This is a genomic window from Streptomyces puniciscabiei (assembly GCF_006715785.1).
In the GTDB taxonomy this organism is placed as follows: domain Bacteria; phylum Actinomycetota; class Actinomycetes; order Streptomycetales; family Streptomycetaceae; genus Streptomyces; species Streptomyces puniciscabiei.
In genome coordinates this window covers 111,658-168,026 of record NZ_VFNX01000005.1, presented here as the reverse complement: position 1 = coordinate 168,026, position 56,369 = coordinate 111,658, and the positions used below count along the sequence as shown (strand labels likewise).

The following is a 56,369-nucleotide window of genomic DNA, read 5'->3' as shown; positions in this document are numbered from 1 at the left end:
AGGGTGGCGAAGATGCCGCCGTGCACGCTGCCGATCGGGTTGTAGTGCTCCTCACCCGGTGTCAGGGAGAAGACCGCCCTGCCGGGCTCCACCTCGCTCAGAGTGAAGTCGATGGAGTAATTGATGGGCGGCGCCGGCAGTCGCCCCGCCCGCAACTCACGCAGGAAGTCGATGCCGGCCATGCGTCCGGCGGCTTCCGCCAGGATCGCGGGATCTTCCCATTGATACGTACGCGTTCGTCCCACGGCCGGGCACCTTCCATCTGACTTTTGAAAACGAAGCTAGTTTCCCGCTCACCTGACTGTCAATGACGAAGCCAGACCCTTACGCTGGCGGGATGGAGTGGCTTGAGGCGAGCACGGAGAACTGCCCCGTCCAGCGCACGCTCGACGTGGTCGGAGAGAAATGGACGTTGCTGATCTTGCGTGACGCCGTCAACGGAGTCCGCCGCTTCGACGACTTCCACCGCCACATCGGCCTGTCGGAAGCCGTCCTCAGCAACCGCCTCCGGAAGCTGATCGCGGCCGGCATCCTGAAGACCGTCCCATACCAGGAGCCGGGCAGCCGCTCCCGCAACGAGTACCGCCTGACCCGCAAGGGCTGGGATCTGTGGCCTGTCCTGATGGCGCTGAGCCAGTGGGGCGAGGCGTACGCCCTCGGCCCCGAGGGGCCCGTACTGGACATCCGTCACACCGACTGCGACGCCCCGGTCCGCGTCGTCGTCGAGTGTTCCGCGGAGCACTCCACCCTCAGCCCCGCGGAAGTCACCGCCCGACTCGGACCCGGTGCCCGCATCCGGTCGTGAGCACGCCGGTCATGGGGTCGCCGGTCATGGGGTCGCCGGTCATGATATTACGTGCGTCAGGCCATGGATTATCCTTGAGTGCGAAGCATGGCCTTACGGAGCGAACGGAGAAAGCTCGTGGTGCGCTACGCCAAGGAGCACAAGCAGGTGACGCGGCGACGCATCATCGAAAAGGCCGGCCACCGGTTCAAGCAGGACGGCATCGACGGCTCGGGTATCTCCACGCTGATGGCGGACGCGGGGCTCACCAACGGAGCCTTCTACGCCCACTTCGCGTCCAAGGACGACCTCGTCGCCCATGTCGTGGCCGAGGAACTGCACACGCAGGTCGCGAGTTACAGCACCCTGCGGCCCGGCCGCCCGGGACTCGAGGACCTCATCCGCGAGTACCTGTCTCCCGAGCACCGGGACCACCCCGGCCTCGGATGCCCCTCCGCCGCCCTTCTCGACGAGATCGGCCGCTGCGAGGACGGGACCAGGCAGGCCTACAGCGACGGCGCGCGGGCCATCCTGGAGGAGATCTCCGCCCGCCTGACACCCGAGGACCCGCGGTCCGCTCAGGCCAAGGCCATCGGGCTGTTCACCATGCTGGTGGGGACGATGCAGCTGTCCCGCGCCCTGTCCGACCGGAAGCGCGCCGATGAGGTCCTTGAGCTGGGGATCGAGAACGCTCTCGCGTTCATGGGGTGAGGCGGAAGGCGAGGTCGCGTCAGTGAACGGGCGCCTCGAGCCGCTCGCCCAAAGGGCGCCACGCCCCTGAGGCACCACCCTCGGCCCGGACTACGACCGCACCGCACGCCTTTTGCCGCTCGAGGAACTCGAGAACCGTCTCCACGAACTGCCCGTGGAACTGGAAGATGCCGCCATGGCCGGCGTCGGGGTAGAGGGACCAACTCGCCGTTCGGCACTCGCGCGCCAGGTCGACCGAGTTCCGGGTCGGAACCATCCAAGGGGTGCGGGTGTGTCACATCCCGGGGCTGGAGTGCCCGTGCTCCACGCCCAGCAGGGCGAGGGCGTTGTGGATGCCCTGTTCGAGCAGTTCGTCGGCAAGCTGCCGGTCGGTGAGGGCTCGGGAGAGCTGGAGCGTCCCGGCCATCATCGCGTAGGCGCCGAGCGCCTTGGTGCGGGCCGAGAGGGGATCGTCGGGTGCCAGGCGGGCGGCGATGCCGTCGATGACCATCAGTACGCCGTCGGTGTAAGCCTGCTTGGTCGGGTCTGTGCAGCGCCGGATTTCGTCGAGCAGGGCGGCGGAGGGGCAGCCGTCGTCGGAGCTGTCGCGATGCTGGGCGGACAGGTACCGGCGCACGATCTGCTCAAGTCCTGCGCGCCCGGGTGCCGCCTGCGCGACGATCCTCGCGTTCTGCGCCTGCAATTGGTCGGAGACCGCGGTGGCCACGAGGTCGTCTTTCGACGTGAAATGGGTGTAGAAGGCGCCGTTGGTCAGCCCCGCGTCCGTCATGAGGGTTGAGATGCCCGAGCCGTCGATGCCGTCCCGCTTGAACCGGCGACCGGCCGCCTCGATGATCCGCTGCCGGGTCGCCTGCTTGTGCTCTTTCCCGTAGCGCACCGCGCGCTCCTTTGCTCGTCGGAGAGGCTGCTTGCTCTTGGCGGGCACTCTTATCATTTTACATTTCGATCGTACTTCAATGGATTCGAGGCTCCGACGGCCACCCGTTCGGCGGCGAGGTGCCGTGCCAGGTGGAGCGGTATCCCCTCACTCGGGGGCGTTCATTTGCGCACCATGGAGTGCGGTCGACTGCGGGGGCCCGCTTGCCATCCATCGTCTTCATGCACAGTATTATGAGTGTAATCCAATGTCCCTCGGTTGGCGCCGCCTCAGCGCTCGGCGAGGCGGATGCCGGGTGTGATCAGAACGAGCCGGATGACATGGGTCGGTACCCACCACTGTGTGACCTGGTCGACAGTGTCGGTGCAGTGCATCGGGCGCCGGCGAAGAGAACTCCGTCCTTGAAACTCGCTACAGAAAGACCTGGACATGAACACACCGCGGAATTCACCGTCCTCCTCGCCCTCGTCGTCGTACCAGAACGCGCCGACCCGCTCCGTGTCCGTCCGCGGCGAGGACTTCGCCTACCGGGAACTCGGCCCTGAGGACGGCGTACCACTGATCCTCCTGATTCACCTGGCCGGGGTCCTGGACAACTGGGACCCGCGCGTCGTCGACGGACTCGCCGCACGACGCCGGGTCATCGCCTTCGACAACCGCGGGGTGGGCGGATCGAGCGGCTCCACGCCGGACACGATCGAGGCGATGGCCCGCGACGCGGTGCTGTTCATCCGAGCCCTCGGGTTCGACCAGGTCGATCTGCTCGGCCTGTCGATGGGCGGCTTCATCGCACAGGTCATCGCGGAACAAGAACCTCACCTCATCCGCAAGGTCATCCTGGCGGGCACAGGCCCCGCCGGTGGCCCCGGCATCGACAAGGTCCCGGCGCTCACCCTCCAGGCCACGCTCAAGGGCGCCCTGACCCGCCAGGATCCCAAGCTCTCCCTCTTCTTCACCGAGACCGAGGGCGGTCGGCGGGCGGGACGGGCCTTGCTGGAACGGCTGAAGGAGCGCACGCACCACCGCGACAAGGACATCTCATTGCCGGCGTTCCGAGCCCAGCTGAAGGCCATCAGACAATGGGGCCGCCAGGCACCGTCGGACCTGTCGGAGATTCGTCAACCGGTGCTCGTGGCAAACGGCGAGAACGACCGCATGGTGCCCAGCCACAACACACTCGACCTGGCCGCCCGCCTGCCCAGGAGTGAACTCGTGCCCCTCTACCCGGATGCCGGACACGGGGGGATCTTCCAGTACCACGATGAATTCGTGGCAAGGGCACTCGAGTTCCTTGGATCCTGAGCCCGAGCCAAGCCGCGCCGCCCGCACCTTCACGCTCGCACAACGCCCTCGGAAACGTCAGCTCGGCCGTCACCGTTCGCCGGCCCTGGCCGTGGAAGGCGGCTCCCCTGCTCGGCCGTGCCTGAGTGCGGCCCTGTACGTCATCGGTCGGCCCGCGCGACGAAAGGGCGTCCAAGCAAACAGTCGCGCACGCGGAGCTGGCCTCCGGGTTTCTTCCTCTCACCCACAAAGAGGAACACCTGTGCCCTACGACGCGTCGCTGTCCCCCACCTACTGCTTGTCGGAGCTGGAGCAATGGGCGTCATAACCGGATACCACCTGCAGTTAGCCGCGCCGAAGTGATGTTCCAGGTACGGCCGGCACACGTGGAGAAGCTGTCGCTGCCCCAGACCCTCTCCTCCTAGGACAGCGCGACCGTGAATCACTCCGCTGGCTACCGGGTGATTTCGGATGTCTCGGAAGTCGCCGACCAGACCTATGAGTACGGCATCGTCACCCTCGACGGCGCCTCCTCGTACTCCGTTGAGGGCACCACACTCCTGAACCACCTTGGCGACGCCGTCCGTGGAAGCTCCGCCACCGTTGTCATCGGAGGCATCGTGATGCCGAGAGATCGGCCGGCAGGTCGACCCCGTTGGGCATCGGCACCCGTAGCTCTCGCTGGACCACGACATCCCGGGTCAAAGTGGGGGACAGCTTCAGTCGGCGCTCGATGAGATGGCCGATCAGGTTCACCACGGATGCTTCGTCCGTCAGCGCGGTCCTTTCCGGACGCCGGATCGAGCGGCATGAAGAGGAGCGCACACCCGACATCCTCGAGATCACGTCGGCGGCCAGGCAGTCCATATTGTCGATACGTCCTGACAAACCTCTTGACACCGCCGACAGGGCATTCGATAGTACGGGCATCTAGAACGTACTAGTAGCACGTTCTAGAGGCTGCCGAGCCGCACACACCCGATGGCTGCCGCAGACGACACGTTCCGCCGCACACGGCGTTCTCATCAACCGCTCGCCCGCGTCACTCGGCCGGGCGCGGCCCTCCCGAGGCCGGAACCCCATTCCCACCCTGATCAGCACAGCGAGGTGCAAGGGACATGCACAGACACCACAGAGCCGCCGCACTGGCCGCCACCGTTCTCACCGGCGCTCTTCTCGCCACCGGCTGCTCCAGCAGCTCAGGCGGCAAGAAGTCCGAGGAGACCGCGAACGGCGCGTCGGCGGGCAAGGCCACCACGCCCCGCATGACCGTCGCGCTGGTCACCCACCAGGCCCCCGGCGACACCTTCTGGGACACCGTCCGCAAGGGCGCCGAGGCCGCCGCGGCCAAGGACAACATCAAGCTCATCTACTCCGCCGACCCCAACGCGGGCAACCAGGCCAACCTGGTGCAGAACGCGATCGACCAGAAGGTCGACGGCATTGCCGTCACGCTGGCCAAGCCGGACGCCATGAAGTCCGTCCTGGCCAAGGCGGAGCAGGCCGGCATACCCGTGACCGGCCTCAACGCCGGCCTGAGCCAGTGGAAGAGTCTGGGCCTCCTGGAGTACTTCGGCCAGGACGAGACCGTGGCAGGCGAGGCGTTCGGCAAGAAGCTCAATGACATCGGCGCCAAGCACGCCGTCTGCGTCGTCCAGGAACAGGGCAACATCGCCCTGACCCAGCGCTGCGACGGCGTGAAGAAGACCTTCTCCGGCAAGACCGACGTCCTCTACGTCAACGGAACCGACATGCCGTCGGTGAAGTCGACGATCACCGCCAAGCTCTCGGCAGACAAGTCCATCGACGAGGTGGTCACGCTTGCCGCGCCGATCGCGCTGACCGCCACGCAGTCGGTCTCGGACGCCGGCAGCAAGGCGAAGGTCGCCACCTTCGACCTCAACAAGGACCTCATCAAGGCCATCCAGGAGAACTCCATCCAGTTCGCCGTCGACCAACAGCCCTACCTCCAGGGCTACCTGGCCGTCGACGCGCTGTGGCTCTACAAGAACAACGGCAACTACAGCGGCGGCGGTGAACAGCCCGTGCTGACCGGCCCTGCCTTCGTCGACAAGTCCAACGTCGACAAGGTCGCCGCCTTCGCCGCAAAGGGAACCCGGTGACGAGCATGACCCAGCATGCCGAGCCGGCGGTGACCTCACCGCCGGCCCCCGGCCCCAAGGACACCGACGGGCGCACCGCCGAACGGTCCATGATCGTAAGGCTGTTGGCCCGCCCCGACGTGGGCGTCTTCCTCGGTGCCGTGGCCGTCTACGTGTTCTTCCTGATCGCGGCGCCGCCGGTGCGCGACGCCGGCTCGATGGCGAACATCCTCTACCAGTCCTCCACCCTGGGCATCGTGACCGTCCCGGTGGCACTGCTGATGATCGGCGGCGAGTTCGACCTGTCGGCCGGCGTCGGGGTGATCACCTCGGCGCTGACCGCGAGCATGACCGCCTACCAGCTGAGCATGAACGTCTGGGTCGGCGTCATCGCCGCCCTGATCGTGTCGCTGGCGATCGGCTTCTTCAACGGCTGGATGGTCGTCAAGACCGGACTGCCGAGCTTCCTGGTCACCCTGGGCAGCTTTCTGATCCTGCAAGGGGTCAACCTCGCGGTGACCAAGCTGGTCACCGGCAACGTCGCCACCGACGACATCAGCACCATGGACGGCTTCGACCAGGCCAAGAAGGTCTTCGCCTCCAGCTTCGACATCGGCGGCGTCCAGGTGAAGATCACCGTCTTCTGGTGGCTGCTGTTCGCGGCGATCGCCACCTGGGTGCTGCTGCGCACCAAGTACGGCAACTGGATCTTCGCGGTCGGCGGCAACAAGGAGTCGGCCCGCGCGGTCGGCGTTCCGGTCGCCTTCACGAAGATCTCGCTGTTCATGCTGGTCGGCGTCGGCGCCTGGTTCGTCGGCATGCACCAACTGTTCTCGTTCAACACCGTGCAGTCCGGCGAGGGCGTGGGCATCGAGCTGATCTACATCTCGGGCGCGGTGATCGGCGGCTGTCTCCTGACCGGCGGCTCTGGTTCCGCGATCGGCCCGGTCTTCGGCGCGTTCATGTTCGGCATGGTGCAGCAGGGCATCGTCTACGCCGGCTGGAACCCCGACTGGTTCAAGGCCTTCCTCGGCGTGATGCTCCTCGGCGCCGTCCTGATCAATCTGTGGGTCCAGCGCACAGCGACCCGGAGGTGACCCGAATGACAACCAACGAAACCGGCACCCACGGCGCTGTCCTCGCGGACAGGGCCCCCGAGAAGGACTCCCCGGTCGTCGAACTGCGCAACGCGGGCAAGGCGTACGGCAACATCCGTGCCCTGCACGGGGTGAGCCTGACGGTGCATCCCGGCCAGGTGACCTGTGTGCTCGGCGACAACGGCGCCGGCAAGTCCACTCTCATCAAGATCATCTCCGGACTGCACCAGCACACCGCGGGCGAGTTCCTCGTCGACGGCGAACCGGTGCGCTTCTCCACCCCGCGCGAGGCGTTGGACAAGGGCATCGCGACCGTCTACCAGGACCTCGCCGTGGTCCCGCTGATGCCGGTGTGGCGCAACTTCTTCCTGGGCTCCGAGATGACCAAGGGCCCCTGGCCGTTGCGCCGCCTGGACATCGAGAGGATGAAGAAGACCGCCGACCACGAACTGCGCGAGATGGGCATCGTCCTGGACGACCTCGAACAGCCCATCGGCACCCTCTCCGGCGGTCAGCGCCAGTGCGTGGCCATCGCCCGCGCCGTCTACTTCGGCGCCCGCGTCCTGATCCTGGACGAACCCACCGCCGCCCTGGGCGTCAAGCAGTCCGGTGTCGTCCTCAAGTACGTGGCCGCCGCCCGCGACCGCGGACTCGGGGTCATCTTCATCACCCACAACCCGCACCACGCCTACATGGTCGGCGACCACTTCAGCGTGCTGCGCCTGGGCACGATGGAACTCTCCGCCGAGCGCAGCCAGATCACGCTCGAGGAGCTGACCAACCACATGGCGGGCGGCGCCGAACTCGCCGCGCTCAAGCACGAGTTGTCCCAGGTCCGCGGCGTCGACGTCGAGGAACTCCCCGAAGAGGCCGACCTCACCGCACCCGTGGCAGTCACCAAGGAAGCCGCCTCCTGACAACCGTGGCGGCCAGCCCGGCCCACACGTCTCCGCCACCGACGGGCGCAACCGGCTCAGACGCCAAGTCCACCTCTCCACCCCCGGAGTCTCCGGAGCGAAGGGAAATCAGTGTCATGCCGTTCGAAGTGCTGACCATTGGCCGCGTGGGAGTGGATGTCTATCCACTTCAGACCGGCGTGGGGCTGGCGGAGGTCACCTCGTTCGGCAAGTATCTCGGGGGTAGCCCGACCAATGTGGCGGTGGCCGCGTCCCGGTACGGGCACTCCTCGGCTGTGATCACAAAGACGGGCAGGGACCCGTTCGGGGACTTCGTCCGACAGGCACTGGAGAGCTACGGCGTCGACAGCCGGTTCGTCGGTACGTCGGACATCGCACCGACGCCGGTGACCTTCTGCGAGATCTTCCCACCGGATGACTTCCCGCTGTACTTCTACCGGCTCCCGAAGGCCCCCGACCTGGACATCACCGCTGGTGAGCTGGACCTGGGGGCAGTACGGGACGCGGCGGTCCTCTGGGTGACAGGTACCGGGCTCAGCGAGGAACCGAGCCGCTCGGCCACGTTGGCCGCCCTCGCTCACCGGGGCAAGGCGGGGACGACGGTCTTCGACCTGGACTGGCGGCCGATGTTCTGGGCCGACCCGAACCAGGCGCGCGGGTTCTACGCGCAGGCCCTGCGGCACACGACGGTTGCTGTGGGCAACCTTGACGAGTGCGAGGTGGCCACCGGTGAGCGTGAGCCGTATGCGGCGGCGAAGGCGCTACTGGCCGCCGGAGTGGAGCTGGCCATAGTCAAGCAGGGCCCCAAGGGGGTCCTGGCCATGGACCGGGACGGTGCTACCGCCGAGATCCCGCCGGTTCCGGTGGAGGTCGTCAACGGGCTCGGCGCCGGAGACGCCTTCGGCGGCGCGCTGTGCCACGGCCTGCTGTCGGGCTGGGACACCCGCCGCACCGTGATCTTCGCCAACGCCGCCGGCGCCATTGTCGCGAGCCGACTTTCCTGCTCCGACGCGATGCCGACCGAGGCCGAGGTCGACGCCAAGCTCGGCGAGGCGGGCCGGAACATCCACCAACGACTCCCAGAAAGAGGTGTGACGACGTGCTGTCCGAGAATGTGAGCCGGATCGTGAACGCCCGGGTGGGCGACCCCGGCGCCGTCGCGGCCGCCGCTGCGCGCCGGGTGAAGGCTCCCTCCCTGCTCGGCGAGCACGGCAAGGCGATGATCATCGCCGCCGACCATCCGGCCCGGGGCGCGAACGGTGTCGGCTCCGACCCGACCGCCATGGCCGACCGCTTCGAGCTCCTCGACCGGCTGTGCACCGCCCTGGAACGCCCCGGGGTGACGGGGGTGTTGGCCACCGCCGACATTCTCGAGGACCTCCTGCTGCTCGGCGTCCTCGACGGCAAGAGCGTCTTCGGTTCCATGAACCGGGCCGGGCTCGCCGGGTCGGTGTTCGAGATCGACGACCGGTTCACCGGCTACGACGCCGAGACCATCGCCGCGATGGGCTTCGACGGCGGCAAGATGCTCACCCGCATCGCGCTGGGCGACCCCGCCACACCGGCCGCCCTGGAGAACAGTGCCCGCGCGATCGATGAGCTGAATGACCGCCAGCTCATCGCGATGGTCGAGCCGTTCCTGTCCGCCTGGCAGGACGGGAAGATCCACAACGATCTGTCCACCGATGCCGTCGTCAAGTCCGTCACCATCGCCTCGGGGCTCGGCCGGCGTACCGCCTACACCTGGCTCAAGCTTCCGGTGGTGGAGGACATGGAACGGGTGCTGGCCTCTTCCACCCTCCCGGCGCTGCTGCTGGGCGGCGAGGTCAAGGACGCGGACGCGGCCTTCGCCTCATGGGGCAAGGCGCTCAAGCAGCCGACCGCGCAGGGGCTCGTCGTGGGCCGGTCTCTGCTCTACCCCTCGAACGGTGACGTCGCCGGTGCGGTGGACAAGGCGGTGAGCCTGCTGTGAGCAAGTACCACCTGCCGTCGGGGACTTCTTCCGATGGCCCCTATGACCTCCTGGTCACGCCGGAGTCGGCGGGCTGGGGACACTCCGGCCTCAGGATCCTGACCCTCAAGCCGGGCCAGGCACACGCCCTGTCCACCGAAGACTCCGAGTTCCTGGTCCTGCCGCTGACGGGCTCCTGCACCGTCACCACGGACGGCACTGCCTTCGAACTCACCGGCCGGACAGGCATGTTCGCCTCAGTCACCGACTTCGCCTACCTCCCCCGCGAGTCGGAGGCCCTGATCAGCAGCGCGACCGGCGGACGGTTCGCACTGCCCAGCGCCCGTACCGGGCGGAGCTCACTCTCCGCCCGGTACGGGTCCAAGGAGAACGTGCCCGTGGAGCTGCGCGGTGCCGGGGCCTGCTCACGGCAGGTGAACAACTACTGCCTGCCCGGCACCTTCGACGCCGAGCAGCTGCTGGTCTGCGAGGTCCTCACACCCGGCGGCAACTGGTCGTCGTATCCGCCGCACAAGCACGACCAGGCCCGGCCCGGCCAGGAGTCGGAGCTGGAGGAGATCTATTACTTCGAGGTCTCCGGCGGCGAGAACGGCTTCGGCTACCAGCGGGTCTACGGCACCGAAGCACGGCCGATCGACGTGCTGGCCGAGATCCGCTCCGGCGACACGGTGCTGATCCCGCACGGCTGGCACGGCCCGTCGATCGCGGCGCCCGGCTACGACCTGTACAACCTCAACGTCATGGCGGGTCCCGGTCAGGACCGTGCCTGGCTCATCTGCGACGACCCCGCCCACGGCTGGGTCCGCACCACCTGGGACGCCCAGGACGTCGACGACCGGCTGCCGTTCGGCGCCGAGGAGAACCACTGATGAACACGATCAGACTGACCACCGCTCAGGCCCTGGTGCGCTTCCTGGCGAACCAGTACAGCGAGCGCGACGGCCAGGAGCAGCGCCTCATCCCCGGGGTGTGGGGGATCTTCGGGCACGGCAACGTGGCCGGCATCGGCCAGGCGCTGCTGCAGGCGGCCACGACCGGCGAGGCCGACCTGCCCTACTACCTCGCCCGCAACGAACAGGGCATGGTCCACGCCTCGGTGGCCTACGCCAAGATGCGCGACCGACTGGCCACCTTCGCCTGCACCGCCTCCACCGGGCCGGGTTCGACGAACATGATCACCGGCGCGGCGCTGGCCACCACGAACCGGCTGCCGGTCCTGCTGCTGCCCTCTGACATGTTCGCCACCCGCGCCGCCGACCCGGTGCTGCAGCAGCTGGAGGACACCCGCGGCGGGGACGTCACCGTCAACGACGCCTTCCGCGCCGTATCGAAGTACTTCGACCGCATCTCGCGGCCCGAGCAGCTCATCCCGGCCGCCCTTGCGGCCATGCGGGTGCTGACCGACCCGGTCGAGACAGGTGCCGTCACCCTCGCGTTGCCGCAGGACGTGCAGGCCGAGGCGTACGACTGGCCGCTGTCGTTCTTCCGGCGGCGGGTGTGGCACGTGGGCCGCCCGGTGCCGGAGGCGGCCGCCGTCGAGCGCGCCGCCCGTCTGCTGCGCAATGCCCGCAAGCCGCTGATCGTGGCGGGCGGCGGTGCCGTGTACTCCGGTGCGGAGACCGTGCTGCGCGCGTTTGCCGAAGCCACCGGGATCCCGGTCGCTGATACCCACGCCGGCAAGGGCGCCGTCCCCTGGGACCACCCGTACGCGGTCGGCGGCATCGGCTCCACCGGCTCGTATGCCGCCAACGAACTCGCCCGCGAGGCGGACGTGGTGCTCGGCATCGGCACCCGCTACTCCGACTTCACCACCGCCAGCCACACCGGCTTCGGCAATCCGGACGTCACCTTCGTCAACCTCAACGTGGCCCGCCTGGACGCCGTCAAGCACTCGGCGGAGCCGTTGGTCGCCGACGCCCGGCTCGGCATCCAGGCCCTCTCCGGAGCGCTGGACGGCTGGGAGGTCGAGGAGACCTACCGCCGTCACATCCGCCGGCTGATCGCCCGGACGCGGCAGATCGAGGACGAGTGCTTTGCTCCCGAGCGGAACACCGGTGATCTGCCCGCCCAGACGCAGATCCTCGGCGCCCTGAACGAGGTCCTCGGCGACCGTGACGTGGTCATCAACGCTGCCGGCTCCATGCCCGGCGACCTGCAGCAGCTGTGGCGCGCCAGAGACCCGAAGGCTTACCACGTCGAATACGCCTATTCCTGCATGGGATATGAGGTCGCCGCCGGTGCCGGTGCCAAGATGGCCGACCCGACCCGCGAGGTCGTCGTGCTGGTCGGCGACGGCTCGTACCTGATGATGGCCCAGGAGATCGTCACCATGGTCTCCGAGGGACTGAAGGTCATCATCGTGCTTGTCCAGAACCACGGCTTCGCGTCGATCGGTTCGCTGTCGGAGTCACTCGGCAGCCAGCGCTTCGGCACCAAGTACCGCTTCCGCGACGGCGATTCGGGCCTACTGGATGGCGACGTCCTCCCGGTCGACCTCGCCGCCAACGCCTCCTCCCTCGGCGCGGACGTCCTGCACGCCACGTCGGTGGAGGAGTTCCGGGCGGCGATGGAGAAGGCCAAGGCCGCCGCCCGCACCAGCGTCGTGCACGTCGAGACCGATCTCTACGGCCCCAACCCGCCCGGCCACGGCTGGTGGGACGTCCCGGTCAGCGAAGTCTCCGCCCTGGAGAGCACCCGCACCGCACACGAGACGTACTCCGCAAACAAGCGCGCCCAGCGGCACTACCTGTAACTCCCGTACCCGCAAAGGAATCCCGCACCGTGACCACCATCCAGCACTGGATCAACGGCGCTCCCGTCCAGGGCACCGCCACAGCCACCCAGCCGGTCTTCAATCCGGCCACCGGCGCCGAGCAGGCCCAGGTCGTCCTCGGCGGCGCGGCCGACGTGGACGCGGCCGTCCAGGCTGCCTCTGCCGCCTTCGAGACCTGGTCGGAATCGTCGCTCACCCAGCGCACGCAGGTGATGTTCGCCTTCCGCCAGCTGCTCCTCGAGCACGAGGAGGAGCTGGGCAGGATCATCTCCGCCGAGCACGGCAAGACCGTCGACGACGCCCGCGGCGAGATCACCCGGGGCCGCGAGGTCGTCGAGTTCGCCTGCGGCCTCGGCGACATCCTCAAGGGCTCCTTCTCCGACCAGGTCTCGCGTGGCGTGGATGTGCACAACTTCCGCCAGCCCCTCGGCGTCGTCGCCGGCATCACCCCGTTCAACTTCCCCGCGATGGTGCCGCTGTGGATGCACCCCATGGCCATCGCCACCGGCAACACCTTCATCCTGAAGCCGAGTGAGCGCGACCCGTCGGCCGCGAACTTCGTCGCCGAGCTGTACAAGAAGGCCGGACTGCCCGACGGTGTCTTCAACGTGGTGCACGGTGGCAAGGACGCGGTCGACGCGATCCTCACCCACCCCGGCATCGAGGCCGTCTCCTTCGTCGGGTCGACGCCGATCGCCAAGTACGTGCACGAACAGGCCACCGCGCACGGCAAGCGCGTCCAGGCCCTGGGCGGCGCCAAGAACCACGCCGTCGTCCTGCCCGACGCCGACCTCGAGTTCGCCGCCAACCACATCACCGCCGGCGCCTACGGCTCTGCCGGCGAGCGCTGCATGGCCGTCTCGGTCGCCGTCGCCGTCGGCGACGCCGCCGACGGACTCGTGCAGGTGCTGGAGCGCAAGGCCCGCGAGGTGAAGGTCGGCCCCGGCGACCAGCCCGGCACCGAGATGGGGCCGCTGGTCACCAAGGCCGCCCAGGAGCGCGTCGAGAGCGCGGTCGGCGTCGCCGCCACCCAGGGCGCCACCGTCGTCGTCGACGGCCGCGGTCTCAAGCTCGACGACCCCGCCTACGCCGAGGGCTTCTTCACCGGCCCCTCCCTCCTGGACCACGTCACCACCGAGATGGCAGCGTACAAGGAGGAACTCTTCGGCCCGGTGCTGGCGATCCTCCGAGTCGAGACCCTGGACGAGGCCATCGACCTCATCAACGCCAACCCCTACGGCAACGGCACCGCCCTGTTCACCGCCTCCGGCGAAGCAGCCCGCCGCTTCCAGCGCCACATCAAGGTCGGCATGATCGGCATCAACGTACCGGTGCCCGTCCCGATGTCCTACTACTCCTTCGGCGGCTGGAAGGACTCCCTCATCGGCGACTCCCCCATCCACGGCCCCGAAGGCATCCGCTTCTACACCCGCCCCAAGGTCGTCACCACTCGCTGGCCCCAGCCCAAGCAGCAGGTCAGCGCGGGCTTCAACTTCCCCACCTCCAACTGAGTTTCCGTGCCGCACTCCGAAGGACACACCATGGCAACGGCGCCACCTCCCTTCCGCACCACTGCGGGCAACCTCTGCCTGGGCTCGGCCCCCGACTCGTGGGGCGTCTGGTTCCCCGAGGACGAGCACCAGGTGCCGTACACCCGCTTCCTCGACGAACTCGCCCAGGCCGGCTACGAGTGGCTGAAGCTCGGCCCCTACGGCTACCTCCCCACCGACCCACAGCGCCTCAAGGACGAACTCGACGCCCGCGGCCTGCAGGTCTCCGGCGGCACCGTCTTCGGTGCGCTGCACCGCCCCGAGGCCTGGGACGACATGCTCGCCCACCTCCGGCAGATCGCCGGCCTGACCGCCGCCGCCGACGCCCACCACCTCGTCTTCATCCCGCCCATGTACCGGGACGAGAAGACGGGCGCGTTCACCGAGTCGCCCGAGCTGACCGCCGAACAGTGGGCGGGCTTCGGCAGGGCCGCCGACCGGCTCGGCAAGCTGCTGCTCGACGAGTACGACGTACGCCTCGTCATCCATCCGCACGCCGACAGCCACATCCAGACCCAGCCCGAGATCGAACGGCTGCTGAACGAGTCCGACCCCCGCTACACCAACCTCTGCCTGGACACCGGCCACGTCGCCTACGGCGGCGGCGACAACCTCGACCTCATCCGCCGCTTCGGCGAACGCGTCGGCTACGTCCACATCAAGCAGATGGACCCCGCCGTCCTGGCCCAGGTCGCCGCCGAAGACCTCTCCTTCGGCGAGGCCGTCAAGCGCGGGGTGTGCGTCTCCCCGCCCGCCGGCGTGCCCAACCCCGCCGACATCGTCACCGCACTCGCCACCCTCGACGCCGAGCTGTTCGTCATCGTCGAACAAGACCTCTACCCCTGCGCACCCGAAGTACCGCTACCCATCGCCGTCAGCACGCGCGAGCACCTGGCCGGCTGCGGCCTGACCGGCACCCGACGCCCGAGGCTGACGCTCCCTGCCGACGAGCGGCCGAGCAGAGCCCCCGAGTAACCAAGCCACCGGCTCGCGCGGTGACCGGCGCATGGAGACCCCCCGCGCAGTTGACGCGCCGTGGCGGGCTTCTACGCGGTGCCGACGGCTTCCGCGCGAGATTGCTGGAACGTTACAGGCTTCATGGCCGCCGGACACTTGACAGCGGCTCATGGTGGCTGGCGTACTGGTCAGAGTATATAGAACGTTCTAGTTCCCGGTCGTCCGGAGATGAGGAGAACCACGATGTACGCACTGGCGGTCTGTGCGGAGATGGTCTTCCGCGACCTTCCGATCGAGGAGCGGGCACGGCGTATCCACGAGGCCGGTTTCCAGGTCGAGATCTGGGACTGGACGAACCACGATCTCGATGCCCTCGCCCGCTCGTCCGCCGAGATCGTCTCGATGACGGGGTACGTGAGCGGCAGCCTCACGGATGACGACGGCGCCGCCGAACTGCTGCGCACGGCCGAGGAGTCACTCAAGGCGGCCGAGCACCTGGGCTGCACTCGCCTGAACCTCCACGGAACCGGTCTGGACGGCCAGGGGCTGCCCGTGGTGCCGGTACCCGGGGAGCCCACCGGCGCGATGTGGATGGCCGCGCACCGCACACTCACCCGGATCGCCGAGCTCGGCGAGAACGCCGGGGTCATTTTCACCCTGGAGAATCTCAACACCGCCGTCGATCACCCCGGGGTGCCCTTCGCGAAGGCTGCCGACACCCTGGCGCTGGTTGCCGCCGTGAACCGGCCCGGTCTGCGCATGAACCTGGACCTGTACCACGCCCAGATCGGCGAGGGGAATCTGATCGAGCTGGTGCGCCGCGCCCACGGCGCGGGACTCATCGGTGAGATCCAGGTGGCGGACGTGCCGGGCCGCTGCGAACCCGGCACGGGAGAGATCAACTACCCGGCCGTCGCCCGCACCCTCGCAGACATCGGCTACGACGGCACCGTCGCCATGGAGGCATGGGCATCCAGCGACAGCGAGGCCGCTCTGGAACGCTTCCGGGCCGCCTTCACCGTCTGACAGGAGCGGCCGCGGGACATCTGCCCCGCCCTCGCGTCCGCGCACCACGGCAGCCGCCACCACCGAAGCCACGACGTAGATCACGGAGTATGTGCCATGACCTCCCCCCAGTCCCTCGCGGTCGGCCTCATCGGCGCCGGACGCATGGGCTCCTTCCACGCCGAGACCCTGGCCCGCCGCCTCCCCGGGGTACGGCTGGCCGCCATTGCCGATCCCGCACCCGGGGCCGCGAAGGCTCTGGCCGATCGTCTCGGCTGCCCCAAGACGTACACGGAGATCGGTGACCTGCTCGACGACCCCGAGATCGAGGCGGTCGTGATCGTCACGCCCGCCCGCACCCACGCCGGACTCATCGAGGCCGCAGCACGCGCCGGCAAGTCGGTCTTCTGCGAGAAGCCGATGGCCGTCACCCTCGACGAAGCCGACCGCGCCATCACCGCCGCACATGAGGCGGGCGTGGTGCTCCAGGTGGGCTTCAACCGCCGCTTCGACGTCGGCTTCCGCGCCGCCCACGAGAAGATCACCGCCGGTGACATCGGTACCCCGCAGCTGCTGCGTTCCCTCACCCGGGACCCCAACCTGCACGACCCGTCGCGCATCCCGCCATGGACGATCTTCCTGGAGACGCTCATCCACGACTTCGACGTCCTGCGCTACCTCAACCCCGGCTCAGAGCCCGTCGAGGTCTTCGCCATGGCCGACGCCCTGGTCCGGCCCGACTTCAAGGACCACGGACTGCTCGACACGGCCGTGGTGACGATCCGCTTCGACAACGGCGCCATCGCCACGGCGGAGGCCAACTTCCAGGCGGTGTACGGCTATGACGTCCGCGGTGAGGTCAAGGGCTCGACCGGCATGCTCACCCTGGGTGATCTGCGCAGCAGCCACCTCACGTCCTACGGTGCGGCCGGCGCTGCCGCCGAGTGCGTCAGCTACGACCAGGATCTCTTCCACGCGGCCTACGTTGCCGAACTGGCCGAGTTCACCGACAGCGTCCGGGACAAGCGTGCTCCGTCGGTGACCGGCGAGGACGCTCGGGCCGCGCTGGGCATCGCCCTCGCCGCGATCGGTTCGATCGCCACGGGCGGTGCGGTCAGCGTGGGTGACGTCAGGGAGAGCCCGGTGACAGTGCGGCCGTAGCACCGAGCACACGACGCCGACTCGGCGGCGCCTTCTCCAGCCCGAGCGGCCGCCGCCAGGGTCGTACCTCTCCCGTCACCGTGCCGTTGCCGAGCCCCCTCCTGAAGCAACGCCCACGTGGAACGTTCTACAATCGGTCCCCAACAGACGAGACCGACCAGGAGAGGACAGCATGCCTGCGACCCCGGCGGTCCCGGACGGGAAGCGGCCGACGCTCGCCGACCTGGCGACGCGGGCAGGCGTGTCCACCGCGCTGGCCTCCATCGTGATGCGCGGGGCGAAGGGGGCCAGCGCCGCCACCCGCGAGCGTGTCCTGGAGGCCGCGCGGGAGATCGGCTACCGCCCGGACGCCCGGGCGAGACTGCTGCGCAGCCACCGCTCCCACCTGCTCGGCGTGCAGTTCGGCCTCCAGCATCCCTTCCACGCCGACCTGGTGGAGGGCATCTACGCCACCGCCGAACCAGCCGGATACCAGATCGCGCTGAGCGCCGTGAGCGCCGGACGGGGTGAGCAGCGTGCCGTCGAAACCCTGCTCGACGACCGCTGCGAGGCGCTGATCCTGCTGGGCCCACAGGCCCCCGCCTCACGGCTGACGGAGCTCGCCGGGCAATTGCCGGTCGTCTCTGTGGCCCGCCACCTGCGGCCACCCGTCCCCGGCCTCGAGGTCGTACGGACCGCCGACGACAAGGGCGCCCGCCAGGCGGTCGACCACCTCGTGGCGCTGGGCCACCGCGCCATCGCCCACATCGACGGCGGCAAGGCACCCGGCGCAGCCGACCGGCGACGCGGCTACCGCACCGCCATGAGCCGCCACGGTCTCACCGAGCACATCCGCGTCGTGCCCGGGGGCCTCACCGAGGCAGAGGGCGCCGAGGCCGCCCAGGTTCTCGCCGCCTCCCACCCGCGCCCCACCGCGGTCCTCGCCTTCAACGACCGCTGCGCGACCGGTGTCCTCGATGTCTTCCTCCGCAGCGGCATTCCCGTCCCCGGCGCCATCTCCGTCGTCGGCTTCGACGACAGCCATCTGGCCCGCCTGGCCCATATCGACCTCACCACCGTCGGGCAGGACATCCCCCGCCTCGCCCACCTCGCCGTGGACCGGGCCATCGCACGCCTGGACGGTCGCGACACCGGTACCGGGGAACAGGTGGTGGCTCCACACCTCGTGGTCCGGGGGACGACGGCCCCGCCCTCTACCGCACCGGCCACCTGAGCGTGGTCTGGGTCATCCTCGCACCGCACACAGTCCCACGCGCCTCCAATACCTGAGGAATGGGGTACAACGGCGAACTCGGCGACTTTCTCCGCTCCCGTCGCGCCCTCCTCACCCCAGACACCGCCGGACTGCCTCCGGGCGCGGGGCGCGCCGGGTGCCCAAGCCGTGAGGAGGTCGCGCCCCTGGCGTGTGTCACCACCCGCTACACCCGCCTGGAGCAGGGCCGCCACCCGCACCTCTCCGAAGCCGTCCCTCCGTCCCCCACGCCCTGCGTCTCGACGACGAACGCGGCTACCTCTTCGCCCTCACCCGCCCCGCGTCCCACCGCCCCGTAGCGCCGACGCACGCCCCGAGCGGAGCGGACCCGGTCCGCGGCCCGCCAGAGGCTGGAGTTCACCGCGCTTCGAGGCATTCCCGGTGACCAGGTGCGTGCTCGGCGGACGCGGCACGGAGCAAGAAGTGCCCTACACAGTCATCGCAGACACTCCCCACGTCGCCTTCCGGCTGGCCAGTCGCACCTAGGGACTTTCGTTTGGATCATCGTGCGGACCAAAGGAAGATGCCTGCGATGTAGAGCGATTGCTATCTGCGGGGGCTGATGCTGGACGGCCGGTGCAAGTCGATCCAGCCGATGGCGCAGCGGCTGCCGGACGGGAACATGTAGGCCCTGGAGCAGTTCGTCAACCAGTCGCCGTGGCAGTGGACGCCGGTGCGGCGGCGGATCGCCGAGCGGCTGGTCCAGGTCGTCAAGCCCGAGGTGTGGGTCATCGACGACGTCGCGTTTCCCAAGTGCGGGCGGGCGTCGGTGGGGGTGGCCCGGCAGTACTGCGGGGCACTGGGGAAGCGGGCAACCTGCCAGGTCGCCGTCAGTGTGCATACGGCCACGGATACCGCCTCCTGCCCACTGGAATGGGAATTGTTCCTACCCGAGGAACGGGCGCACTTCACACGGCGTCGCACGGCTGCGGGCGTGCCCGATGAGGTGGGGCATGTGCCCAAGCCCCGCCTGACCCTGGGGCTGCTGGAGAGGCTGGCGGGTTGGCTTCCGTCGGTGCCGGTGATTGTGGCCGACTGCGGATACGGCCGCAGTGTCTGCTTCCGCCTGGCCCTGGAGGAACGCGGCTGGTCCTACATCGTCGCTGTCGAGCCCAAGGAGATCGCCCGCCCGGCCGGTGCCAAGCCGGAGCTGCCGCCCTACCAGGGATGGGGCCCGCCCACGTTGCCGCGCTATCGCGAGCCGGCCCGCCCCCTGCACCAACTGATCGATGCGCACACCCGCTTCGAGGACGTCACCTGACGAGAGGGCAGCAGGGCTCAGTCATCCACCGCCCTCGAGTCCGCGAACGGCATCTCCAAGATCCCCGCCAGAACGGCCGCTGCCGATGGTGTACGCCCACGGGCACCTCGGACGCGGCGCCAGCGGAGAACTTCAGCCTGGCAGGCGGTAAGTTCTCGATCTTGAGTTGGAGCCGCCATCGCCGCGAAGTCGCAGTCGACGGCGTTTCCAGTGCTCGCGGCGAAGTGCCAACTGCCGCATCACGGCTCGGCCGTCATCCTGATCCCACAGAATCACGGTGCCAACTATCCTCGGTATGTGACAACTAAGGTCTGTGGTCACAACGTGCTAGCGCCGCACCCTGGGCATCCCCAGGCCGATCCAGGAGATGATCTCGCGCTGGATCTCGTTGTTGCCGCCGCCGAAGGTGAAGATGACCGCCGAGCGATAGCCGCGCTCCAGTTCGCCGTGGAGGACCGCGCCCGCCGAGCCCTCCTTGAGCGGGCCGGCCGCGGCGACGATCTCCATGAGCCACGCGTAGGCGTCCCGGCGGGCCTCGGAGCCGTAGACCTTGACGGCGGAGGCGTCCTGCGGGGTGAGCGTGCCGTCCTCGACGGCGCTGATCATCTGCCAGTTGAGCAGCTTCAGCGCGTCGAGCCGGGTGTGGGTGCGGGCGAGCAGCCGGCGTACCCAGGGCAGGTCCGCGACCCGGCGGCCGTCGGCGAGCTTGGTCTCCATGGCCCAGCGCTGCACGTCGTACAGGGCGCGGATGGCCATGGTGCCGTGCGCGGCGAGGGTGACGCGTTCGTGGTTGAGCTGGTTGGTGATCAGCCGCCAGCCCTGGTTCTCCTCGCCGACGCGACGGGAGACGGGGACGCGGATGTTCTCGTAGTAGCTCGCGGTGGTGTCGTGCGAGGCGAGCGTGTTGATGAGCGAGCAGGAGTAGCCCGGGTCGGAGGTCGGCACCAGCAGCATGGTGATGCCCTTGTGGGGCGGGGCGGCGGGGTCGGTGCGGACGGCCAGCCACACCCAGTCGGCGGTGTCGCCGTTGGTCGTCCAGATCTTCTGCCCGTTGACGACGTACTCGTCGCCGTCGCGTTCGGCCCTGGTCTTCAGGGAGGCCAGGTCCGTGCCGGCGTCGGGCTCGCTGTAGCCGATCGCGAAGTCGATCTCACCGGAGAGGATGCGCGGCAGGAAGTACAGCTTCTGTTCCTCGGTGCCGTACCGCATCAGGGTCGGGCCGACCGTGTTCAGCGCCATCAGCGGCAGCGGTACGCCGGCCTGCGCGGCCTCGTCGAAGAAGATGAACTGCTCCATCGCGGTCATGCCGCGCCCGCCGTACTCCTTCGGCCAGCCGACACCCAGCCAGCCGTCCGTGCCGAGTCGGCGGATGGTGTCCCGGTAGAACCGTTTCTGGGCCACCGGGTCGGCGTACCGGGCATAGGCGTGGTCCGGGACCAGCGCGGCGAAGTAGGCGCGCAGTTCGGCGCGCAGTCGCTGCTGCTCGGGCGTGTGGTCGAGATGCACGGCGCCTCCAGGCTCCCCAAGGGTGGTCCTGACGGCGCACACCGTAGAACGTGTTTCAGAAATAGGGAATGACGCGCCCGGGGAAATTCCGCGGGGTACCGGTCAGGCGAGGCTTCGCAGGAACTCGGAGCAGGCGTCGGCGCAGGTGCGGCAGGCGGCCGCCGCCGACTCGGCGCCGGGCTGCTCGTCGAAGGTGCGGGCGCACTCCAGGCAGACCGAGCGGCACCACTCCAGCCGGACCCGGATCTCGTCCTCGTCCTGCCGGCTCTCCTCGCACAGCACATGGCAGGTGGCGTCACAGACCTCGGCACACATGATGCCCAGCCTGCGCACCCGCTCATGACGCTCGGTGCCGTCCGGGTCGACCAGGCTCGCGCGCACCGCACAGGCCCGGGCGCACTCCGTGCACGCCTGGGCGCAGGCGAAGCGGTCCTCCAGGAACCGGTAGAGCTGCTGAGAAGTCGGCGATGTCACACGGTGCGGGTAGCCGGGGCACAGGGCCGCAAACCACTGTGCGGGACCGGATCGGCACCCCGGCCCGCCCGGACGGACCGGCAGCGGAGGCAGGTCGACGCACAGCGGAAGGCACGTCGCCGTCCGTCGGCCAGCGGTCACCTATAGTGTCCGGTTCGTCCGGTTCTGTGCGGGGTATCCCTGTCCTATGAACACCGCATCGATGCAGCTGGCCGCAGCGAGCGGCCTGATGAGCCTCGTCCTGTTCATCGTGGCCATGGCCGTCCTGGCGCTGCTCGCCGGCGGCTTCTGGATGACGTCCCGCGTCAGGTACCGCGAGTCCCCCCGGCCCCGGCCCGAGGAACAGCCCACACTGCCGCCGGACGGCCCGGTGCGCGAGGTGCGGCAGAACAGGGAGTACGAGGAGGTACCCCAGACCCCCAAGGGCGGCCGGCCGCTCACCCCTTACGACCTGAGGAACCAGGACTCCAAGCCGAGCGCGTCGAAGGAGCGTCCGCGCTGGAGCCGGGGTTCCAGCGGCTCGTTCGGCGGCGGCGGACTCGGCGCCCACTGAGCCCCGGCCCCGACACAACTGAGCCCCGACACCGACACGACCGAACCTCCCGCAAGCCACTCCAGCCGGCCCGGCCCGCGCCGGACCGCCGTACGCCCCCTATGAACCCCGGGCGGCGTCCAGGCGGCCGACGCGGGCCACGTTCTGCCGGTCCTGGGGGTCCTGGCTGGGCTCACCGGCGAACCAGGCGTCGAGGATCTCCTTCAGCAGGGGTTCGGAGGTCAGGCGCAGACTCAGCGCGAGGACGTTGGCGTCGTTCCAGCGGCGCGCGCCGTCCGCCGTGACCGCGTCCGTGCACAGCGCCGCGCGGACGCCGGGCACCTTGTTGGCCGCGATGGACGCGCCCGTGCCGGTCCAGCAGCACACCACGGCCTGATCGGCGGTCCCCTCCGCGACGTCCCGCGCGGCCGCCTCCGAGCACGCCGCCCACTGCGCGTCGGCGCCGGGGCGCAGCGCGCCGTGCGCGCGGACGTCGTGGCCGCGCCTCCTCAGCTCGTCGAGGAGGAGACGGGCCACGGGTTCGTCCATGTCGGAGGAGACGGAGATGCGCATGCCGGTGAGAGTAGTGCCCCAGGGCGGGGCGAGTCCCCCGACAGTGCGCCACGAACGGTGATCCTCACGGTCGAGGGTGACCGGTCAAGGGTGATCGGGCCGTTGTTCCGGAGGTACTCCTCCGCCCTTGCCGCCGCCTTTCTTCCCCTTGTCCGAGCCGTGCGGGCGCCCGCCCGCGGCGCGCCCGGTTCCCTGCCGGGCCTTCGTCTGGCCGCTGTCCTGCGGGGTGGCGGCTCCCTTGTCACTGCGCCGCTGTTCGGGCTGCTGTGGATTGGACATGCGCCGGACTCCCTCCGGGTGGTGCGGGGTGTCTACGGCGTCCGGGTTCCCAGGACGCCGCGGGTCACCCCGGGCGTCCTCGGCGGGCCCGGCGGAGCCGGTCACCGTCCGGTGGAGGTGTTCGAGCGCGTCGAGGAGCACCGAGCGGTGGTACCAGCTCAGCCACGCGGCCGTGTCGGAGGCCAGCAGACCGAGCGCCTCGGCCTGGGCGGCGGTCGGGCGGTGCCCCGCCTCGGGCCACTGCAGGGTGATCACGCCGGTGCAGGAGCCGGCCGCGGACAGGACGGGGATGCTCTGCAGGGCACGGGCGCCCGTGCTCAGCAGGGCGCGCCGGGCCTCCTCGGAGAGCAGCGTGTCGGCGGCCACGTCGGGCACGCTCACCCGGTGTCCGCGCAGCCGGGCGAGCGCGTCGGCCGTGCCCTCGTCCCGGCCGCGCACCAGCAGGTCGAGAAACGTGTCCGCGCAGCCGTAGTGGGTCTCCAGCATCAGCGCGTTCACGGCCGGGTCCACGAACCGTACATGGCCGGCGGGCGCCCGCCCGATGGCCAGCGCCTCGTGCAGCACGGCGTCGATCATCTGCCGCCGGTAGCGGGGGTCGCGGCCGTCGCGGGCCAGGATCCGCAGCTGCGGCACGGGCAGGGAACGGCGGCCCGGGAACCACACCTCGCCGTCCGGTGGCCGGGCCACGACCACGGCGGAGACGAGGACGCGCAACGGCACGTTGAACCGCTGGGAGGCCTCGCGCAGCGCCCGGAAGGCGGTGCCCGAGTCCGGCAGGCCGTAGCGGACCATCAGCACCCCCTGTGCCATGCCGATGACCGGGGCGGTGCGCACCCGGGCGCGCAGCGCACGGACCTCCTTGCGCAGGTCCTCGTAGCTGGGCCGCAGCGGATCCGCCATCTGCGACCGCCAGGCGGGCAGCTCATCCACCCGTGAGGCGGCCCGGGCCAGCTCCCGCATGGCCTCGTCGAGCGTGGCGAAGAGCCGGACCCCGTCCAGGCGGGCGAGGTGCACCGCCTCGCGCACCCCCGGCCGGGCGCGGACGATGATCAGGTCCGGGCGTCCGGTGCGCGCCCGGGCCGCCTCGCTGAGCGTGTGCAGCACGGCGGCACCGCCGAGCTGCACATGGGCCATGTCCAGGACGGGCCGCAGCCCCGCGCGGTCCGCCTGTTCGAGGTGGCTGCGCAGCTCCGCCGCCCAGGCCTGGGCGCCCGCGGCGTCGAGGCTGCCGGACATCCGCAGCAGCAGCGCCGCCTCGGCGGGCAGCCCCTCGACGACGGACGACTCGATGACGAGCGGTGCCGGGGCGGCGGACGCGTCGGAGGACGAAGGGGGGTTCATGGCATCACCCGGGCATGACGGTGCGACGAACTCGGGCGGCCTCTTCCCGACCACGCCGCACGGTACGGGACCGGCCTCCGGCCGCCCCGGCCACCGCGCCGGACGGGACGGGCCGTCGTGCTCACCAATCGGTGCCGCCGGGCCGAGGGCCGGCCCGTCTGCGGGCCTGAAGGGAGTTCAGGGCGGACGCCATGGTGGCGTGCACCCGCACGCCCGGCAGTCCCGCGGCGCGCAGCGCGTCCCGCACATGCGGCCGGGGCTGTACGACGGGCAGGGCGCGGCCGGAGAAGGCCAGGACCCCGGTGGCCCGGTCCACGGCCCGCACCGCGGCCGCGCAGGCGAGGTACACCTCCGTCATGTCGAGTACGGCGTGTTCGCCGGCCCGGTCGGCGACGGCGATGTGCTCTGCGAGGGTCTCGGAGAACTCCACGGCGTTGCTGGCGTCGACGGTGCCCCGCGCCTTCAGGACGCTGACGGCGCCGGCCTCGGGCCGGTGCTCGTGCACGGTCTGCAGGAGCAGCGGCGCCGGGCCGCCGGGGCGGCCCCGGGCACGGGACAGCTGACCTTTTTCCATGGACATCGGGCTTCCTCGATGGGGAAGGATCAGCCAGCCGCGTCTTGACCGGGGAGTTCACTGTGCCCCCGCGCCAGGCCTGACGCAACGATTCTGCCCGGGCGTGTCGCACCCCCGGGGCGGTTCAGCCGACATACCGCCGGGCGGGTGAGGTCCGGCGGGCCCGCTCCAGCGCCGCCAGCCGGCGTTCCAGCTCGGGCGGCACCGGGTCGCGCTGGCGCAGCACCCACGGCAGCCCTGCGGTGGCATGGGCGAAGGCGCGCGCGGAGGCGATGTCCCGGGGCACGGTGCGCAGCAGATACCCGGTGCGGCGCAGCGCCGGCAGCAGCGGGCGGCGCAGCCAGGTGAACCACAGGGTGTTGCGGATCCCGAGCACACGGCGGGCCGTGCTGTCGCGCAGCCGGGAGGCGTGGTGGTGGACGGTGAGGTCCTCCGCGTAGGCCAGCCACCAGCCCTGGCGGAGCAGGTCGCAGGCGAGCAGCTCCTCCTCGCCGCCGAGCCACAGGCCGGGATGGAAGCCGCCGCCGGCCCGGAAGGCCTCGGTGCGCAGCACGGTGGCGCCCGCGAGGAAGGAGCCCAGGGCCGGTCCGGGGAGCCAGTCGGGTCCGGGCAGCGGGGACTCGCGCAGCTCGCGTACGACGGGGTCCTCGGTGCCGTCCGGTTCCACCACGATCCGCGCGGTGACGGCGGCGAGCCGGGGCCGGCCGTCGAGCAGGTCGGCGGCGCGCCGCAGGCTGCCGGGCTCCCACCAGGTGTCGTCGTCGCAGAAGGCGACGTAGGGCGTGCGCACGTGCCGGACGGCGAGGTTGCGGCCGACGGCCCCCAGGTTGCGGTCCGGGCGCAGCAGGGTCACCTCGGGGAAGTCACGGGCGACGGCTTCGGCGGTGCCGTCGAACGAGGCGTTGTCGGTGACGACCACGTGCGGGCGTTCGGGCAGCCGGCGCAGCTGCGTGAGGGTGCGCAGCAGTTCGGCGCGGCGGTCGTGGGTGATCACGACGACGGTCGTACGGTCGTCGGGCCCGGTCCGGGTCATCGGGCGGAGCCTTCCCGCGGGCGTCCGGCGGACTGGCGGTCGAGGAGGCGGGCGGCCTGTTCGACGTGCGGGGGCAGGGTGCGGCGGCGGGCCAGGGCGGCCGGGAGCCGCAGGAGGGTCTCCTTCAGGGCACGGCGCGCACCGGGCCGGCCTGCCGCGGCCGCCGCGGCGAGCCCGGTGCCGGCCCGCAGGACCACGGACCAGGGTCGGCGCAGACAGGTGGTCAGCACATGGTTGCGCCGGACGAGGAAGGGACGACCGGTACGGCCGTCGGTCTCCGGGTGGTGCCGGGCGCGCAGGGCGGGCACGTAGGCGACGCCCCAGCCCCGGGCGGCGAGGTCGTAGGCGAGCAGGGTCTCCTCGCCGCCGAAGAAGAGCAGCGGGTGGAAGCCGCCGACGCCGAGGAAGGCCTCGCGGCGCACCACCGTGGCGCAGGCGAGGAAGCCGAGCACCGGACGGCCGGGCAGGTCCGGCTCCGGGGGCAGCGGCGAGTCGGCGAGGAGCGCGTTGAGCGGGTCGTCGGCGGCCTCGTCACCGACCAGGGTGCGGGCGGCGAGCAGGCCGAGCCGAGGGTGGCGGTCGAGGAGGTCGGCGGCGCGGCCGAGGCTGCCCGGTTCCCACCAGGAGTCGTCGTCACTGAAGGCGACGTAGGGGGTGCGGGCGTGCCGGACGGCGAGGTTGCGGCCGAGGGCACCGGTGTTCTCGGCGGGCCGCAGCAGGCGGGTGAGGGCCGGGTGGCCGCGCACGAGCCTGCGGGTGCTGCCGTCGCGGGAGTTGTCGACGACGATGACCGGTGGCCGCTCGGGCAAGGCGGCCAGCGCGTCGAGGGTGCGCAGCAGGCTGGCCGGCCGGTCGCGGGTGATGACGGCGACGGTGGTCCGCGGGTCGCCGGCGGCGGCGGTCCTGCGGGAGAGGCCGGTCGCGGGTTCAGCGGACACGCGCCACCTCCGGTCCGGCTCGCCGCCCGCCGTCGGCCGGCCGGAGCAGCGTCAGGCAGGCCGCCGTGACCTCCGCCGAGCGGATGCGCAGCAGCCGGGCGTCGGGAGTGCGGCCGTGCGGATCGCCGGGCGGGCCGGGCTTCCACAGGGCCAGGTGGCCGGGGCTCGGGGGCGGACCCCACAGGCTCGGGGAGACGGGGCCGAACAGGGTGACGGAGCGGGTGCCGTGGGCGACCGCGAGATGCGCCAGTCCGGTGTCGCCGCTGAGCACCAGGGACGCCTCGGCGACCAGCGCGGACAGTTCCCGGTAGGGAAGGCCGCCGGCGAACACGTCCCCGGCGTCCAGTCCGCCGCGTTCGGCGACCGAACGCACCAGGGCCTCCTCGCCGGGGCCGCCGGTGAGCACCACATGGAGTCCGGCCGCGCGCAGGTGGCCCACGACGGCGGCGAACCGCTCCCCCGGCCAGCGGCGGGAGCCGGAGGCCGCGCCGGGGTGCACGACCACGGCGCCGGGCGCCCGGGACCGGTTCGCGGGCCGGGGCAGACGCAGGTCCAGGGGGTCGGCCGGGATGCCGTAGGCCTTCAGGAAGGCGCACCAGCGGTCCCGTTCGTGGGCCTGTGCCTGCCAGGGCGGGCCGTCCGGGCTGGCGTGGGCGAGCAGTCTGCGCGGGTGCACGGCGGCGAGGGCGTCGCGGCTCTCGGGGCCGTTGCCGTGCAGGTCGACGGCCAGGTCGGGCGGTGGGCCGGTCCAGTGGGTGAGGGACGGCACCGCCCGCCCGGGGGCCTCGGCCGGGAACACGGCGTCGATCGCCCCGGTGTCCAGGGCCGGCTCGGTCAGGCCCGGGGGCAGGGCGAGCAGGATCCGGTGGTCCGGGAAGGCCCGGCGGATGCCCCGCAACGCGGGCACACCGGCCAGCAGGTCACCGAGACCCAGCGCACGCAGCACCAGGACGGTCGGGGGATGGGGCGGGGTGTGGGTCACCGAGTGGGCCCTCCGATGCATGGGGCGGGGTGGCTGGTCGGGTGCCGCGTGCCGGCCGGTGCGCGCATGCCGGGCGGCGCACCGGGCCGGGCGGCGCGGATGCCCCCTCGGACAAGTGCCGCGCGCCGCGGGCCGGTTGATCCGGAGAGAACCGCGACACGCCGCACCGGCCCGGTCGAGAGGCATACGGGACAGGCCCGCGCCCCGGACAACCGGCCATGTGCCATGCGCGGCACACCGGGCACCGAAGCAAAACCACTCGCCACCGCATCCGGCCCGCCGGGGGCCACGCACGGCCGAACCACCGCCACGGCAGACGCTCCGGTGCCATACCGGACCCCTCTCGCGGCCGACGGAACCGGGAGGCTTGCGGAGGACCTGGCGATCATGTCGTACGTCCTGTGGCCGGGGCCGGGGCCGGTGCCAGGGCGGCGCGGCGGGCGAGGCCCGTGGTGGAACGGCCGTCGAGGTAGGGCAGCAGGAGGACCTGGCCGCCCCAGCTCTCCACCAGGGGCTGTTCGGGCAGGTCGGTGCGGGCGTAGTCGCCGCCCTTGGCCCAGATGTGCGGGCGGAGTTCGCCGAGGACGCGTTCGGGCGTGTCCTCGTCGAACACGGCGACCGCGTCGACGCACTCCAGGGCGCGCAGCACCCGGACCCGGTCGGCGGCGGGCACCAGGGGGCGGCCGGTGCCCTTGCGACGGCGCACGGAGTCGTCGGAGTTCATGCAGACGATCAGGCAGTCGCCGGCCCGGCGCGCGGCCTGCAGGAGGGCGACGTGACCGGCGTGCAGCAGGTCGAAGCAGCCGCCCGCGGCGACGACGGTGCCGCCCGCGGTCCGGACCCGGGCGGCCAGGCGCACGGCGTCCCCGGTGATGTCGCCGTCCGCCGCGGCGGGCTCGGGCGTGTCCGGCAGCTCCTCGGTGGCGACCGCGCGGGCGCCGCCCTCGGCGACGTAGCGGGTCGCGGCGTGGACGGCTGCCTGCACGGCGGCCTCGGTGAGCGCGCCGTCGGCGAGCTCGCCGGCCGCCGCCGCGGCGAACCGGTCGCCGGCGCCGCAGGGATCGCCCGCCACGGCGGCCGGGGTCGGTACCAGCAGCGGGGTCTCGCCGTGGGAAAGCAGGGCGCCGCGCTCGCCGAGGGTCACGGCGACGGCCTGCGCCTGCCAGGCCCGGACCAGGGTGCGGGCGTCCCGGGCGGCGGTGCGCAGTCCGGCCTCGTCACCGGACCCGTCGGTGGTGTCCAGGTGCCGGGCGAAGGCGCGGGCCTCCTGTGCGGAGGGCGTGGCCAGCCGGACGCCCGGCACCGGGGGCAGGCCGCGTACATGGGGATCCCAGACCAGGGCGGCCGCCGTCCGGCCGAGGGCGTCGCGGAGGACGTCGGCGGTGCCCCGGCCGTAGTCGGCGACCAGGATGCCGGCGGCACCGGTGACAGCGTCCTCGGCGGCCCCCGTCGCCGCGCGGGCGCGTCCCTCGCCGTCGTCCAGGCGGAGTAGCGGCCGGTCTCCTGCCATGACCCGGGTCTTGCTGCTCAGGGCGCCTTCCAGCGGCACCTCCACCAGGTCCACACGGCCGGCCAGCAGCCCGCGCAGGGTGTCGCTGGCGGGGTCGTCGCCGAGGGCGGTGACGAGCGTGACCGGGCGGCCGTCGGCGGCGGCGAGGCAGGCGGCGAGGGCCGCGCCGCCGGGCCGGGAGCTGCGCCGGGTGCCGTGCACCACCGGCACGGGGGCGTCCGGGGCCAGGCGTTCGGCCCGGCCGCACAGGTCGTGGTCGAGCAGGGCGTCGCCCACGACGACCAGCGGTGTGCGCGGGCTGGTCATGTGTCTCCCCTCCTGCGGGCCGCGGGGGCGCCGGGCGTGGATCGGCCGACGGTACGGGCCCGGCCGACGAGCCGGCCGACGACGCCCGGCCTGCCGTCCACCCCGTCGCAGCGGGCACGGTCGGCGTCCCCGCGCTCTACGGCCTGGTCGAAGGCCTCGCACAGCATGTGCACGGCGACCAGGTGGAGTTCCTGCACGGTGGCGGCGACGGGCGCGTCGACGCACAGCGCGTCGTCGGCGCCGAGCTGCAGCGGGTTGGGTGCCCTGCCGGTCAGCGCCCACACGGTCATGCCCAGGCGGCGGGCGTGTTCGGCGGCGGTGAGCAGATTGGCGCTCGCGCCGCTGGTGGACAGCAGCATGAGCACGTCTCCGGAGCGGCCGTGGGCGACGGTCTGCCGGGCGAAGATCTCCTGCACGCCGTAGTCGTTGGCGATCGCGGTGGTGGAGGAGGTGTCGGCGTGCAGGGCGAGGGCGGAGAACGGCGGCCGGTCGTCGCGGTAGCGGCCGACGAGTTCGGCCGTCAGGTGCTGTGCCTGGGCGGCGCTGCCGCCGTTGCCCGCGACCAGCAGCCGGGCCCCCGCGCCCAGACGGCGGGCGAGTTCGCCGCCCCACTCCTCGATGCGGGACTCGTGCTCGCGGAACGCGTCCAGGGCCTTGGCGAGGTCGTCGCAGTGCGTGGTGTCGCCGGCGGTCTTCATCGCACCACCCCCGAGAGCCGCGGGACCGGGGCGACGGCGCCGTACACCCCCGCCACACCGTCCGCCACCCGGTCCCAGGTGTAGTGGGTCAGCACCCGCTGCCGGCCGGCGGCTCCGTACCGGGCGAGCCGGTCGGAATCGGCGAGGAGCGCGCGCACGACCGCACCGAGGTCGTAGTCGTCGTCGGCCGGGACCAGGACGCCCGTGGTGCCGTCCACGACGGTGTCGAGCTGGCCGCCGACCGCCGTGGCGACGACCGGCGTGGCGCAGGCCATGGCCTCCAGCGGGACGATGCCGAACGGCTCGTAGCGCGGCAGGGATAGCACGAGGTCGGCGCCGGCCATCAGTCGGGGCATCCGGGCCCTGCCGACCCCGCCGAGCAGGGTGACGCGGTCGCTGACGCCGTACTCGCCGGCGATCGTGTAGAGGCGCCGGGCCTCGGTGTCGGTGCCGAGCAGATCGGCTTCGGGGCCGCCCGCGATGAGCAGTTCGGCGTCGGGGATGGAGGCCAGGGCGCGGATCGCGCGGTCGAAGCCCTTACGGGGCACCAGCCGGCCGACGGACAGCAGCCGCCTGCCCGCACCGGCCGGGCGGGCGCCGGGGGCGGGCGTGAACTGGTCGGGGTCGACCCCGCAGGGCACGACGCTGATCCGCTCCTCGTCCAGGCCCATGGCCTTCAGTTCGGCGACCTCGTCGCTGCAGGTGGCGATGATGCGGGCGCACTCGTGGCCGACGGCCTCCTCGATGGCGAGGCGCTGCGGGGGGCTGGTGTCGGCGGCGCCCTGGTAGCGCTTCTTCACCGTGCCCAGCGCGTGGTAGGTCTGCACCACGGGTATGCCGAGCTCCCGGGCGCCCGCCAGGGCCGCCAGGCCCGACATCCAGAAGTGGGAGTGCACCACGTCCGGTGGGTTCAGCGACCACTGCTGGGCCAGGAACGAACCGAACTCGGCCATGTGCGGCAGGAGTTCGTCCTTGGGGACGGTCACGGGCGGTCCGGCGGGCACGTGCACCACCTGTACCCCGTCGATGAGGGTCACCCGGTCCGGCAGGCCCGCCGAGTCCCGCCGGGTGTACACCGTGACCCGGTATCCCTTTCTGGCGAGCTGCCGGGCGACCTGTGCCACGTACACGTTCTGGCCGCCGGCGTCCGGTCCGCCGAGCGCGGCCAGCGGGCTGGCGTGCTCGGAGACCATGGCGACGCGTCCGGCCGTGGACGGGATGCGGCTCATCGGGTGACCTCCTTGATCAGGCGTTCCCAGTCGTCCAGGAAGCGCCGCTCTCCGTAGCGGGTCCGGGCACCGGCCCGGGCCGCCGCGCCGGTGCGGCGGGCGAGCACGGGGTCGGTGAGGAAGGCCCGTACGGCGTCCTCCAGTACCTCGAGGCGGTTCGAGACCACCCCGGCGCCCTCGGGTACGGCCTCGCGCACCTCGGTGGTGTCGAGGGCGACCACCGGCATGCCCAGGAACATCGCCTCCAGCAGGGACAGCCCGAGCGAGGTCCAGCGCACGGGGTGCAGATAGAGCCGGCAGCGGGCCATCTCCCGGTGCAGTTCGTGCTGGGGCAGATCGCGGGTGCGGCAGCGTTCGGGGGGCAGGCCCAGGTGTTCGGCGAGGCCTTCGGTGCGCATGCCGAAGACGTCCAGCGGCGCGGACCGGGCGAGGCGGGGCAGCAGGTCGGTGCCGGTCGTACGGCCCCTGCGCACGGGCTCGTTGACGACGACGGCGGCGCGCCGCCCGGTGCCGGTGTACAGCGGGCCGGGGTCGATGATGCCGTGCTCCACGACCTCGGTGGGGGCTTGGCCGCTGTCCCACATCAGCCGGTTGAAGTGGGTGACGTGTACGACCGGGATCGCCGACTGCCCGGCCAGGGGGTGGAGTTGACGCTCGGGGGACGCGTCGGGGCTGTTGTGCTCGACGTACACGGCGGGCACGTCCACGCCGGGCCGGCGGCCGGTCCAGCGCAGGGCCAGGTCGAGTTCGTGCGGTCGCTGCAGCACCATCAGGTCGATGTCGCAGTCCCACAGCTCCTTCGGGGTCCGCTCCTGGACGGTCTCGGGCCAGTCCCAGGTCACGGCGCGGCCGAGTCCGTCGGGGCCGCGGTCGTCGGTGACCGGGACCAGGTAGGTGTGCGGGCCCTGCACGAAGGCGGTGAGCCACGATCCGTGCACGTGCCAGACGAGGATGTTCATGTGTGCCGCTCCTGGATGAGCTTGTGCACCGCGCGCACCACGTCCTGTCCGGTGACCTCGTCCAGACAGGGGTGCCCGGGCACCGGGCAGGTCAGCGCCCGGGTGTTCGCGCACGGCGCCGACTGGTCGCCGAGCAGGATGACCGGGACGCCGTACGGGGCCCAGCGCTCGGCCGGGACGACCGGTGCGAACAGGGACACGACCGGGGTGCCGACGGCGGCGGCGAGATGGGCGGGCCCGGTGTTGGCGCTGATCACGACGTCGGCCATGCGCAGTACCCCGGCGAGGGTGCGCGGGGAGGTGCGGCCGCCCAGGTCGATGCCGACGTCGCCGCTCACGCACCGGGTGAGCACGGTCTCGTGCGGGCCGCCGGTGACGACGACGCGGTGCCCGGCGTCGGCGAGCAGGGCGACCGCGTCCGCGCAGCGCCGTGGGTTCCAGGCGCGGGCGGGGGCGCTGGCTCCGGGGTGCAGGACGACGTACGGGCCGTTGCCGGTCAGGGCGCTGGTGTCCGGTGACGGCAGGACGCGCAGCCGGCCGTCATCGCCGGGGGGTGGCCGGAAGCCCATGGCGGCGGCGGTGTCGAGGGCCGCCTCCACCTCGTGGCGGCCCGGCAGCCGCCGGTGCCGTACGTCGAGCAGCCGCCCGGGGTGGTCGACGCTGTCGGCGCCGATCCGGCCGATGCCGGCCAGCCGCAGCAGCAGCGCGGTGGGCAAGGGGCTCTGGTGGAAGGACGTGAGCACGAGCGCGGCGTCGAAGGCCCCGGCGCGCAGCCGGCCGAGCAGCGCGTCGACGTCCGCCACGCTCACGTCCGGCGGGTCGAAACCCTCCCAGGGCGCCTCCCAGACCAGCACCTCGTCGACACCGGGCAGCAGGCGGGCGGCGTCCGCGCCGCGCGGGCCGCACAGCATGGTGACGTGCGCGCTGTGAGCGGCGACGGCACGCACGGCCGGGCCGGCGAGCAACACGTCACCGAAGCTGTCGAGCCGCACGACGAGGCACTTCATCGCAACCGCCGCCTTCCCGCTCCCGCGGCGTCCGGCGCCGAGCGCCACGCCCGGCCTGACAGCACCGCGTCGGTTTCACCGGACCCCGCCGGGCCCGGCGCCACCACGTCCGCCTCGGAAACCCGCCCCGGGCCCGGCGGCGCCGCATCCGGCTCCCAGGACCGCCCGGGGCCAGGCGTCGCCGCGTCCGGCCGGGACAGCCACATCCCGGCCGGACCCTCCGTGGCCGGCGCAGAGGACCGCGCACTGCCGGGGGCCGTCGGGTCCGACTCGGGCAGCCCCGCCAGGGCCGGCGCCACAGCGCCCTGCCGAGCCGGCCGGACCCGGGCCGGGACGGTCACGTCCGGCGAGGACGAGCAAGTCTGATCAGGGCTCATCCCGCCCCGCGAAGAAGTACAGGTCCCGTCCGGGGCCGCCGCGTCGGGCGAAGACGTCCACGCCCGGTCCGGGATCGCCGCGCGGCGCGAAGACGGCCGCGCCCCATCAGGTGCCGCCGCAACCCGAGTAGACGGCCCTGCCGCGCCAGGGGCCGTCGCACCCCGAGAAGACGGCCGCGCGCCGTCACCGGCTGTTGCCGCGCCCCCCGAAGACGGCCACTCCCCCGCCGCCCCCGTGAGCGCCGTGCGGACCGCGGTGAGGACGTCAGGAGCGCTGCGGTCGGCGAAACGGGCCACCTCCGCCGGGGCCGTGGCCGGGTTCGGTACGAGCAGTCCGTGGGCGCCGGCCGCGCGGGCCGCGAGCATGTCCGCCGCGATGTCGCCGATCACCAGGCACCCGGCGGGCGGGACACCGAGTCGGGCGGCGGCCATGAGGATCAGGCCGGGGCGGGGCTTGCGGCAGTCGCAGCCGGTTTCCGGGGTGTGCGGGCAGAAGACCCAGGTGTCCAGGCCGCCCAGCAGGGCGTCGGCGCGTTCGTTGACCCGGCGGACGTCGTCGGCGGTGATGAGGCCACGCCCGACACCGGACTGGTTGCTGACCACGCCCGTGGCCAGGCCGAGGGAGCGCGCGAGTGCCACGGCCTCCGCCGCGCCGGGCAGGAGCCGGACGCGGTCGGGGTCGCCGTTGTAGGGCACGTCCTCCACGAGGGTGCCGTCGCGGTCGAACAGGACGGCGGAGAAGGGGGTCACCCGGCACCTCCCAGGGGTTCGGCGTGCCGGTGGCGGAGGACTCCGCGCAGCCAGTGCCGGACGGCGAGCGGCGGGATGAGCACACTGGTGCCGAGCATCCCGGCGATCTCGCGGGCGGTGCATGGGCCGGGCAGGATGCGGGCGAGGGCGAACTCGGCGGTGCCGAGCGTCCACAGGGCCGTACAGACGGTCGCGGCGCGTCGGCGTCCGGCCAGCGCACAGGCGGCCGCCGCGAGAGCGGCACCGGTCACGGCCACGTGGCGGGGCAGCCGGCCGCGGGGTGCCTGGGCGCGGTCCCACCAGTCGCGGCCGTGCAGCCGGTTCATCAGCGCGTCGTCGGCGTTGCCGCGCTGTACGGGCAGCGAGGCCCACCAGTGGGCCGGGCGCACGGGGTGCCGGGTCATCCGGCGGCCGCGCCGCAGCGTCCAGCCGGCCCGCTGCACCCGCAGGGCGAGGTCGGCGTCCTCGCGGAAGGCGCGCGGGAAGCGTTCGTCGAAGCCGCCGACCCGGGCGAGCGCTTCCGTGCGGTAGGCCATGTCGGCGGTGGCCCAGGCGGCGTTCTCCAGACCCTTGGTGTTGCGTTCCCAGTCGGTGGGCCGGCGGTCCAGGGGCAGGGGGACGCGCAGCTGTCCCTGGATGCCGCCGACGTCCTCGCCGGCCGCCCGCAGGTCCTCGGCGAGCAGCCGGGACCAGTCCGGGAGCACCTGGACGTCGTCGTCGAGGAAGACGGTCCATGGTGTCCCGGCCGTGCGCCAGCCGGCGTTGCGGGCGGCGGCCGGTCCCTTGCCCCCGGTGCGCAGGGTCCGTATCCGGTCGAGCAGGGGTCCGGCCTCCGCGAGCGGCAGCTCGCCGTCGCACTCGGGCCGGTCGTCCACGACGATCACCTCGTGCGGGGGGTGGCCCGTGGCCTCGGCGAGCGCCCGCAGGCACTCGACGAGGCAGGGGCGGCCGATGGTCGGGACGACGACGGTGTAGGCGGGCGCGTCGGTCATGCGAACGCCTTCCCGCGGCGGATCGCGAACGGGCCCAGCACCAGCAGGTCCACCGGCGCGGAGCCGAAGCACTCCAGGGCGTCGCGCGGGTCGTCGACCATGGGCCGGCCGGCGGTGTTCAGGCTGGTGTTGACGACCACCGGCAGCCCGGTGCGCCGCTCGAACCCGTCGATCATCCGCGCGACCAAAGGCTCCTGGGCGCGGTCGACGGTCTGGATGCGGGCGGTGCCGTCGACGTGGACCACGGCCGGGATGCGGGCCTTCCAGCCGGCGGCCACGTCGTGCACGAAGAGCATGTGCGGGCTGGGCAGCGGTCCGTCGAAGATCTCGGCCGCGCGTTCCGCGAGCACCATGGGCGCGACCGGCCGGAACTCCTCGCGGCCCTTGACCGCGTTGAGCCGCTCCACGTTGTCCGCCTTGCCGGGGTGGGCGAGCAGCGAGCGGTGGCCGAGGGCGCGCGGTCCGTACTCGCTGCGGCCCTGGAACCAGGCCACGATTCCGTCGGCGGCCAGCGCCTCGGCGGCCGTCTCGGCGATGTCTGCGGGCTCCTCGTACGGCACGGCGGCCCGCTGAAGCCACTGGCGCAGCTCGGCGTCGCTCCAGCCGCGGCCGAGCGCGGCGGTCGGCATCGGCTCCAGCGTGTCCTTCTGGCCGGCGACGTGCGCGGCCGCGCCCAGGGCCGTACCGGCGTCTCCGGCGGCGGGCTGGACCCACACCCGCTCGAAGCCGCTCTCGCGCCACAGCCGGGTGTTGGCCACGCAGTTGAGGGCGACGCCGCCGGCCAGGGTGAGCGTGTTCTCCCCGGTGCGCTCGCGCAGCCACCGCGCGAGGGCGAGCACGGCCTCCTCCAGGCAGAGCTGGGCGCTGGCGGCGAGGTCGGCGTGGTCCTGGCGCCAGGCACCGCCCGCGGGGCGGGCCGGGACGAGGTCGCCCCACGGCACCGGGCGGGCCCGGAAACCGCCCTGGTCGTCGGGGTGGACGTACTGGCGCAGTCGCTCGGCGAAGCGCGGGTTGCCGTAGGAGGCGAGCGCCATCACCTTGAACTCGTCGCTGCTGCGCAGGAAGCCGAGGTGCTGGGTGAGGTCCTCGTAGAACAGGCCGAGGGAGTCCGGCAGTTGCTGGGTGCCGAGGACGGTCAGCTCGCGGTTGGTGTAGCGGCCGGCCAGGTGGGAGCCGCACTCGCCGCGGCCGTCGAGGACGAGGACGGCGCAGTCCGGGTACGGCGAGACCGGCCCGGCGGAGGCGGCGTGGGCCACGTGGTGCGGGACGAACCTCACCTTCGCCGGGTCCAGACCGGGCAGCGCCTCGGCGAGGAAGTCCGGGGCCTGGCGGGCGTACTGCTGACGCAGGTGGTCCCAGGGGTCGTTCAGGCCCATCCGCTCGGCCGGGCGGGCGAGCGAGGGGTCGTAGGAGTAGGCGACGGCGTCCAGGTCGGACGGTGTGAGGCGGGCCTGTTCCAGGCACCAGCGGGCGGACTGCTCCGGCAGCTCCCACGCGGAGAAGGGAACGGGCCGCTTGCCGTGTTTGCGGCGCGAGAACCGCTCCTCCTCCGCCGCTGCCACGACCTTGCCGTCGGTGATCAGGGCGGCCGCGGGGTCGTGGAAGAGTGCGTTGATACCGAGGACGTGCATGCGCTGTCTCCAGGGCGGCGGGCGGTCGGGGGTCGGGGCTGCGGTCAGGGCTGCGGTGCCGGGTCCGGCCTCGGGACCGGTTCGGGGGGCTGGGCGGCGAAGTAGGCGATGGTCTGCTTCAGCCCCTCCTCCCAGGGGATCTGCGGCGACCAGCCGAGCAGTTCGCGCGCGAGGGTGGTGTCGGGGCAGCGCCTGCCGGGGTCGTCGACGGGCCGGTCGACGAACGCGATCGGGGAGCGGGAGCCGGTCAGGGCGACCACCCGGCGGGCCAGGTCGGCGACGGTGATCTCGTCGCTGCCGCCGATGTTCACGGGCCGCACCGACCTGCTGGCGGCCACCCGCAGGATGCCGTCGACGGTGTCGTCCACGTAGCACAGCGAGCGGGTCTGGCTGCCGTCGCCGGTCACGGTGAGCGGCTCGCCGGCCAGCGCCTGGCAGATGAAGGTGGGGACCGCGCGGCCGTCGTGGGCCCGCATCCGCGGCCCGTAGGTGTTGAACAGCCGCACGATCCCGGCGTCGGTGGACCGGGTGCCCGCGTGCGCGGTGACGAGCGCCTCGGCGAACCGTTTCGACTCGTCGTACACGCTGCGCGGCCCGACCGGGTTCACATTGCCCCAGTAGCCCTCGTGCTGGGGGTGCACCAGCGGATCGCCGTACACCTCGGAGGTCGACGCGAGCAGGAGGCGCGCGCCGTCGCGTTCGGCGATCGCGAGCGCGTTGCGGGTACCGAGACTGCCGACGTCCAGGGTCTCCAGGGGCAGGCGCAGATAGTCGGCGGGCGAGGCCGGGCAGGCGAAGTGCAGCACCAGGTCGTACGGTCCCGGCAGCCGCTCCACGCAGTCGGGCGCGGAGACGTCGAGCTGCGCGAACCGGAAACCCGGCCGGTCCTCCAGAGCGGCGACGTTCTCCCAGCGCCCGCAGGCGAGGTTGTCGGCGCAGTCGACTTCGACCCCCGAATCCAGCAGTCGTTCGCACAGATGGGAGCCGAGGAAGCCGGCGCCTCCTGTCACGAGGGCGCGCCGCCAGGAAAACGGTGTGTCACCAGTCATGGAACTGTTCCTTCGTCCACGTCGTCGCGCCCCCGGAACGCTCCTGCCTCGGCGTTCGGCGCGCACCGCGACAACGGGCCGAGAGCGTCGGCCCGCTGAGGGAATGCTGGGGAAGCTGAGGACAGGGCTCGGTCCCCACGGGTTCGGAGGACCGCCCTCGTCGGCCGCCGCTGGCTGGACGGCACGGGCGCTGAGTTCCCCTGCCAGTTGGTTTCACACGTTGCACTCTTATTGTCCGGGGGGCCGGGTACTCGCGCGACTCCAACGACGTCGAGCCAGGTGGAGACGGGCCGGAGGCGACACGAAGGGACTTCGTGAGGGCCATGCACGACGAGGTCACCGCCGCGCTGCCGGGTGCCCTGCGGCAGCCCGGCACCGGCCGTTCTCCGGGCCGCGTGCTGCTGACCGGGTGGCTCAGTGTCCGGGACGGCGAGGCGACCGCCGGGGACGTGCCGGCCCAGCGGCACGCGTCGGCCGCGCTGACCGGGGCGGCCATCCGGCACGACACGGCGTGGAGCCCCGGTTTCCGTCGCGGCGCCCTGTCCCTGGAGGCGGCGCGGCCGGAGGCGTACGACACCCTGCTCTTCGTCTGCGGCCCGGTGCACGGACCCCAAGTCGCCGCGCTGCATGCCAGGTTCAGGACCTGTCGGCGACGGGCCGCCGACGTCTCGGTCGTCGACCCGGCGGATCCGGCGGATCCGGCGGCCACCGGTTTCCACGAGATCATCGCCCGGGACGGCACCGCGGCCCCGGCCCGGCACGACCTCGCGGCCATGGCCCCGGCGGGTCCGCTGCCGCCCGTGGCCGGGGTGGTGCTCTCCCACGGGGAGGGCGAGTACGGCGAGCGGCGCCGGCACGAGGAGGTCAACGCGCGGCTCACCGGCTGGCCGGCCGGCAAGGACTGCGCCCGCCTCCCGGCCGGCACCCGCCTGGCCATGGACGACTGGCGGCTGTATGCCACGGCGGAGCAGTTCCTGGCGCTGGTCTCCCGCTGCGACCTCGTCGTCACCACCTGGATGCACGGCCTGGTGCCGGCCCTGCGCACGGGCACCCCGGTGATCGCCGTGGATCCGGTCGCGGGCGGCGCCAAGGTCGGCGCGCAGGCACGGGCGGTGGGCTGGCCGGCGCTGGTGGACGCGCGGGCACTGACCGAGGAACTGCTGGACCACTGGTGGCGGTGGGCGCTGTCCGGGGCGGGCCGGCCGGCCGCGGCCGGCCACGCGATGCGCTGATCGCAGGCGGGGGCCATGTGCAGCGGTGGGCCGTGTAGCGCGCCGTGCGCGGGGCACTCGGCGCGGCGACGGCAGGCCGCTCATGGGCCGCCGCGATGTCTCGCAGGAGGTGACGACATGGGTCACGGCGGAAACGTCATCCAGGAGCTGACGACCGATCACCGTGAGGTCGAGGAGATCTTCGGGCGTATCGAGGCGCTGCCGCCCGGCTCAAAGGACCGCAAGGACCTCGCCGACCAGGCGACGATCGAGCTGGTACGGCACTCGGTCGCGGAGGAGTCCTATCTGTACCCGGCGGTGCGCGAGCATGTCACGGGTGGGGACGCGATGGCCGACAAGGAGCTCGAGGACCACGCCAAGGCCGAGCAGATCATGAAGGACATGGAGGGCATGCAGGCGGACGATCCGCAGTTCGACAGGCTCATGGCACAGCTGATGAGCGAGATCCGCTCCCATGTGATGGACGAGGAGCAGAACCTCTTCCCCCAGCTGGAGGCCGCCTGCCCGGCGGACGCGCTGATGGACCTCGGCGACAAGGTGCGCCGTGCGAAGAAGATGGCCCCCACCCGTCCGCACCCCTCGGCACCGGACACGCCCCCGGCCAACAAGCTGCTGGCCCCAGGCGCCGGCCTGGTCGACCGCATGCGCGACGCGCTGTCGGGCCGGGGGAAGAAGAGCTGAGGGAGGGGCCGACCGAGGCCACGACGTCCCATGGGCCGACACCGGGCCTCCTGGTCCGGGGTCGGCCCGACGTCGGTACCGGGCGGCTGGTCCGACTGGTCCGGCCGCGATAGGGCCGGCTGGCCGGACCGGAGGCGCAGCCGGGTGGTCGGGCGGTCGGTGAGGGGCGGGCTGTCCCGCGTGGGGTCGAAGGGCGGGGCTCGGTCGTTCCGGCCAGGGACGGGGGTCGGCTGGTTGCGCGTCGGCCCAGGGACAGGCCCGGCTGGGCGGAGTCGGCGGCCGCGGGCAGGCGGTCGGTCGGTCGGGTCAGAGGGTGGGGCTTGGTCGGTGCGGCAAGGGAACGTGGGTCGGTCCCGGTCGGGCGAGGGGCCGCGGTTGGCCGGCCCGAGGCCGGCCACCAGGTCGCTCAGCACAGCGCGCACAGCCGTTCGGCGCAGCGCGCATGGGGGACGCGGTCGCGCATGACCGTACGCGGGGCCCGGGCACAAGGCCTCGGCGCCCACGTACCGTGACGGTGGCCGCTGGGGGGCCGGGGAGCCCGTTACCTGCCGACAGGAGGCCCGGCCGGTCCTGGCCGGTCATTTGTCGCCTCGCGGCGTCTCGCCCAGCCGCCACCGAGCGCCCGGTCACCGGTGCTCTCCGGGCCGTAAGCAGAGAAGGCAGCGGCACCACCCTCGGCCTGCGGCCCCGATCAGCGTCGTACCACGGTCGCGAGCCCCTTCACGCCCTGGTCCCCACGGCGCGAGAACCCGGTCCGTCCGCGGTCCCTACCTCCAGTCCCTCACAGCCACGGACGCACACCCTCCCCGGTCCCGGAGCGGGCGCGGGCGCGGTGGTGGATCGCTCGGCGTAGGAGGCGGAACGCCTGGAAGAGGGTCAGTGGCCAGAGCAGCGCGAAGCACCCGAGCACTGCGGGGTCCGAAGTGCGCACACCCATGACGGCCGCGAACGCCGAGGCGATGCCCAGCAGCAGTACCGCCACCGGTAGCCACACCTCTCGGCGCAGGTCGCCCATGCGGCGCGCGAACCCGCGGTCCTGCCTGAGGCGGGCCTCGATCTGCAGCAGCGCGATGCGTTCGCGTGGCGACAGCCGTACCTCGTCGTGCATCTCCCATGTCTCCCAGTCGTCCACGGCAACGGCACCTCCTCCGCCGACCGGCGGTTTCCGTCCCCGGGCGCCCGAGTTCCCCGGACGGCACGGCCGATGCGGAGCCGCGAGCGCCCGGCGCCCCGCCGTACCCCATGTGGCTCCGGCCGAGGAGGACTGAGGGCCCCAGTAGGCGATGTGGTGTCCTGCGGCGGTCACTTCGGCCCGACACGGGCGATGGCGGCGCCGGATCGGTAGAAGAGGCCGACGCCGATGGCACCGCCGATCGCCGTCATCCGTCTCGGCGAGGTCCCTCAGGGACGCGGGTCAGCGGGAAGCGGTGGCGAGCACCGGACCGAAGGCGACCAGAGCGGCGGGTGTGGTCAGCGAGAGCGCACGGCGGCGGCGAGCACGGCCGCGAGCCCCGCCACGGCCGGCGCACCCCAGACCAGCAGGCCGGTCGCTGTCCCGCCCCCCGGTCCGCAGCGCGTCCCCGCGGCCGGCCACGAGGGTGCCGTCGGCCTCCTCCTGATGGTGGTCGAGTGCGGGTCGGCGGCGGTGCGCTCGGTGCTCAGCAGCACGACCGCCGAGGAGGGGGCGGAGGAGACACCCGGACCGGGCGCTACGTACCGTAAAACCACCGTCACAGGTGACCTTCGCTGCCGCAAGGTCGATACTGCGATAGACGGGACGGGCGACGCCCCCCACCGGGTGGCCGCCGGCACCTGACGTCCCGTCACCGAAGTCAGCTTTGAGTCAGCGACAAACCCGCCACGACCCGCCTCGGACCGCAGCGCACCACCAAGATCGAATATCGCCCTCGCCGCCGGTGACCTGCGAAGACACCGGTCCTGAGCCCCAGTGCCAAGCCCACGAGGAGACACCCATGAAGATGCTGATCAACGTCCCGGAAACCGTCGTGGCGGACGCGCTGCGTGGGTTGGCGGCCGCGTACCCCGATCTGACCGTCGACGTGGAGAACCGGGTGATCGTCCGCCGGGACGCTCCGGTGGCGGGGCAGGTCGCGCTGGTGTCCGGGGGCGGGTCGGGGCACGAGCCGTTGCACGGCGGGTTCGTGGGCCCGGGCATGCTCGCCGCCGCCTGTCCCGGAGAGGTGTTCACCTCCCCGGTGCCGGACCAGATGGTGCGTGCGGCGGCGGCCGTGGACAGCGGTGCCGGTGTGCTGTTCGTCGTGAAGAACTACACCGGTGACGTGCTCAACTTCGACATGGCGGCCGAACTGGCCGAGGACGAGGGCATTCAGGTCGCCAAGGTGCTGGTCAACGATGATGTGGCGGTGACCGACAGCCTGTACACGGCCGGGCGGCGCGGCACCGGTGCGACGCTGTTCGTGGAGAAGATCGCGGGTGCCGCCGCGGCCGAGGGGCAGCCGCTGGAGCGGGTCGAGTCCATCGGGCGTCAGGTGAACGAGAACTCCCGCAGTTTCGGTGTCGCGCTCAGCGCCTGCACGACCCCGGCCAAGGGCAGCCCCACCTTCGAACTGCCCGACGGTGAGCTGGAGTTGGGCATCGGCATCCACGGCGAACCGGGCCGGGAGCGGCGGCCGATGATGACCTCGGGGGAGATCGCCGACTTCGCGGTGAACGCGATCCTGGAGGACATGCCACCGCACAGCCCCGTGCTGGTGCTGGTCAACGGCATGGGCGCGACCCCGCTGCTGGAGCTGTACGGCTTCAACGCCGAGGTGCAGCGGGTGCTGCGCGAGCGCGGGGTCGCCGTGGCCCGTACGCTCGTCGGCAACTACGTCACCTCCCTGGACATGGCGGGCGCGTCGGTGACGCTCTGCCAGGCCGACGAGGAGCTGCTGCGGTTGTGGGACGCTCCGGTGAAGACTCCCGCGCTGCGGTGGGGGATGTGATACGGCGAAGGAGGCGACCATCACCCGTAGAACGCCGGTCAACACCCCTGTCACGCAAGGAGATCCCGTGCTCGACGCCGACTTCTTCCGCCGTTGGATGGCGGCCGCCGCCGCGTCCGTCGACCGTGAGGCGGAGCGGCTCACCGCCCTCGACTCGGCCATCGGCGACGCCGACCACGGCAGCAATATGCAGCGTGGCTTCACCGCCGTCCGGGCCGCCCTGGAGAAGGAGGCGACGGACACCCCGGGCGCCGTTCTGGTGCTCGCCGGGCGGCAGCTCATCTCCACGGTCGGCGGCGCGGCCGGGCCGCTGTACGGCACGCTGCTCCGCCGGACCGGCAAGGCCCTCGGCGACGCCGCCGAGGTCGGCGAGGAGCAGCTGGCCGAGGCGCTGCGCGCGGGTGTGGACGGGGTGATGGCGCTGGGCGGGGCGGCCCCCGGCGACAAGACCATGATCGACGCCCTGGTCCCGGCCGTGGACGCGCTCGCTGACGGCTTCGCCGCCGCGCGGGCCGCCGCCGAGGAGGGCGCGGTGGCCACCACCCCGCTGCAGGCCCGCAAGGGCCGGGCGAGCTATCTCGGTGAGCGCAGCATCGGCCACCAGGACCCGGGGGCGACCTCGTCGGCCCTGCTCGTCGCCGCCCTGGAAGAGGCGGCGGAGGGCGGACGGTGAGCGACGAGAAGGTGGTCGGGATCGTGCTGGTGTCGCACAGCGCGGAAGTGGCCGCCTCGGTCGCCGAGTTGGCGAAGGGCCTGGCGGGCGGGGCCCCGGCGGTGCCCGTGGCCCCGGCGGGCGGCACCGAGGGCGGCGGGCTGGGCACCAGCGCCGAACTGATCCGCGCCGCGGCGGCCTCGGTGGACCGGGGCGCCGGGGTGGCGGTGCTCACCGATCTCGGCAGTGCCGTGCTGACCGTGAAGGCGCTGATCGCCGAGGGTGGCGAACTGCCGGACGGCACCCGGCTGCTGGACGCGCCATTCGTCGAGGGGGCGGTGGCGGCCGTCGTCACCGCCGCCACCGGGGCCGGCCTGGACGCGGTGGAGGCCGCGGCGACGGAGGCGTACGGCTACCGCAAGGTGTGACACGGCCACGGGACCGGCCGGTCACCTGTTCGCGAGGAACAGCCTGGCCAGCCGCGTACCCGCGGACACGGCCGCCGCGTGGTTCTCGATGGGGTGCACTCGGGAGTTCCTGAACACGATGTAGGTGACCCCGGAGGGCGCCCCGCCGCCGCTCGGGTCGGCCCGGATGCCCAGGCCCCGGGCAGTGGCGTAGGAGGCCTCGCCGATGACGTCGCGGGGACCGATGTCACCGACCACGGCGTACCGCACCCGGCCCCGGTAGACCACGGCGGCGACCGAGCCGCCCCGTACGCCGTACTTCCGGGGGTTCCAGATGCGGCTGGGGGCCGGGACGACGATGTAGGGCAGCCTCGCCGCGTTCAGATGGCGGCCGTCGGACTGCTCGTAGGCGGTCATGGTGGAGAACTGCGGGTCGGTGTGGCGGTTGCAGCGTGCGGTGGACCGTCCGTCGCAGTCGACGTCCAGGTCGGCCTTCCAGTAGACGGCGTCCCGGGTGCCGCAGACGGGCACGGTCGCGGGACGGCCGGCGTCGGTGCGGTACCGGCCGCGGGAGATCTGGTGGCAGGTGCCCAGCCGGTCCAACAGGTCGGTGGCGGCCACCGCGCCCTCGCTGTGGGCCACGGGCCTTTCCCGGGGCGGGCCGTCGGCTGCCGGGGCGGGCAGCACGGCCGGGGCATGCAGCGCGGCCGGGGCGAGCAGGGCGACGCCGGCCACGGCCGGCGTCAGCGACGGGACACGCACGATGAGGGAACCTCTCGTCGGGGACGGGGCGGACGTCCGGCCGCTGCGCGGCGGACATCCCGGCCACTCTGGTGCGCGACAGCGCCCCCGGCCGTCCGGCCCGCTCCGAAGCGGCCGGATGGAGCAGGTTTCTGACGCCCCGTGAGGGACATGAGGAGGGGCATCGGGGGGACTTCGGCAGTGGCGGCGGTGGCCCGCGACAACAGGGGCCGGGGATCCGGGCCGAAGCCGGTCCGGATCCCCCGGCCGCCCGCGCCGGCGCGGGACGGGCGACGACAGCGTGTCCGCGCCACAGGCATGAACTTCCCTGCCCTCTCGGGTAGTTCAGCCGCAGAGAGCCTCAGCATACGTAACGTCCCGGGGTGGTCACCAACGCGGGTCCCGCACCGGTCACCCGCGCGGACGCCGGTCGGTCACCCGGGCGGCCCCTTGGCGGTCCCCCACACGGCCCTCTTGCCGCGTCGGCGCCCACCGCGCCATATTGGTACGGACCTTTACGTGAATGCCGATGCCGCCGTCCCCGGGGAGGCAGAGCCGTGCGACGCGTTCCGTGGCCGCTCGTGCCGGTCTGCGGGGTCCTGCTGCTGGTCGCGTCCTGCGGCTGGGGCCGGGCCGGCGAAGCCGACGAAGGCCGGGCACCCGGTGCTCCGACGGGGGTGACCGCGCAGGCGGGAAGCGCCACGAGCGTGCACGTGATGTGGAACGCGGTGCCGGACAGCTCCGGTGTCCGCACCTACGAGGTGTATCGCGGCAGCACGAAGGTGGAGGACGTGCCGGGTTCACTGCACATGGTGGACGTCACCAGGCTCAGGCCGTCCACCACGTATGCCTTCACCGTGCGGGCCCGGGACACCGAGGGGCGGCTCGGTCCGCCGAGCCGCCCGGTGCGGGCCCGGACACCGGCCAGGACGGCGGCGGACCGTGCTGCGCCCACCCGGCCGGAGCATCCCGCCGGGCGGGTGCTCGGCGCCCGGGAGGTCCAGCTGTCCTGGGGCGCGTCCAGGGACGACCGGGGTGTGGTGTCGTACGACGTGTACCAGGGCGGCGCGAAGATCCACAGTGTCGGCGGGAACCAGACCGCGGCCGTGGTCACCGGACTGCGTCCCGGCACCGGTTACGTCTTCACGGTGCGGTCCCGCGACGCCGCCGACAACCTCTCCCCCGCGAGCACCTCGGTCCGCCTCACGACCCCGGGCACCGACGACGGGCGGAACACCGCGCCCACCGCCTTCGGCGCGCGGACCCATCGGGCCGGCGGGGCGTACTACCTCGACCTGTCCTGGGACCCGCCGCGCGTGGACGGGGTGGTCACCGAGTACCAGGTCCGTCTCGACGGCACCGCGGCGACCTCCCTGATGTGGGGCGGCACTCCCCCGCGCGGACCGGCGAGCTACAGCTTCTACATCGGCCGGACAGCCGGAGAGGAACACCGGGTGGCGCTGCGGGCGCGGCTCCCGGACGGCACCTGGGGCGGCTGGTCGCCGGAGCGGACGGTGACGACGGGCGGCTGAGGGGGGCGGCCTGCCCACGCCGGCCACGGCAGCGCGCCCGGGCCCGCTCTCCGCCGCCCGAAGGAATCCGTCACCTGACCGGCCGCCTCCCGGGTGCGGCCACCTCCGCGGCCCCGTTGGCTGCTGTCCATGCACACCTCGCGACTCCTCGCCCGCTCCGGTCCGGCCCTGGCGGCCGCCGCGGCGCTCACCGGCGCCCTCGCCGGACCGTCCGCCGCGGCCTCGGGCATTTCCGTCAGCACCACCGGTTCCACCGTCTCGGTGGTCACCAGCGCGTGCTCCGAGATCAACGGCAGCTGGGGCAACGCGGCCCTGCTCACCAGCAGGCAGGCCAATTTCTCCCAGGGCCGGCAGGTGAGTCTGGCCGGCACGTCCGTCAGCCAGTCCGCGGCCTGGACCGGGGTGAGCCCGGGGACGTACACCGTGGTCGTGGTCTGCTCCAGCGGCAGCACCGCGGGCACCCAGTCGGTGATCGTCTCGTCCGGTTCGGGGCCGACGATCTCCTCGACGGCCTCGTCGCAGACCTCGTCGACGACGACCTCGTCATCGGCCTCGCCGGCGCCCTCCCGTGGCGTACTGGGCGGCCTGGGCGGTGCCGCCCGGGACTACGGCCCGCTGACGCTGGGCATCGGCGCGGCCCTGGTGAGCGCCGGGGCCCTCGCCACGGGCTGGTTCCTGCGCCGGCGCTCGAAGCCGTACCGGCTCTGACGCACCGCCCGCGAACCCGGCTCAGTCGCCCGCGGGCAGTTCGGCGAACTCCGCCAGGGCGTGGGTGAGCCACTGGGTCCAGAAGGTCTCCAGGTCGATGCCGGCCCGCAGCACGAGATGGCGCAGCCGGTCCTCGGGGGCGTCCCGGTCCGGCGGGAAGTCGCGCTGTTCGATCTCCCGGTACTCGGCCAACTGCCGTCGGTGCAGCTCGAGATGGCGGCGCAGGTCCGCGTCCAGGCCCGCCGTGCCGACCACCGCCGCGGCCCGCAGCCGCAGCAGGAGCGTGTCCCGCAGCGGCTTGGGGTCCTGGGCAGCGGCGGTCCAGCGGGCCAGTTCGGCGCGGCCCGCGGGCAGGACCTCGTAGCTCTTCTTCTGCCCGCGGGCCGGCGCTTCTGTCGGCAGGGCGCGGATGAGGCCCTCGGCCTCCAGCCTCCCCAGCTCGCGATAGATCTGCTGGTGCGTCGCGGACCAGAAGTAGCCGATCGACTTGTCGAACCGGCGGGTCAGCTCCAGGCCCGACGACGGCTTTTCCAGCAGGGCGGTGAGGATCGCGTGCGGGAGGGACATGGCCTCATCCTAGGGACCGCCGGCACGGGGCCTACAGCGCCGCCGCCAGCTCGGTGCCCTGCTTGATGGCCCGCTTGGCGTCCAGCTCGGCCGCGACGTCCGCGCCGCCGATCAGATGGACGCTGCGCCCTGCGGCGGCCAGCTCCTCGTACAGGTCGCGGCGCGGCTCCTGGCCGGTGCACAGGACCACCGTGTCGACCTCCAGCACCGTGCTCTGCTCTCCGACGGTGATGTGCAGGCCCGCGTCGTCGATGCGGTCGTAGCGGACGCCCGGGACCATGGTCACGCCACGGTGCTTGAGCTCGGTGCGGTGGATCCAGCCGGTGGTCTTGCCGAGGCCGGCGCCGACCTTGGTGGTCTTGCGCTGGAGCAGGTGGACCTGGCGCGGCGGGGTGGGCCGCTGCGGCGCGGCGAGACCGCCCGGCGCCCGGTAGTCCATGTCGACCCCCCAGGCGCGGAAGTACGTCTCAGGGTCCTCGCTCGCCTTGTCCCCGCCGTCGGTGAGGTACTCGGCGACGTCGAAGCCGATGCCGCCCGCGCCGAGGATGGCGACCCGGTCGCCGACGGGAGCACCGTCGCGCAGCACGTCCAGGTAGCCGAGGACGCGGGGGTGGTCGACGCCGGGGATGTCCGGGGTTCGCGGGGTGACACCGGTGGCGACCACGACCTCGTCGTAGCCGTCCAGGTCGGCGGCGGTGACCCAGGTCTCCAGGCGTACGTCCACACCGTGCGCGTCGAGCTGGTGGCGGAAGTAGCGCAGCGTCTCGTCGAACTCCTGCTTGCCGGGGACCCTTCGGGCCACGTTGAGCTGGCCGCCGATCTCGCCCGCGGCGTCGAAGAGCGTGACCTCGTGGCCGCGTTCGGCTGCGGAGACCGCACAGGCGAGTCCGGCCGGACCCGCGCCCACGACCGCGACGCGCTTCTTCAGCCGGGTCGGGGCGAGCACCAGCTCGGTCTCGTGGCAGGCGCGCGGGTTGACCAGGCAGGAGGTGATCTGCCCGCTGAAGGTGTGGTCGAGGCAGGCCTGGTTGCAGCCGATGCAGGTGTTGATGGCCTCGGGCGTCCCGGCGGCGGCCTTGTTGACGAAGTCGGGGTCGGCGAGCATCGGGCGGGCCATCGACACCATGTCGGCGTAACCGCCCGCCAGCAACTCCTCGGCGACTTCGGGGGTGTTGATGCGGTTGGTGGTCACCAGCGGCACGGACACCTCGCCCATGAGCTTCTTGGTGACCCAGGTGTAGGCGCCGCGCGGCACGGAGGTGGCGATGGTCGGGATGCGGGCCTCGTGCCAGCCGATGCCGGTGTTGATGATCGTCGCTCCGGCGGCCTCGACCGCCTTGCCGAGGGCGATCACCTCCTCCAGGGAGGAGCCGCCCGGGACCAGGTCGAGCATGGAGAGCCGGTAGATGACGATGAAGTCCTCGCCGACGGCCTCGCGGACCCGCTTGACGATCTCGACGGGGAAGCGCATCCGGTTCTCGTAGGAGCCGCCCCAGCGGTCGGTGCGCCGGTTGGTCTGCGCGGCGACGAACTCGTTGATGAGGTAGCCCTCGGAGCCCATGATCTCCACGCCGTCGTAGCCGGCCTGCCGGGCGAGGCGGGCGGCGCGGGCGTAGTCGTCGATGGTCCGCTCGACGTCGGCGTCGGTCAGCTCGCGCGGCACGAAGGGACTGATCGGCGCCTGCAGCGGGCTCGGGGCGACGAGGTCCTGATGGTAGGCGTACCGCCCGAAGTGCAGGATCTGCATCGCGATCCGGCCGCCCTCGCGGTGCACGGCCTCGGTGACGGCCTTGTGCCGCTCGGCCTCCTCCTCGGTGGTGAGCTTGGCGCCGCCCTCGTACGGCCTGCCCTCCTCGTTGGGCGCGATGCCGCCGGTGACGATGAGGCCCACCCCGCCGCGGGCGCGGGCCGCGTAGAACGCCGCCATGCGCTCGAAGCCGCGCTCGGCCTCCTCCAGACCGACGTGCATGGAGCCCATGAGCACGCGGTTGGGCAGGGTGGTGAAGCCCAGGTCGAGCGGGGTCATCAGGTGCGGGTAACGGCTCATCGGGCCCTCCGTGCGCGGTGTCGTCGCCTCTTGTTGTAGAGGAAGCCCGCACCTTTATGCAACTAGTTGCACAACCGCTGGAGGGTGACACCGCCCACTCTGCTCGAGGCCCTGGGCCAGGCCGTCCAGGAGGCCCTGCTGGAGACGCTCGGCGTGCCGCCCGACGAACGTGCTGTTCGTGGCCATCACCATGCGCTCGGGGCGTTCTCCTGAGCGCAAGCGCGCGCTCTGCCGGCGGAGCGCCGAGCTGGTCCACGAGTACGCCCCGGCCGGCGTGGCGCCGGCCGGGGCGCCGTCAAAGCACCCGGAAGGGTCAGCGGCTGCGCAGCCGCAGATGCAGGTCCCGCTCCTGGTCGCCGGAGGCCGTGCAGGTCTCCTCGACGGCGAACATCGAGTCCAGGGTGTGCCGGAACCGGTCCACGGCCCAGTAGCCGCCCTGGACGTCCGCCTGGACGGACGCGTCGAGGTGGACCGGCGGGCAGCCCGGCCCCCGCGCGTCCGCGACGTCGTACGTGCCGAGCCACACCATCGGCCGGACCTCGTGGAGCTGCTGAGGGATCTCGTCCGCGCCCCGGTCGGACGCGAAGCAGGAGCTCAGCGCGTCGAAGACGAGGCGGGCGTCCTCCTTGGAGCCGCTGATCTCCACCGTGACGGTTTCCGGGTGCGACCGCTCCGTGTGTGCCATTGACCGCTCCTTCCGTGCCGCGCCGCGGTGGAAGGGGGTACCCCGCCCAGCCGCGTCCACCCCCAGGAAAGCACCACCGGCTCGTCGGCACACCCCAGGCGGGCTCAGCCGCGGGAGAACTTGTACGTCTTGCTGTCCGTGAGGATGCAGAAGCCGGGCGACATCACGATCACGCGCAGGATCCCGGTGCGGCGGTCGTAGTCGATGCCCTCCACCTCGAAGGTGCCCGAGCAGGAGCTGCGCAGCGGCAGCTGGCGCAGGGCGGTCACATGCCCGGTGACGTCCCCGGAGCCGTTCGGCGGGGCCGACAGGTCGATCTGGAGCAGCGGCTTGGTCATGCCGAAGAGGCTGCCGTCCGGGTCGTCGGAGGAGCACAACAGGGTGGTGGGGCCGGAGAAGTCGCAGCCCTGGACGTCGCGGACGGCGTGGTCGAGGTCGACCTGGGATGCCTGCGGGAGGTTGGCCGAGGGCGAGGTGGACGGGTTGACGCCGGGGGTCGGGAAGACGAGCAGGCGGTTCATCGTGCCCCACTCGCCCGAGAGCATCCACTGGCCGTCGGGCGAGATCGCGTCCCAGGAGTTGTTGAGGGCCTCGCCGGGGCTCAGCGCGTGGACGTACTCCGACCAGGTGCCGTCGGGCGCCTGCACGCGGTACATCTTCGAGTTGCCGGAGTCCTGCTGGTAGGGCTCGATGTAGTAGCCGTTGTACGAGGCGTCGGGGTCACCGACGTGGTTCCAGCCGCGGCTGTAGACATCGAGGGGAATGGTGCCGATACCCGTGTACCGGTTGGGACTGTTCGCCGGGACCTCGACGGAGGTCAGCCCCTGACTCTCGTCCAGCGGGCGGGCGTGGTCGGAGCCCGTCTCCGTCCAGGTGTCGGCCGCGGCGGCGGACCCGGGTGCGGCGAGGGACGCCACGGCGGCGGTGGCGAGGGTGACGAGTCCTGCGAGAACTGCGTGACAACGTTGCCGGGCGGGCGCGGGCATGGCCGACTCCTTGGACTGGGGGTGACACCGGGCGGGAGCAGGAACGACCGGGCGGCGGGGACACTCGGTCGGCGGACAGTCTGGCGTGGCGCGATAGTCATGTACAGGCCAATGCAGCAACATGAGCGTGAACTCTCCCGGTCCGCCGTGAGGACGTGCACGATGTCCGGGCAGGCCGTCCGGTCCCGGCGTGGCGGCTTCGGCGGACGTGCACCGCTGTGGTGAGAGATGGTGGAGGTAACCGGCGACGGAGAGTCGGGTGTGAGCGCGGTGGATCAAGGGGAGTCGGCACGGGGGACGACGTGCCGTGCGGACGGGCGAAGGCGGTACATGGCATGAGCGCAGCCGAGGCTCCGGTGACGGAGGGCGGCGAGCCGGTACGCGGTCCGGTGCGGCCGGGCGGGCTGCTCGACGTGCTCGGCGTGGCGTCGGTGGTGCTGGACACCAGCGGCCGCATCGTGCTGTGGAGCCCGCAGGCGGAGGAGCTGTTCGGCTACAGCGCGCGGGAGGCCCTCGGCCAGTACGCCGCCCGGCTCATGGTCCACGAGCGGCACTTCGAGCTGGTCGGCAAGCTCTTCGCCGATGTGATGCGCACCGGGCAGAGCTGGGCCGGCGGCTTCCCCGTCCGGCACAAGGACGGCACCACCCGCGTGGTCGAGTTCCGCAACATGCGGCTGCTGGACGACCGGGGTGATGTGTACGCGCTCGGCCTCGCCGCCGACCAGTCGACCGTACGGCGTCTGGAGCAGGACGTGGCGCTGTCCGAGCGGATGGTGAAGCAGTCACCGATCGGATACGCCGTCCTGGACACGCAGCTGCGGTTCGTCTCGGTCAACCCGGCCCTGGAGAAGATCAACGGGGTGCCGGCCGCCGAGCACGTCGGGCGGACGCTGCGCGAGGTGCTGCCCATGCTGAACCCCGAGTCGGTGGAGATCGACGCCCGGCGGGTGCTGGAGACCGGGGTCCCCGTCATCGACAACACCATGGTCGGCCGTACCCCCGCCGACCCGGACCAGGACCACACCTGGGCGCATTCTCTGTACCGGCTCGACGACGCCATGGGCAATGTGCTCGGCGTCGCGGTCTCGGTCGTCGACATCACCGAGCAGCACCGGGCCTCCCTGGAGGCGGAGGCCGCCCGGCGCCGCCTCGCGGTCATCGCCGACGCCTCCGCCCGGATCGGTACGACGCTGGAACTGGACCGCACCGCCTGCGAGCTGGCCGAGGTCGCGGTGCCGGAACTCGCCGACGTGGCCGCCGTCGATCTGCTGGACGCTGTGGTGGAGGGCCGGCCCAGCACGCTCGGCCCTTCGGAGGAGGCGGTGATCCGGGCCCTCGCGGTACGCCCGCAGGACGACACGGACGCCGTACGGGCCGCCGACCCGCCCGGCCGGATCGCCCGCTACGGACCCGACCGGCTGGTCACCGAGTGCGTGCGCACCGGCGAGGCGGTGCTGGTGCCGCGGGTGAAGGACGAGGACCTGCCGCGCATCGCCCGCTCCCCGGAGGCGGCCGAGCTGCTCAGCCGCGCGGGACTGCACTCGTATCTCGCCGTGCCGCTGATCGCGCGCGGCGAGGTGCTGGGCGCCCTGGACCTGAAACGGACCCGCAATCCGGCGCCGTTCGACGAGGACGACGTGCTGCTCGCCCGGGAGCTGGCCTCCCGCGCGGCCGTGCAGATCGACAACGCGCGCTGGTACCAGAACGCCCGCAACACCGCCCTCACCCTGCAGCGCAGTCTGCTGCCCAGCAGTCCGCCGGTGACCACCGGCCTGGAGGTGGCCTCCCGCTACCAGCCCGCCGGGGCCACCAGCGAGGTCGGCGGCGACTGGTTCGACGTCATCCCGCTGGAGGGCGGCAAGACCGCGCTCGTGGTGGGCGATGTGATGGGCAGCGGACTCAGCGCGGCAGCGACCATGGGCCGCCTGCGCACCGCGACCACCACGCTGGCCGCCCTGGACCTCGATCCGGCCCTGCTGCTGGAGCACCTGGACAAGACGACGTCGGCCCTGGACCACTCCATCGCGACCTGCATGTACGCCGTGCACGATCCGCATCTGCGGCAGTGCCGGATCGCCAACGCGGGCCATCTGCCGCCGGCCCGTCTCCGCCCGGGCCGGCCGCCGGAACTGCTCGACCTGCCGACCGGGGTGCCGCTGGGCGTGGGCGGCGTCGCGTTCTCCACCGTCACCGTCGACTTCGAGCCCGGTGACGAGCTGGTGCTCTACACCGACGGGCTGGTGGAGACCCGGTACCACTCCCTGGACGAACGCCTGGACTTCCTGCTCTCCCTGCTCGACGACCCCGCCCGCCCCCTGGAGGACACCTGCGACATCCTGCTGCGGACCCTCCACCACCCCGCCAACCACGACGACGTCGCCCTGCTCATCGCCCGGGCGCAGGAACTGCCCTAGTGCTCCGACCGCACAGGTTCACCGGGTTGGGTTGTTCTAGGATCCTCTGGCTATGGGGGGACCTTTTCGTGACCGGCGGCGCCTGACTCGTGCCGTCGTTGTGGCGCTGGCCGCGCTGGCCGTGATCGTGTTATTGGGCGTCGTGCTCCTGGTTCTTCCGGGGCTGATGGTCGACCGGGACCTCGCTGGTGGCCACCTCACTGCAGCGGACCGGTTGAACGCGGTGAACAACGTGCGCACCACGCTTCTGCAGACGGTCGGCGGTGCGGTCGTCCTGTTCGGCGCCTGTGCCACATGGCGGCAGCTGCGTGTCAGCCAAGACGGGCTGAGCGCAACCCGGGAGGGGAACATCACCGATCGCTTCAGCCGGGCCGTGGATCAGCTCGGCAGTGACAAGCTGGACGTGCGGATCGGGGGCATCTACGCACTGTGGCGGCTCGCGGATCACTCCGACCGCGACCGCGAGGCGGTCGTCTCCATCATGGCGGCGTATCTGCGGACGCACCTTCCCTGGCCGCCGCGGGAAACCGCGGTTCCGGCGGCGGAGGTGTCCATCAACGCGGTGTCCCCGTTGGAGACCCGCGCCGCGGACGCTCAGACGGCGCTGACCTGCCTCGGGGTCCTGTACCAGGAACGCCGTCCGGAGTGGCTCAACGTCAGTCTGACCGACCTGCGCCGAGCCGACTGTGACGGATTGTGGCTGCACGGAGTCAACTTCGACGGCGCATGCCTGGAAGCGGCGAGCGTCTACCAGGTCAACCTGAGCAAGGCGTCACTGATCGCCGCCAACCTGCGGCACACCGAACTCGGCACTTCCGTTCTCCACCAGGTCCGCTGTCTGCAAGCCGATCTGCGCGGCGCACGCCTGGTCAAAGCCGACCTGACGTCGGCGGACTTCTCCGGTGCGGACCTGCGGGAGGCGAACCTGCGCAAGGCCCGTGCCCAGGGTGCCGTGTTCGCCGGCGCGGACCTGCGGTCGGCCGACCTCCGGGGCTGCGACCTCACCGGCACCGACCTGCGCGAGGCGAGGCTGGAAGGCGCGCTGGCGAGCGACCTCACGATCTGGCCGACCGGCTTCGACGCTCGAACAGCCGGCGTCGTTGTCACGGCGGACCCTGGCATCGAACCGGACAATCTGCTTCCGGCCGCCGCGCTCACGAGGCGAGTGCCGCTGCTGCGATCGGAGTCGATGCCTGGTCCGTCAGCCTCGGCGAATTGAGCCATCAGGCAGCGCAGTCGATGGGCCGTCCGCCCCAGCGGATGCCCTTCTCGCTGCGGATGCGGGCGCGTTCCCGCGCTGGGCGGCGAGCACGTGGGGGTGACGAGCCTTGGCGTTTGTCGGGGCGCGGTCGGGTCGGGCGGCACGGATCGACATCAAGGCGGCGAGGCTGTTGGCGGTGCCTGTGCGGCGGCGCACGAACTGCCGCAGCTTCCGCCCTTCCTGATCGGTCGATCTGCGCACGCGGACAGGCTCGGCCTCCACACCCCCAACGGTCGGCCGGACGTCACCGCACATCCAACCGCCACAACGGGCGACCCGGCGGACCTTCACGGTCGAAGCACCAGGGGGGACGGGCGTCAGGGCCGTACGCCGATCACGACGTGCGCGGACAGTTCCTCCGACACCGCCAGACGGGCCGTCAGACCCGCGTCCTCGAAGACCCGTACGGCGGCCGGTGCCTGGCGTTCGCTGGTCTCGCTCAGCAGGCAGCCGCCCGGTGCGAGCCACTCGGGCGCCCCGGCGGCCACCCGGCGCAGCATGTCCAGCCCGTCCGCGCCGCCGTCCAGGGCGCCGCGCGGTTCGTGGTCGCGGGCCTCGGCCGGCAGCAGCGGCAGCTCGGCGGTGGGCACGTACGGCACGTTGGCGGTGAGGATGCCGACGCGGCCGCGCAGTGCGGTGGGCAGGGCGTCGTAGAGGTCGCCCTGATGGGCCCGGCCGTCGAAGGGGGCCAGGTTGCGCAGGGCACAGCGTACGGCGGCCGGGTCGATGTCGGCGGCGTGCACCTCGGCTCCGTCCAGGGCGGCGGCGAGGGCCGCACCGAGCGCGCCGGAGCCACAGCACAGGTCCACGACGACGCTCGCCCGCGGCGCCAGGGCCAGCGCCTGGTCCACCAGGAACTCGGTACGGCGGCGGGGGACGAACACCCCTGGTTCCACCGTGACGCGCACTCCGTGGAACTCGGCCCAGCCCAGGATGTGTTCGAGCGGGTGCCCGGCGGCGCGCCGTTCCACCATCGAGGCCGCTTCCTCGGGCGTGCGGGCGGTGGCGAGGATCAACTCCGCCTCGTCCTCGGCGAAGACACACCCGGCG

At 72.2% G+C, this 56,369-nt stretch carries 53 protein-coding genes and 2 pseudogenes (2 of these 55 only partly in view); 27 read left to right on the top strand and 28 right to left on the bottom strand.

Annotated elements, in window-relative coordinates:
- Positions 1 to 245, bottom strand: partial view of a PaaI family thioesterase gene (locus FB563_RS40155; protein ID WP_055705490.1) — the beginning only. The gene continues 256 nt to the left of window position 1, outside the view; only the first 245 of its 501 coding nucleotides appear in the window; the start codon lies at positions 243 to 245; its stop codon lies off the left edge, out of view.
- A gap of 92 nt (positions 246 to 337) precedes the next feature.
- Between FB563_RS40155 and FB563_RS40150 the strand changes: the two genes are divergently transcribed.
- Positions 338 to 805, top strand: a complete 468-nt coding sequence (locus tag FB563_RS40150) for a winged helix-turn-helix transcriptional regulator (RefSeq protein ID WP_055705491.1) — start codon at positions 338 to 340, stop codon at positions 803 to 805.
- Positions 806 to 922: 117 nt separating this feature from the next.
- Entirely contained in the window at positions 923 to 1,495 is a 573-nt protein-coding gene (locus tag FB563_RS40145; RefSeq protein WP_055705492.1) for a TetR/AcrR family transcriptional regulator, read from the top strand.
- Between the two features lie 274 nt (positions 1,496 to 1,769).
- On the opposite strand, the gene FB563_RS40135 is transcribed toward FB563_RS40145, so the two are convergent.
- Positions 1,770 to 2,372, bottom strand: a complete 603-nt coding sequence (locus tag FB563_RS40135) for a TetR/AcrR family transcriptional regulator (RefSeq protein ID WP_234357684.1) — start codon at positions 2,370 to 2,372, stop codon at positions 1,770 to 1,772.
- Between the two features lie 429 nt (positions 2,373 to 2,801).
- On the opposite strand from FB563_RS40135, the gene FB563_RS40130 reads away from it, so the two are divergent.
- The 14 genes and pseudogenes from FB563_RS40130 to FB563_RS40060 all read left to right on the top strand — a co-directional run.
- Positions 2,802 to 3,674 (top strand): alpha/beta fold hydrolase, encoded by an 873-nt coding sequence (locus FB563_RS40130; protein WP_055705495.1) that lies wholly within the window; start codon positions 2,802 to 2,804, stop codon positions 3,672 to 3,674.
- Positions 3,675 to 4,771: 1,097 nt separating this feature from the next.
- A complete protein-coding gene (locus FB563_RS40120) occupies positions 4,772 to 5,776 on the top strand; it encodes a substrate-binding domain-containing protein (protein WP_055705497.1) in 1,005 nt (334 codons plus the stop codon).
- 5 nt (positions 5,777 to 5,781) lie between these two features.
- Positions 5,782 to 6,852: an ABC transporter permease gene (locus FB563_RS40115; RefSeq protein WP_055705516.1), complete on the top strand. Its 1,071-nt coding sequence runs from the start codon at positions 5,782 to 5,784 to the stop codon at positions 6,850 to 6,852.
- A 5-nt stretch (positions 6,853 to 6,857) separates the two neighbouring features.
- The gene (locus FB563_RS40110; RefSeq protein ID WP_055705498.1) at positions 6,858 to 7,769 is read left to right on the top strand and encodes an ATP-binding cassette domain-containing protein; all 912 of its coding nucleotides are present in this window, start codon (positions 6,858 to 6,860) and stop codon (positions 7,767 to 7,769) included.
- Between the two features lie 116 nt (positions 7,770 to 7,885).
- Positions 7,886 to 8,887 (top strand): 5-dehydro-2-deoxygluconokinase, encoded by a 1,002-nt coding sequence (iolC, locus tag FB563_RS40105; protein WP_055705499.1) that lies wholly within the window; start codon positions 7,886 to 7,888, stop codon positions 8,885 to 8,887.
- Positions 8,869 to 9,741 (top strand): Cgl0159 family (beta/alpha)8-fold protein, encoded by an 873-nt coding sequence (locus FB563_RS40100; protein ID WP_055705500.1) that lies wholly within the window; start codon positions 8,869 to 8,871, stop codon positions 9,739 to 9,741. The genes iolC and FB563_RS40100 overlap by 19 nt, the downstream gene beginning before the upstream one ends.
- Complete coding sequence (iolB, locus tag FB563_RS40095; protein ID WP_055705501.1) at positions 9,738 to 10,610, top strand: 5-deoxy-glucuronate isomerase; 873 nt, start codon at positions 9,738 to 9,740, stop codon at positions 10,608 to 10,610. The genes FB563_RS40100 and iolB overlap by 4 nt, the downstream gene beginning before the upstream one ends.
- Positions 10,610 to 12,493: a 3D-(3,5/4)-trihydroxycyclohexane-1,2-dione acylhydrolase (decyclizing) gene (gene iolD, locus FB563_RS40090; RefSeq protein WP_055705502.1), complete on the top strand. Its 1,884-nt coding sequence runs from the start codon at positions 10,610 to 10,612 to the stop codon at positions 12,491 to 12,493. Before iolB ends, iolD begins: the two co-directional genes overlap by 1 nt.
- Before the next feature lie 29 nt (positions 12,494 to 12,522).
- Positions 12,523 to 14,025, top strand: coding sequence for a CoA-acylating methylmalonate-semialdehyde dehydrogenase (locus tag FB563_RS40085; protein WP_055705503.1), 1,503 nt, complete (start codon positions 12,523 to 12,525; stop codon positions 14,023 to 14,025).
- Between the two features lie 30 nt (positions 14,026 to 14,055).
- Positions 14,056 to 15,039 carry a TIM barrel protein gene (locus FB563_RS40080; protein WP_055705504.1) on the top strand — a complete coding sequence of 328 codons (984 nt, stop codon included), beginning with the start codon at positions 14,056 to 14,058 and terminating at the stop codon, positions 15,037 to 15,039.
- Between the two features lie 225 nt (positions 15,040 to 15,264).
- Positions 15,265 to 16,047, top strand: coding sequence for a TIM barrel protein (locus FB563_RS40075; RefSeq protein ID WP_079048693.1), 783 nt, complete (start codon positions 15,265 to 15,267; stop codon positions 16,045 to 16,047).
- A gap of 96 nt (positions 16,048 to 16,143) precedes the next feature.
- Positions 16,144 to 17,187 (top strand): Gfo/Idh/MocA family oxidoreductase, encoded by a 1,044-nt coding sequence (locus FB563_RS40070; protein ID WP_055705506.1) that lies wholly within the window; start codon positions 16,144 to 16,146, stop codon positions 17,185 to 17,187.
- 172 nt (positions 17,188 to 17,359) lie between these two features.
- The gene (locus FB563_RS40065) at positions 17,360 to 18,400 is read left to right on the top strand and encodes a LacI family DNA-binding transcriptional regulator (protein WP_055705507.1); all 1,041 of its coding nucleotides are present in this window, start codon (positions 17,360 to 17,362) and stop codon (positions 18,398 to 18,400) included.
- 580 nt (positions 18,401 to 18,980) lie between these two features.
- Positions 18,981 to 19,664 (top strand): annotated as a pseudogene (locus FB563_RS40060) (IS701 family transposase); the annotation flags it as partial.
- A 363-nt stretch (positions 19,665 to 20,027) separates the two neighbouring features.
- Here the strand turns inward: FB563_RS40060 and FB563_RS40055 are convergent.
- Positions 20,028 to 21,206 (bottom strand): acyl-CoA dehydrogenase family protein, encoded by a 1,179-nt coding sequence (locus tag FB563_RS40055; RefSeq protein WP_055705508.1) that lies wholly within the window; start codon positions 21,204 to 21,206, stop codon positions 20,028 to 20,030.
- 102 nt (positions 21,207 to 21,308) lie between these two features.
- Positions 21,309 to 21,680, bottom strand: coding sequence for a four-helix bundle copper-binding protein (locus FB563_RS40050; protein ID WP_055705509.1), 372 nt, complete (start codon positions 21,678 to 21,680; stop codon positions 21,309 to 21,311).
- Between the two features lie 187 nt (positions 21,681 to 21,867).
- Here FB563_RS40050 and FB563_RS40045 point away from each other — a divergent pair, with 187 nt between their 5' ends.
- Complete coding sequence (locus tag FB563_RS40045) at positions 21,868 to 22,233, top strand: DUF6479 family protein (RefSeq protein WP_234357685.1); 366 nt, start codon at positions 21,868 to 21,870, stop codon at positions 22,231 to 22,233.
- 99 nt (positions 22,234 to 22,332) lie between these two features.
- Here the strand turns inward: FB563_RS40045 and FB563_RS40040 are convergent, their stop codons facing one another.
- From FB563_RS40040 to FB563_RS39965, 15 genes are all read right to left on the bottom strand, one after another.
- Entirely contained in the window at positions 22,333 to 22,785 is a 453-nt protein-coding gene (locus tag FB563_RS40040) for an RpiB/LacA/LacB family sugar-phosphate isomerase (RefSeq protein ID WP_055705510.1), read from the bottom strand.
- Positions 22,786 to 22,869: 84 nt separating this feature from the next.
- Positions 22,870 to 24,405, bottom strand: a complete 1,536-nt coding sequence (locus tag FB563_RS40030; protein WP_234357686.1) for an ANTAR domain-containing protein — start codon at positions 24,403 to 24,405, stop codon at positions 22,870 to 22,872.
- 121 nt (positions 24,406 to 24,526) lie between these two features.
- Positions 24,527 to 24,985: an STAS domain-containing protein gene (locus tag FB563_RS40025; RefSeq protein ID WP_234357687.1), complete on the bottom strand. Its 459-nt coding sequence runs from the start codon at positions 24,983 to 24,985 to the stop codon at positions 24,527 to 24,529.
- Positions 24,986 to 25,103: 118 nt separating this feature from the next.
- Positions 25,104 to 26,012, bottom strand: a complete 909-nt coding sequence (locus FB563_RS40020) for a glycosyltransferase family 2 protein (RefSeq protein WP_055705511.1) — start codon at positions 26,010 to 26,012, stop codon at positions 25,104 to 25,106.
- Positions 26,009 to 26,950: a glycosyltransferase family 2 protein gene (locus tag FB563_RS40015; protein WP_055705512.1), complete on the bottom strand. Its 942-nt coding sequence runs from the start codon at positions 26,948 to 26,950 to the stop codon at positions 26,009 to 26,011. The genes FB563_RS40020 and FB563_RS40015 overlap by 4 nt, the downstream gene beginning before the upstream one ends.
- Positions 26,940 to 27,953 (bottom strand): glycosyltransferase family 9 protein, encoded by a 1,014-nt coding sequence (locus tag FB563_RS40010; RefSeq protein WP_142219249.1) that lies wholly within the window; start codon positions 27,951 to 27,953, stop codon positions 26,940 to 26,942. Before FB563_RS40010 ends, FB563_RS40015 begins: the two co-directional genes overlap by 11 nt.
- Before the next feature lie 364 nt (positions 27,954 to 28,317).
- The gene (locus FB563_RS40005; RefSeq protein ID WP_055710070.1) at positions 28,318 to 29,748 is read right to left on the bottom strand and encodes a PfkB family carbohydrate kinase; all 1,431 of its coding nucleotides are present in this window, start codon (positions 29,746 to 29,748) and stop codon (positions 28,318 to 28,320) included.
- On the bottom strand, positions 29,745 to 30,446 hold the full coding sequence (locus tag FB563_RS40000; protein ID WP_055710071.1) for a D-sedoheptulose-7-phosphate isomerase: 702 nt from the start codon (positions 30,444 to 30,446) through the stop codon (positions 29,745 to 29,747). Before FB563_RS40000 ends, FB563_RS40005 begins: the two co-directional genes overlap by 4 nt.
- Complete coding sequence (locus FB563_RS39995; RefSeq protein ID WP_055710072.1) at positions 30,443 to 31,675, bottom strand: glycosyltransferase; 1,233 nt, start codon at positions 31,673 to 31,675, stop codon at positions 30,443 to 30,445. The genes FB563_RS40000 and FB563_RS39995 overlap by 4 nt, the downstream gene beginning before the upstream one ends.
- Entirely contained in the window at positions 31,672 to 32,634 is a 963-nt protein-coding gene (locus FB563_RS39990) for a glycosyltransferase (protein ID WP_142219248.1), read from the bottom strand. The genes FB563_RS39995 and FB563_RS39990 overlap by 4 nt, the downstream gene beginning before the upstream one ends.
- Positions 32,631 to 33,641: a glycosyltransferase family 9 protein gene (locus FB563_RS39985; protein ID WP_142219247.1), complete on the bottom strand. Its 1,011-nt coding sequence runs from the start codon at positions 33,639 to 33,641 to the stop codon at positions 32,631 to 32,633. Before FB563_RS39985 ends, FB563_RS39990 begins: the two co-directional genes overlap by 4 nt.
- Complete coding sequence (locus FB563_RS45340) at positions 33,638 to 34,768, bottom strand: HAD-IIIA family hydrolase (protein WP_341874454.1); 1,131 nt, start codon at positions 34,766 to 34,768, stop codon at positions 33,638 to 33,640. Before FB563_RS45340 ends, FB563_RS39985 begins: the two co-directional genes overlap by 4 nt.
- Complete coding sequence (locus tag FB563_RS39975; protein WP_055710642.1) at positions 34,765 to 35,760, bottom strand: glycosyltransferase family 2 protein; 996 nt, start codon at positions 35,758 to 35,760, stop codon at positions 34,765 to 34,767. The genes FB563_RS45340 and FB563_RS39975 overlap by 4 nt, the downstream gene beginning before the upstream one ends.
- Positions 35,757 to 37,391, bottom strand: coding sequence for a carbamoyltransferase family protein (locus tag FB563_RS39970; protein WP_055710643.1), 1,635 nt, complete (start codon positions 37,389 to 37,391; stop codon positions 35,757 to 35,759). The genes FB563_RS39975 and FB563_RS39970 overlap by 4 nt, the downstream gene beginning before the upstream one ends.
- Before the next feature lie 44 nt (positions 37,392 to 37,435).
- A complete protein-coding gene (locus FB563_RS39965; RefSeq protein WP_055710644.1) occupies positions 37,436 to 38,440 on the bottom strand; it encodes an NAD-dependent epimerase/dehydratase family protein in 1,005 nt (334 codons plus the stop codon).
- Positions 38,441 to 38,763: 323 nt separating this feature from the next.
- Between FB563_RS39965 and FB563_RS39960 the strand changes: the two genes are divergently transcribed.
- Both FB563_RS39960 and FB563_RS39955 read left to right on the top strand, forming a co-directional pair.
- The gene (locus FB563_RS39960; RefSeq protein ID WP_142219254.1) at positions 38,764 to 39,672 is read left to right on the top strand and encodes a polysaccharide pyruvyl transferase family protein; all 909 of its coding nucleotides are present in this window, start codon (positions 38,764 to 38,766) and stop codon (positions 39,670 to 39,672) included.
- A 117-nt stretch (positions 39,673 to 39,789) separates the two neighbouring features.
- On the top strand, positions 39,790 to 40,353 hold the full coding sequence (locus FB563_RS39955; protein WP_142219246.1) for a hemerythrin domain-containing protein: 564 nt from the start codon (positions 39,790 to 39,792) through the stop codon (positions 40,351 to 40,353).
- Between the two features lie 781 nt (positions 40,354 to 41,134).
- Here the strand turns inward: FB563_RS39955 and FB563_RS39950 are convergent.
- Both FB563_RS39950 and FB563_RS39945 read right to left on the bottom strand, forming a co-directional pair.
- Positions 41,135 to 41,485, bottom strand: coding sequence for a DUF3040 domain-containing protein (locus tag FB563_RS39950; protein WP_055710662.1), 351 nt, complete (start codon positions 41,483 to 41,485; stop codon positions 41,135 to 41,137).
- A gap of 338 nt (positions 41,486 to 41,823) precedes the next feature.
- A complete protein-coding gene (locus tag FB563_RS39945; protein ID WP_142219245.1) occupies positions 41,824 to 42,087 on the bottom strand; it encodes a hypothetical protein in 264 nt (87 codons plus the stop codon).
- A 239-nt stretch (positions 42,088 to 42,326) separates the two neighbouring features.
- Between FB563_RS39945 and dhaK the strand changes: the two genes are divergently transcribed.
- From dhaK to FB563_RS39930, 3 genes are all read left to right on the top strand, one after another.
- Positions 42,327 to 43,319: a dihydroxyacetone kinase subunit DhaK gene (gene dhaK, locus FB563_RS39940; protein WP_142219244.1), complete on the top strand. Its 993-nt coding sequence runs from the start codon at positions 42,327 to 42,329 to the stop codon at positions 43,317 to 43,319.
- 67 nt (positions 43,320 to 43,386) lie between these two features.
- Positions 43,387 to 43,992 (top strand): dihydroxyacetone kinase subunit DhaL, encoded by a 606-nt coding sequence (dhaL, locus tag FB563_RS39935; protein ID WP_142219243.1) that lies wholly within the window; start codon positions 43,387 to 43,389, stop codon positions 43,990 to 43,992.
- Positions 43,989 to 44,399: a PTS-dependent dihydroxyacetone kinase phosphotransferase subunit DhaM gene (locus FB563_RS39930; RefSeq protein WP_142219242.1), complete on the top strand. Its 411-nt coding sequence runs from the start codon at positions 43,989 to 43,991 to the stop codon at positions 44,397 to 44,399. The genes dhaL and FB563_RS39930 overlap by 4 nt, the downstream gene beginning before the upstream one ends.
- Before the next feature lie 21 nt (positions 44,400 to 44,420).
- On the opposite strand, the gene FB563_RS39925 is transcribed toward FB563_RS39930, so the two are convergent.
- The gene (locus FB563_RS39925) at positions 44,421 to 45,140 is read right to left on the bottom strand and encodes a glycoside hydrolase family 75 protein (protein WP_142219241.1); all 720 of its coding nucleotides are present in this window, start codon (positions 45,138 to 45,140) and stop codon (positions 44,421 to 44,423) included.
- A gap of 536 nt (positions 45,141 to 45,676) precedes the next feature.
- Here FB563_RS39925 and FB563_RS39920 point away from each other — a divergent pair.
- Together FB563_RS39920 and FB563_RS39915 are read left to right on the top strand one after the other, a co-directional pair.
- On the top strand, positions 45,677 to 46,651 hold the full coding sequence (locus FB563_RS39920) for a fibronectin type III domain-containing protein (protein ID WP_055709696.1): 975 nt from the start codon (positions 45,677 to 45,679) through the stop codon (positions 46,649 to 46,651).
- 129 nt (positions 46,652 to 46,780) lie between these two features.
- Positions 46,781 to 47,359 (top strand): hypothetical protein, encoded by a 579-nt coding sequence (locus FB563_RS39915; protein ID WP_055709695.1) that lies wholly within the window; start codon positions 46,781 to 46,783, stop codon positions 47,357 to 47,359.
- A gap of 21 nt (positions 47,360 to 47,380) precedes the next feature.
- Here the strand turns inward: FB563_RS39915 and FB563_RS39910 are convergent, their stop codons facing one another.
- The gene (locus tag FB563_RS39910) at positions 47,381 to 47,926 is read right to left on the bottom strand and encodes a PadR family transcriptional regulator (protein ID WP_055709694.1); all 546 of its coding nucleotides are present in this window, start codon (positions 47,924 to 47,926) and stop codon (positions 47,381 to 47,383) included.
- A gap of 31 nt (positions 47,927 to 47,957) precedes the next feature.
- Positions 47,958 to 49,973 carry an NADPH-dependent 2,4-dienoyl-CoA reductase gene (locus tag FB563_RS39905; RefSeq protein ID WP_055709693.1) on the bottom strand — a complete coding sequence of 672 codons (2,016 nt, stop codon included), beginning with the start codon at positions 49,971 to 49,973 and terminating at the stop codon, positions 47,958 to 47,960.
- Positions 49,974 to 50,057: 84 nt separating this feature from the next.
- On the opposite strand from FB563_RS39905, the gene FB563_RS44730 reads away from it, so the two are divergent.
- Complete coding sequence (locus tag FB563_RS44730; RefSeq protein ID WP_324615885.1) at positions 50,058 to 50,186, top strand: hypothetical protein; 129 nt, start codon at positions 50,058 to 50,060, stop codon at positions 50,184 to 50,186.
- A gap of 100 nt (positions 50,187 to 50,286) precedes the next feature.
- Here the strand turns inward: FB563_RS44730 and FB563_RS39895 are convergent, their stop codons facing one another.
- Both FB563_RS39895 and FB563_RS39890 read right to left on the bottom strand, forming a co-directional pair.
- Positions 50,287 to 50,658, bottom strand: a complete 372-nt coding sequence (locus FB563_RS39895; RefSeq protein WP_055709692.1) for a hypothetical protein — start codon at positions 50,656 to 50,658, stop codon at positions 50,287 to 50,289.
- Between the two features lie 104 nt (positions 50,659 to 50,762).
- Positions 50,763 to 51,644 carry a hypothetical protein gene (locus tag FB563_RS39890; RefSeq protein ID WP_055709691.1) on the bottom strand — a complete coding sequence of 294 codons (882 nt, stop codon included), beginning with the start codon at positions 51,642 to 51,644 and terminating at the stop codon, positions 50,763 to 50,765.
- 335 nt (positions 51,645 to 51,979) lie between these two features.
- Here FB563_RS39890 and FB563_RS39885 point away from each other — a divergent pair, with 335 nt between their 5' ends.
- Positions 51,980 to 54,058 carry a SpoIIE family protein phosphatase gene (locus FB563_RS39885; protein ID WP_208766335.1) on the top strand — a complete coding sequence of 693 codons (2,079 nt, stop codon included), beginning with the start codon at positions 51,980 to 51,982 and terminating at the stop codon, positions 54,056 to 54,058.
- A 100-nt stretch (positions 54,059 to 54,158) separates the two neighbouring features.
- Positions 54,159 to 55,277 carry a pentapeptide repeat-containing protein gene (locus FB563_RS39880; protein ID WP_234358107.1) on the top strand — a complete coding sequence of 373 codons (1,119 nt, stop codon included), beginning with the start codon at positions 54,159 to 54,161 and terminating at the stop codon, positions 55,275 to 55,277.
- A gap of 4 nt (positions 55,278 to 55,281) precedes the next feature.
- Here FB563_RS39880 and FB563_RS44725 read toward each other — a convergent pair.
- Positions 55,282 to 55,394 (bottom strand): annotated as a pseudogene (locus FB563_RS44725) (integrase); the annotation flags it as partial.
- A 242-nt stretch (positions 55,395 to 55,636) separates the two neighbouring features.
- On the bottom strand, positions 55,637 to 56,369 hold the 3' portion of the coding sequence (locus tag FB563_RS39875; protein ID WP_055710578.1) for a putative protein N(5)-glutamine methyltransferase. It continues 59 nt past the right edge of the window; only the last 733 of its 792 coding nucleotides appear in the window; the start codon falls outside the window, past its right edge; the stop codon is at positions 55,637 to 55,639.

Coding starts and splice junctions, on each gene's coding strand:
- FB563_RS40150 (WP_055705491.1), top strand. CDS start 338: ATGGAGTGGCTTGAGGCGAGCACGGAGAACTGCCCCGTCCAGCGCACG.
- FB563_RS40130 (WP_055705495.1), top strand. CDS start 2,802: ATGAACACACCGCGGAATTCACCGTCCTCCTCGCCCTCGTCGTCGTAC.
- FB563_RS40120 (WP_055705497.1), top strand. CDS start 4,772: ATGCACAGACACCACAGAGCCGCCGCACTGGCCGCCACCGTTCTCACC.
- FB563_RS40115 (WP_055705516.1), top strand. CDS start 5,782: ATGACCCAGCATGCCGAGCCGGCGGTGACCTCACCGCCGGCCCCCGGC.
- FB563_RS40110 (WP_055705498.1), top strand. CDS start 6,858: ATGACAACCAACGAAACCGGCACCCACGGCGCTGTCCTCGCGGACAGG.
- iolC (WP_055705499.1), top strand. CDS start 7,886: ATGCCGTTCGAAGTGCTGACCATTGGCCGCGTGGGAGTGGATGTCTAT.
- iolD (WP_055705502.1), top strand. CDS start 10,610: ATGAACACGATCAGACTGACCACCGCTCAGGCCCTGGTGCGCTTCCTG.
- FB563_RS40080 (WP_055705504.1), top strand. CDS start 14,056: ATGGCAACGGCGCCACCTCCCTTCCGCACCACTGCGGGCAACCTCTGC.
- FB563_RS40075 (WP_079048693.1), top strand. CDS start 15,265: ATGTACGCACTGGCGGTCTGTGCGGAGATGGTCTTCCGCGACCTTCCG.
- FB563_RS40070 (WP_055705506.1), top strand. CDS start 16,144: ATGACCTCCCCCCAGTCCCTCGCGGTCGGCCTCATCGGCGCCGGACGC.
- FB563_RS40065 (WP_055705507.1), top strand. CDS start 17,360: ATGCCTGCGACCCCGGCGGTCCCGGACGGGAAGCGGCCGACGCTCGCC.
- FB563_RS40045 (WP_234357685.1), top strand. CDS start 21,868: ATGAACACCGCATCGATGCAGCTGGCCGCAGCGAGCGGCCTGATGAGC.
- FB563_RS40040 (WP_055705510.1), bottom strand. CDS start 22,785: ATGCGCATCTCCGTCTCCTCCGACATGGACGAACCCGTGGCCCGTCTC.
- FB563_RS40030 (WP_234357686.1), bottom strand. CDS start 24,405: ATGAACCCCCCTTCGTCCTCCGACGCGTCCGCCGCCCCGGCACCGCTC.
- FB563_RS40025 (WP_234357687.1), bottom strand. CDS start 24,985: ATGTCCATGGAAAAAGGTCAGCTGTCCCGTGCCCGGGGCCGCCCCGGC.
- FB563_RS40020 (WP_055705511.1), bottom strand. CDS start 26,012: ATGACCCGGACCGGGCCCGACGACCGTACGACCGTCGTCGTGATCACC.
- FB563_RS40010 (WP_142219249.1), bottom strand. CDS start 27,953: ATGCATCGGAGGGCCCACTCGGTGACCCACACCCCGCCCCATCCCCCG.
- FB563_RS40005 (WP_055710070.1), bottom strand. CDS start 29,748: ATGACCAGCCCGCGCACACCGCTGGTCGTCGTGGGCGACGCCCTGCTC.
- FB563_RS40000 (WP_055710071.1), bottom strand. CDS start 30,446: ATGAAGACCGCCGGCGACACCACGCACTGCGACGACCTCGCCAAGGCC.
- FB563_RS39995 (WP_055710072.1), bottom strand. CDS start 31,675: ATGAGCCGCATCCCGTCCACGGCCGGACGCGTCGCCATGGTCTCCGAG.
- FB563_RS39990 (WP_142219248.1), bottom strand. CDS start 32,634: ATGAACATCCTCGTCTGGCACGTGCACGGATCGTGGCTCACCGCCTTC.
- FB563_RS39985 (WP_142219247.1), bottom strand. CDS start 33,641: ATGAAGTGCCTCGTCGTGCGGCTCGACAGCTTCGGTGACGTGTTGCTC.
- FB563_RS39975 (WP_055710642.1), bottom strand. CDS start 35,760: ATGACCGACGCGCCCGCCTACACCGTCGTCGTCCCGACCATCGGCCGC.
- FB563_RS39970 (WP_055710643.1), bottom strand. CDS start 37,391: ATGCACGTCCTCGGTATCAACGCACTCTTCCACGACCCCGCGGCCGCC.
- FB563_RS39965 (WP_055710644.1), bottom strand. CDS start 38,440: ATGACTGGTGACACACCGTTTTCCTGGCGGCGCGCCCTCGTGACAGGA.
- FB563_RS39960 (WP_142219254.1), top strand. CDS start 38,764: ATGCACGACGAGGTCACCGCCGCGCTGCCGGGTGCCCTGCGGCAGCCC.
- FB563_RS39955 (WP_142219246.1), top strand. CDS start 39,790: ATGGGTCACGGCGGAAACGTCATCCAGGAGCTGACGACCGATCACCGT.
- dhaK (WP_142219244.1), top strand. CDS start 42,327: ATGAAGATGCTGATCAACGTCCCGGAAACCGTCGTGGCGGACGCGCTG.
- FB563_RS39915 (WP_055709695.1), top strand. CDS start 46,781: ATGCACACCTCGCGACTCCTCGCCCGCTCCGGTCCGGCCCTGGCGGCC.
- FB563_RS39910 (WP_055709694.1), bottom strand. CDS start 47,926: ATGTCCCTCCCGCACGCGATCCTCACCGCCCTGCTGGAAAAGCCGTCG.
- FB563_RS39905 (WP_055709693.1), bottom strand. CDS start 49,973: ATGAGCCGTTACCCGCACCTGATGACCCCGCTCGACCTGGGCTTCACC.
- FB563_RS39895 (WP_055709692.1), bottom strand. CDS start 50,658: ATGGCACACACGGAGCGGTCGCACCCGGAAACCGTCACGGTGGAGATC.
- FB563_RS39890 (WP_055709691.1), bottom strand. CDS start 51,644: ATGCCCGCGCCCGCCCGGCAACGTTGTCACGCAGTTCTCGCAGGACTC.
- FB563_RS39885 (WP_208766335.1), top strand. CDS start 51,980: ATGAGCGCAGCCGAGGCTCCGGTGACGGAGGGCGGCGAGCCGGTACGC.